A 57,671-nucleotide genomic window follows, 5' to 3' on the forward strand; every position below is an offset into this window, starting at 1 on the left:
AAGAGCCGTGTAACGGGAGACTGTTACGCACGGTTCTGTGAGAGCCGAGGGGTGAGACTCCCCTCGGCTACTCGGCAAGGGCCGCATGCGTCTTGACCAGGGAGCCGTCGTGGAAGACCTGGACCATCGTGGCGGTCGAGCGGACGTCGACCTTGCGGCCGATCAGCTTCCACGGAACCGAGTAGAGGGTGCGGCCGACCTTGATGTGGATGTCCGGTCCGACCGTGGCCGTCGACCAGCGGGCCAGCACGAACGGAGTCGGCGGCAGAGGCAGCAGTTCGGCTGCCTCCAACGCATCGAACACGGTCATCGGGGCGGCCCCGCCCAGCGGCCGGCACTTCCGCCGCCCGGCAACCTGCTGGCTCCAGGTCACGGCCTCGGCCTGCATGTGCTCGATCGAGGTGAACTCCCGTCCTCGCCAGAACGAGTCGCGGACATAGGGCATCGGCCGCTCGACCCGCGGCTTGTCCTTCGGCTTCGCCGCCCGGGCCGGATCGACCAACGCGCCATAGTGGGTGGCCAGTTCCGCATACGCCTTGTTGATCTTCGGGTCGTAGAGGTCGGGCTTGTCGACCCCGGTCTTCAGGTTGTCCGGGACCAGCCGGCGCGGGACGCCGCCGAAGTAGCGGAACGCCGCGACGTGTGCTTCCGTCCATGCGTGCTGGTCCAGGTGCAGCACCGGCCGGACGAACATGTGCCGCGAGCAGGGCAGGACCATCACGAACGCCCAGACCCGATGGCGTTTGCCGGTCCGCGGATCGATCCACGGACCGAGGAAGCCGTAGTCGATCTGGGCCTCCGATCCGGGCTCGATGTCGTCGCGCAACACGGTGACCTGCGATTTCGCCACCTCGTCCGGAAGCGTCGCATGGACCCAGCGACGGAACGAGGAGATCGACACCTGCAGCTTGTGCTCGTCACGAAGCCGCTGGTGGATCGTCGAGACGGTCACCGTCCCAAGCAGGCTCTTGATGTAGTCGCGGTGCTGGTCGATGTCGGGCCAGGTCACCTGCCTGAGCCTTCTGTCGATGAGCCCGGGGAACCACTCCTTGATCAGCTTAGACCAGTCGGCCTCGCTCATCGGCGGGCCGCCCGGGCTGATCCCGGCCGCTTCGGCCGGGGCCAGATACTTCCTGACCGTCTTGCGGTCCACCCCCAGCGACGCGGCCAGCTCGCTCTTCGAGCGGCCCGCGTACCAGTGGACGTAGATCTCGGTGATGTCGACCACGACGAACGTTCTCCTCGCCATCCGGGCTGCCCATCGGCCATCCGAACCACGGGACGAGGAACATGAGCAGCTCCGCGACGACCAGGTCCCTCGGTCCCGACCTCCGCGCTACCCATGGCCAATTAGGAGAATTCGGGATGGGGAATTACATGACGCTCAAACCGCCCAACCTGGGGAAAAACTTGAACGTCGACATTTCTATGCCCTGCGGGCTTTCGGTTCCGGCGGAACCCCAGAATAAGTCATCGAGCCTTCGGTTCCGGCGGAATGCCATGTGGACGATGTTCGCCACGTGGGCACTGCTGTTTCTATGCCCTGCGGGCCTTTCACTCCTGCGGAACCTGAGACATCTACAGGGGTATCTCACGAGAATAGGTTGCGATTTCTACTCCCAGCGATCCTATCGTTCCCGCGGAACCTGATACCCCAAAGCGTAAGCTTGCTCCCGAAATCGTCTCCATGCCCTGCGGGCCTTTCGTTCATGAGGGCCGCCGAGAAGCAATAGACAGGGGTGCTCAATAGGCGTCTCTATGCCCTGCGGGCTTTTCGTTCCTTCGGAACTTGTTCGTCCTCGGTAGGACGACAAGGCTCTACGGTCAAAAGTTTCTATGCCCTGCGGGCTTTTCTTTCCTTCGGGACAACCCCGACTTCCAATGGTGAAGCTGTCGCATGAGGCTGTTTCTATGCCCTGCGGGCTTTGCTGCCCTGCGGAACGTGAGCAGGAATACCACGTCGACTCGCCGGAACCCGCGTTTCTATGCCCTGCGGGCCTCCGGTTCCGGTGGAATGGGCAAGCATTACCTTCGCCCATCTGCCATACCTGATTCTATGCCCTGCGGGCCCGGCGGAATGTAAGTCTCCGACACAACACAGGAGGAAAAATGGCGTTTCTATGCCCTGCGGGCGTTCGGTTCCGGCGGAATCCGGTGCTACGGGCGGGGACCATGACCTGCAACGATTGTGTCCGTTGCGCGGGACTCCTCGCCAGCGGCTCGCCTGATCTGTGATGCCCGTCACAAGATCTGCCTTCGGGGCTGCGACCTGCGGGTTTGGCTCGCGCGAGAATCGGCCTCCGACGGCTCTCGGCGGGGAGGGCGGTTACGGCTCCTTCCAGCCGCCTTTCCGTCTGTCTTCCGTGTGTGGGGCGGCGGCACACTGATCGTTGTCCAGCCGAGGCCGTGGGTGGTCTGGGCGCCGGTGCCGGCGAGTTCGGCGAAGTGGGAGAGGGCCGTGAAGGCCGACGCCACCTCGGGGCGGGCGGTGCGCGGCAGGGTGAAGGTGGCGTGGCCGAGGAAGCCGATGCGGTGGGCCTGGCCGATGTCGACGGGGGCGCTCTTCACGTCGTGGGCGGTGAGGAGGACTGTTTCCCGGAGTTCGGTGATCAACGGCGGTGGCAGCGGAGTCTCGGCGTAGGCGTTCCAGCGGCGGGCGAGGCCCGTGTAGAGGAGTTCGGGGTCCGGGAGGGGGATCCAGCGGCCTTTGCGTGTGAAGTGGGTGACGGACAGGAAGTCCATGCTCACCCGCTCGGCGCGTGGGAGGGCGAGCAGGGCCGCGTACGGGGCTCCCTGGGCGTGGATGTCCTCGATGGTGAAGAGCTGGCCGCCGAGGCGGACCTGTTCGCCGGCCCGCTTCTGCAGTGGCGGCACGGTTCGGTCGTCGAGCCAGCCGAGGGTGAGGAGCGCGTGTCCGGGGGCGTGGGGGGCCTGCATGAGCGGGGTGACCGAGAACGGTTTGGTCTGACCGTGGTGGTCGGCGCCGAGACCTTCCAGGAGGGCGCAGGCCAGGCCGTGCAGTTGGGCAGGGGTGACCTGTCGTTCGACGGGGCGTTCGGCGCGCAGGTGGAGGTGCCATGTGGTGGGCATCAGTGGGTCCGCGGGGATTCGGTGGTGGACCGGGTGGCAGGGGTGGCGGTGACGAAGGCGAGGGGGTGTGGGCCTGCGGCTTCGAGTAGATGCCAGGTCCACTCGTGCGCGGCCTTGGGGAGCGGGCCGGCTTGTCGGTCTGTGGGGTTCCAGAGGGTTCCGGTGCGAACGGTGATGGTGGTGTTTGTTTCGGTGAGCTGGGGGGTGCGGTCGGTGGGTGGCGGGGTTGTGCGGAGGGTGGCGAGGTAGACGTGGTCGGTGTCGAAGCGGAGTCGTGCCGCGTGGGTTGTGTCCTGCCAGGCCCACAAGTGAGTCGCGCCTACCGGTGGTTGGGGCGGGGCTGGTTGGGCGATGTGGATGCCGTCGAGGTCAGTCCAGGTGCAGTAGTGGGCCTGGAGGAAGGGAAGGGCTTCGGCCCAGGTCAGTCGGCCGTAGCCGTGGAGGGTAAGGGTCAGGGTTTCGTGCGGTGTGCTCATACGGGGCGGCCTCCTTGGGAAGCAGCGGCGTTGGTCAGGGCTGCTGCCAGCAGGTCGGCGGCTTGGCGTCGCTCGTCTTCGATGGCCTCTTGACCGGCGTCGGTTCGGCGCAGCGTGCCAAGGCCCCGGGTGGTGGCGCCGCCGAGACCGAGCAGTCCGGCGTGGAGGTCGTAGCAGGCAAGGCGTAGTGCGGCGAGGACGACCGGCGGGATGGTGAGGGTGGTGAGGTCGGGGTCGCGGGTGATGGCGAGGGTGAGGTGACCAGTGTCGACGACCTCTCGGGCGTAGAGGAGGCCGTCGGCGGCGCCGCCGGTGAAACGGTCGAGGGCGACGTGCTGGCGTACGGAGCGTGGGGCGTCGGTGATGGGCGAGTCGGCGAAATGTAGCAGTGCCCGCTGGCCTGCGGACTCGCCCCTGATGTCCTCGGCTGCCCAGCCGAAGGCGGTGCAGGCGTCACAGTTGCCGCAGGTGCCGGCCGGTCCCGTGGAGTCGCATACGGGGATACCTAGGGAGCGCAGGATGTACTCGACGCGGCTGCGCAATACGCCTTTCCAGGTGGAGCCGGGGACGTACGGAAGCAAGGTGCGGCGGCCGTCTCGTTCCGTCGGGAACAGGCCGGTGAGCACGCGGGACACGGTGCGGCCGGTGGCCTCGTCGGGGACGGGATCCCCGGCGGTGATGGATAGTCCGTCGACGATCTCCCAGGATGCGCGCAGCACAGCGTCGGGTTGTGTGGCTTTGAGGTCCAGTTCGGTGCCGCCCGCGAAGAGGTCCTCGCCACCGAGGGTGAGCCAGCGGGCTCTGCCTTCGGGAGTGTCCAGGTCGACGGTCTGGTATCGGGCGGTGGACACGCGGGCCCGGCCGAGGCCGGTGCTGCGGTCGCCGCCGATGGTGGGGCGCCAGTCGGCGAGCGCGGTCAGGACCTGCGCATGCAGGTCCTGGTCGTCGATGCGGAGCCAGCAGCTGATCCGGGAGCCGGGCGGCAGGAGTTCGTCGGTGCGCAGTTTGTGGTTGGCGGGGGCGGCGCGGTGGCGGTCCATGGCGGTACGGCCGCGCTCGGCGAGCTCGAAGCCGTCGTTGGTGGGGGTGATGCGGGTGCCCAGGAAGCGGATGGCGGATGGGCGGGGTGATGGCTGTTCTTCGCCGGGGCTGGTGGTCTGCCACCGGGAGCGGGATGTGCGGGTGCCCGGTTCCTCACCCAGCAGGGTTTCGACCTGGCCGGTGTGGTGGTTGCGCACGTGGGCGCGCAGGGATCCGGCGAGGGAGCTGGCAGGGATGTAGGGGTGTCCGTGGCCGTCGCGGGTGAGGGGGTGTTTGACGCGGATGTCCTTCTCAGCGCTCTCTGGCGCTTTGACAGCGGCGTAGCTTTCGAGTTCGAGTTCCAGGGCGATGAGCAACACGGTGGTCATCGGGCACCCCCAAGGTTCGGCTCGGCGGCTTCCCCTGGACTCGTACGGCTTGCGGTGTCGTTCAAGCGGTCTGAAAAAACGAGCAGTTGAGCCTTGTTGCCTTTGGCGGCGAGTACGTCACGCAGCACGTTGCGTGCTCCACCGATTCGGGCGAACTCCGGACCTCGTACGAGTGTGGTGGCGGCAGCGGGACCGAGATTCTTCTGATTGGCGAATCTCTTGATCTGGCGGGCGATCCAGGCGCCGTGCCCACTTGCGGCCAGTTGCTGAAGCGCCTCGTCGTCGGTGAGGGCCCGATCCGTCGCGGCACCCGGCGACGCGGCGGCGGGCCGGTCTGGCCGTTGCCAGGGGCCGAGTGTCAGCCAGCCGTACCCTTCGGCGCGCCGGATCCCGATGCCGTCCTCGACGAGCCGGGTCAGTCCGGCGGGCCCCGGATCGCCGGTCGGCTTGAGGAGATAGACGCTACCTGCAGCGACGGCGAGGTCTTCCGGTTTGGGGAGCCTTGCCACGGCATTCCAGCCTCCGACGCGTTCCCAGCGGGTCCATGCACGCGCGATCTCGACGGAGGCGATCCCGAGGGACTGGGCGAGCCTCGCCAGGTCGGGGCGGTTGCTGGGACGGCCCGCGGCGTCGACGAGGACCGCCGGGCTGAGCAGCCGAAGGATCAACTCACCGTCGGGGGTGTACGGGTTTCCTGCGGGGGCCGGGGAGCTGGTGGCGGGTATGGCCCGGTAACGGACTTCGCCTCCCGTGCCGCGCCGGCCGCCGAGGCGTAGCACGCGGTCGGTGGTGAGCCAGGCCAGCTGGTCGTCGCTGATGGCGCCGGTCGCGATCTGGCCGCGGAGCACCTCGTGGGCGCCGGGGGAGCCGCTGCGCGGGGCGAGTTCTTGGCGGGTGAAGATCTGACCGGTGGCGGCGGTCTCCTGGGTGGTGAGTTCGATTCGGGTGGTCTCGATGATGACCATCGGGGAGTCGGGCCCGAGTTCCACCTGGCCGCGGCCGACGACGAGCGGCGACTGACTGCAGACGGGGCAGCGTTGCGGCCGTGGTCCGGGGTCGGTGGTTTCGTCGTAGCTCTGCTGGGAGCAGTCCGCTTTGGTCCGGTACTTGCAGGTGTGGACCGAGAGCGGCACCACCCGAGAGCCGCGGGCGAGTAGAGGGCCGAAGCGGACCCGCCCCTCGAAGAGGTCGTTGAAGCTCGTGCGGCGGGCAGGTGCGGCATGCTGGGGAGGGCCGAACTCGGCGATCCACGCCGCGGCCAGTGCCCCGCGCAGTACGGCGCCGGGTACATGATGGTGGCCGGCCACGGGCGCCAGCCCGCGCGGGCGGCGGCCCAGGGCCAGTGGCTGCACCGGGGTGACATGCACGTTGAGCATCGCTGTCGGGCTCCTCAATCTCGCGCGACGCCGGCGCGCAATTCCTCGAACCGGGCCAGCAGCGCCTCGTCGACGACCGGGTGAGGTGTGCAGGTCACCCAGCCCAGGCCGCGTCGCCGGTCACTGCCGAGCGCGTGCACTGCGGCGGCCGCGCAGGCCAGCACGGTGCGGTGGTCGGCCAGCTGGTTGCAGGGCAGGTGGCCCCGCCGGGTGATGGTGAACTCGGCGGTGGTGGCCCAGACTTCGTCGCCGAGCAACAGGTGGTCGTTTCGGGCCGCACCGGTGCGCGCGTCCAGTGACACCCTGGCCCGCGGGACGACGACCGGCTCGTCCGGGAACCGAACCTGGCCCCAGTGCCAGGGCGTCGGGGTCTGGGCAGTTCCGAACACCGTGCCCAGGAGGTCCTTTCGGCCGGGCAGCAGCTGGGCAGCCGAGGCGCGCAGCAGTCCTTTGACGGAGGAGGCGGGAAGCAGGTCGACGCGATTGACGGTCTGGTCCGTGCCTTCATGGGCACGGCCGGTGGCCACCCGGAACGGGCCGTGGAAGGTGATGTGGACCTTCACGATGTCCTCGACAGCCGAAGGCGCTGTGCCCGGTGCCGTATGGGCTGGCTGTGTGTTCATGACCACCACCTCGCGATCCGCAGGGCCTGGCGCAGTTCGATGGCGGGGCCCACGCCGCCGGCTATGGAGAGGAAGGGCTGGACGACCTCGCGGCAGTCCAGGCGTTCGGCGTCCCTCAGCAGGACATCCAGTGCGGCAGCGGTGTTCCCTGCGGCCTCTGCGGAACGCAGAGCGGACTCCCACCCCGCGCGCCGCGAGCCCGCCAATGCGGCCAGGGCGTCGAGCTGCGTCCGCAAGTCGACCAGGTGCTCCAGCCGCAGAGCGGGGAAGTCGCCACCGTGACTGCCGTCAGCGGTCAGGTCGACGAAGTCCACCGACGCCTCTGCGCCGGCCACCTCTTGCTTTGCCCGGCGCAGCCGCTGTTCAGCTGCCTCCACCAGCAGGTGAAAGGGGTGTGTGGGGTGGGAGAAGGCGATACCGGCCGATGCCGACAGGTCCGGGAGCTTCTTGATGAACCCGGTGACCTCGCCCCTGGTTTGCTCAACGAGCGCGTTGAAGCGGGCCAGGTAGTGCAGGACGAACGGCCATGCCCGGTCGGCGGGAAGACTGACCAGCACGTCGTCGCCGCCCACCAGGTGGGGAACGACAACCATCCGGGTGTCGTCCTCGCGCACCACCGCGCAGGCGGCGTCGGTCAGTGCGGTGCTGGTGTGTTCGTTTAGAGCCCTGGAAATGGTGCCCTTGTCGACGAGTTTGCGGGCCCTGGGCCCGGAAGCCGCCCCGTGTGCCGCGAGTTGTTCGAAGAACATACCGAAGGCGTTGCCATCGATGTGGACAGTAGCGATCTGGGTGAGACCGCCGTTACCGGCCTCGGCCCCGCGCGGGAAGGTGAGGGCGGTGAGGTCCGGCACCTGCTCCAGCGTGCGGTCCACCTTCTGCTGTACCGCGGCCAGGAGCTTCTCCTCCTGCGTCCTGCCACCTTTGCGTGCACGCGGCGAGTAGCGGCGCGTGCAGTCCGCACAGGCGTCCGGCAGCTCGGTGTCGCCGGTTGACGCCTTTCCGGTGGAGCTCGCGGCGTGGCACACCCGGCAGGGCACCGCCAGCGGAAACTCAGGGACGGCCGGCAGGGATTCCAGCCCCGTGCCCGCGCGGTGCTTCGCGTCGATCATCCGGTACGCGGACGGGTAGTCCGAAGCCTCGGCCCACCCGGCGCGGAACTCCGCGCCCGGCAGTTCTTCGCGCAGCCTTCGCAGCACCTCGCGGGCCAGCGCCTCGGCGTGGCGTTCCGCCCTCGCGGCGTCGTACGGCTGGGCGGGATCGTTGATCAGCACCAGATTGAGCACGCCGTCCGCCTGACCCGCCTCCTCGTTGACCTCAGCCCGCCCCGTGATCAGGGGGTCCTTCGCGTCGATGCGAGTGATGGTGACTAGGGCCGCGCTCGCGGCGCGACGGGCCCGCAGGTCGGGCGTTCGCGAAAGGTACTGCTGGATGCGGACCGCGCCGACATCCAGGTACATCCGGGTCGAAAGCGCGCTCATCGCCGGCCCTTCTTCTTGGGCTTGGACGGTTCGCTGACGACGGGGAGGGTATGGGCCGCGGTGCTCGGCCTCGGCAGTGAGCGCAGGTCGCGCCGCCTGTCGCTCAGTTGTTCGCCCACACTCTCGGCCCAGAAGGTGAACCCGGGTTCCAGGTCGTTGGGGGTCAGTTTGCCGTCGGGGATGCGGGCGTCCACCGGGTACCAGACGTTGTCCGGGGCGACATGGTCCACCGTCAACGCTGCCTGCACGTCTGACCAGGTCTGTCGGACGCCGGCGTCCACCTGCGCGCGGAAGGCCGCAAGGGCGGCCTGCGGCTCGACCACGCTCTGGCGCCGGCCGGCACCGGCGTACCACTGCTCGGCGGTGTAGGCCCGCACAGTCCTCACACGGGAGGTGCAGGCGCCGAATCCGAGCGGACGGCCGCCGCCGACGGCGAACCCGGTGTCCCCGGGAAGCAGTCCGGCAGGGTCGAGAGCGGAGAGCAGCCCGCCCAGCTCGCTCAGGTCGAGGCCCTCGAAGCGGACCGTGTAGGCGAAGCGGCTGCCCGGCGGAACGGCCTCCGCGCGTTGCTGCATGTCCTTGTTCTCCGTCCAGGTGGCGTTCGAGTCCGCCCGGAAGAACGGCCGCCGGCTACTTCTTCCGGTCAGCCAGTACTGCTTTCGTCCACGCAGCTGACGCGGCTCGCCGTCGTCGGCCCGCGAGCCCCACTCCCGCAACGGCGTCTCGTCCCTTCTCGGTTGGAGGTTGTTCGGTCGCAGGTAGAACTGTCCGGCGCCGGGACGAGGGCTGCCCAGCGGCGCCAGGCTGTACTCCCGGGTTTCGAAAGGGGGCGCGCCGAGCGGCCGTGCGTCGGAGAACCGGATGTGGCCGCGGTAGGAGTACTGATGGGCGGCACGGTCGTCGGGATCGTCCTTGCCTCGGGTGTCCGCGGAACCGAAGATCCGGCAGGTTGGACAGAGCTCTTGCGGATCACGGCACGGCAGCAGTTGCTCGGGGACGCGCTGTCCAGAAGGCTGGCCCGTGGCTGTGTGCCGCCAGATCTGGCTGAGCGCCAGCGCGGTCACCCGGGGGCGCCCCGGCGTCCCCGGTGGCTCGGCCCTTACCCATACGACCTGTCCGCGCCGTAGATGTGGCAGCGCCTTGTGGCGCACACCAATCGGGTCCAGACCGGGCTCTTCGCCTGGCCTGACCTCGGCGGTGAGCGGATCCTGCCCCTTGCGTCCTTCCTCAGGCTTACGGGACTCCCGCACATCGTTGGCGCCCGCGACGGCGCTCTGGTACTCGTCCCATGCCGCGTCTGTGACCCCGTAGGCGTCGTAGGAGCCGGGCCCGAGATGACCGGCGTAGGCGTAGTACGTGTCCCGCGCGTCACGGGTACCCGCGTGGGTAAGGAGTAGAACCCAGTCGCCGGATTCGCTCCAGCGGATCGCCCCCCCGCTCACCGTGGTCTTCCCGTACTCATTGACCGTGCGGGCATCGGCTCCGAAGGTGATCCGGTCGCCTGTCTCGGGAAGTCCTCCCTTGGCCTTCAGCAGGGCGTCGATCGCCACACGGCGGCGCTCGCTCGCGCAGACCGTGAACCTGGTGGGCCGCCCTTCTTCGTCGACCGCGTCGACCGTGGCCATGCGCCACTCGCTCGGGCGACTCTTGGGCCGATCCCGGTACACCGGAAGAAAGTCATCCTTGAACACCCGCAGGCAGCCGCCGGCAATGAGCTCATGTAAAGAGCGGACAACCCCCGCGAGCGATGACCCCGGCAGATACGGCACCGGGTCTGCCAGGCCATCCGTCGGAAAAGCCCGGCGCGGGAAACGCTGCACCCCCTCCACCTGGTCACCCTCGCGTGCCCCCCGTACAAGCAGCGGGGCGAGAGCGGTCAGCTCCACCTCGATCTCGCCCTGATAGCGACCCGCCTCAAGTGCCGAATGTCCTGCCGCCGGCCTGGCGAACAGCACCTGGTCGGCCACGACCGGCAACGGCACGAAGGTGTACGGGTTGATGAACTCGCCCTCGGACCGTGCCGGGGGCGGGACGGGCCGCTTCACAGCATGGGCTCCTCTCCGCGCGCCAGTTCCATGGAGTGCGCCACCAGCGTGAGCTGCTGGCCGATGAACTTGCCGAGTGCCAGAGCGATCGGCCCCGGTGCACTCAGCACGAGCAGGCCCTCGACTGGTCGGCCGCCGATCTGCTGCTGACGGATACGGCAGCCGACCCGCCACCGGTCGATGATGTGCCGCACCAGCGGCTCGTACACACCCGGCTCGTCCCGCAGATGACCACCCTTGGTCTCGACAACCATGCGCGCCCCGCAGGGCCGACCGGGCGCGCTGGGGTCGTTCGCGTCGAAGTAATAGCCGGTGTGACCGTCCGGCCCCATCACCTCCCCGGTGCGGGCCACCTGGGTGGCCGCCGCCACGACGTTCGGGTTGGGAGTCAGACTGACAATCAGCATCAGCCGATGCCGGTGATCCGCCGCCACGTCGTCGAACGGCTCGGGCACCGCCTGGAGCGACTCGGCGGTGAGCCACTGCCGGACAGCGGCCCGGTCAGCGTCGTCGGCGGCACGAGCCAGACGGCTGTCCAGCTCCATCACCTTCGCGACCGGGTCGCCCGTGCGGTGCGAGAAGTGCATGACATCGAGCTGGCCAAGCGCGTCGTTGGCCAGCCGCCGGCCCAGCCCGAACGTCTCGGGCAACCGAGCATGAACGTAGAGCGACACATGCGCCGCCGAGGCTGTCCCGGGCTCATGGCCCTCGAGCCGGTCCTGCACCTGCCAGTACGCGACCTCCACCCGGTCACTAAGAGCAGGAACACGCTGCTCGTCGGGCCAAAGCCGGTCGCGCCGCACAGCGAACCAGGCCCCATGCCGGGCCTGCGCATGCCCGATGACTTCCCTCAGGCGCTGCGGAGACCCGGTGCCGGGCATCAGCCAGACCACGACGCCCACGCCGCGATCGCGGCGCATCCACCACCCCACGAACACCACGAGCACAGCCAGCACGAAGATCCCACCGAAGACGATGACCCGCTGGCCGGCAACCACCTCGGTGATGTTCGGCACCATGCCCAGCGCCACCGCGCCACCGATGGTGATCAGCAGTGTGCCGAAGCCCACCCGGCTGAACAACTCCTGAAGCAGCCGCCGGACGGCACTGCTCGGGCCCCCCATGGCATCTCCCCCACTGATTGCCAGAAAGGCGAGGAGCAACACCCCGCCTCGTGCCCGCGCTGCGCGTTGTATGCGCAGGCATCCGATACTGGTGGCTGAACTCAACGCGTGAAGGGACTTCACACTAGTACTGGAGTTAGCAGAATGACACCCTGTCAGCACAAGTCGTACGACCGTGGCGCACACTGTCAACACAACCGCTACGAACGTGAGTTCGCGTCCAATCCTAGCTGCGCACATCACGGAACCGAGGCGATGGAGGTCCACCATGGACGCAGCGGGCAGGACTCCCGGGAGCCGACGGGAACGCCTTCGCCAGCAGCTCCTCAGTGACACACGTCGAGCAGCCCGACAGATCGCAGCCGTCGAGGGAATCGACGGACTCACACTGGCAGCGGTGGCGCGAGCCGTCGGGGTCAGCCCGCCTGCCCTCTACCGATACTTCGACGGCAGGGATGGGCTGGTACGGGCACTCTACGACGACATGACCGCGGAGCTGATCGCCACCGTCACACAAGCCGTGCGCCGGCAGGACCGCGACGACCTCAGCGCCCAGCTGTACGCCGGAAGTCGCGCGGTATTCGACTGGTCACTCGCCAACCGGGCCGCCTTCGACCTGCTCATGGGCTCGGCCTACGCCGCCGCCGAATCATCCGGAGGAGACCTGCCGCAGGTCATCCCGCGCGAGCTCGGCGGCCTGTTCGGCCAACTGTTCACCGAACTGTGGCGGCGAGGTGAACTCGCCTACCCTGCGGACGACGAGCTGACGCAGCCGCTGCGAGGGCAGGTGGACATCTACCGGCAGGCGATTCGCCCTGAACTCCCGCTCGGAGTCATGTACCTGATGATCACCTGCTGGCGCCAGATCTACGGCGTGACCTGCATGGCTGTGTACAGCCACCTGAGATTCGCGTTCGGCGACCACCACGACCTTTTCCACGACATGATCGTGAACCTGCTCGGAATGCTCGGGCTGAGGCCCAGCCCAAACCTGCGATAGCAGGCCGTCGCCCCACACCGGCCCGCCCCATCCACATGCTTGCGAAATGAGCTGATCGTGCGTGTGCGTACCGCTGCGGGCGTGTTGCCCGGTCCGCAAGGACGAACACGACCCCCGATGATCGAGGTTGTCGAAGCTTTTGATCACGAACGGGGGTCGCGTTCGCGTGTCATCCTCTCCGATCGGTGTCCTGCAGCGCCACGCGGTGACTCCGATCTGCTCCGCCCGCCCGGCGATCTGCCGAACTGTCCTCGCTGACCAAGAAATTGGGCCAGCTGCCCGATCCCCGGGCGGGTGCGGAGCCGCCTACCGATTTGGGTTCCCTGCTCGTCCTTGTCTGTTGGCGGTCCTGGACGGTGCCCCCGCGCTGGCCGGCATCGCGCGATTCGCCGCTGGCACCACGCCCGAGATACCTGCCCGGATCGGCCTGGCCCGCCTCCCGCGCGCCACAACCCTGGGCCGGTGCTGGCCCGCATCGACGGCGACGCGCTCGGCGACGCCACGGAATGTGACTGGCCCGGCTATCCAGCGACCCGATCGAGCCCGACTACCCGGCAATGGTGGGGCTGGCCGTCGACGGCAAGGTGATACGCGGCAGTCGGCACGACGACCCGGCGGCCGTGCACCCGCTCGCCGCCGTCCTGCATGAGGGCCAAGGGGCGATCGCCCAGCGGCAGATCACCAGGAAGAGCAACGAGATCGAGCTGCCCGCGCCGCTGGCCGGGCTCATGCCGGAACTCGCCGCACTACGGGCCACCGACACCGCCCACGACGTGACCCACGGCCTCGGCTGGACGACGATCAACGTGCCGCAGCCCCACGCACGGAAGGCAGACGGAAAGGCGGCTCGACAGAGCCGTAACCGCCCTCCCTGCCGCGAGCCGTCGGAGGCCGATTCACGCCCGGGCCAAACCCGCAGGTCGCAGCCCCGGAGGTAGAACTTGTGACGGGCGTCACAGATCAGGCAAGCCGCTGGCGGGGAGTCTCGCGCAACGGGCACAATCGGCGCAGGTCACGGGCCCCGCCCGTAGCGAAGGATCCGCCGGAACAGAAGGCCCTCAGGGCATAGAAACGTCCAGCCTCCGATGAAGGCGGCAACGGCTAGGCCGAGCATTCCGCCGGAACCGAAGGCCCGCAGGGCATAGAAACGGATCAGGAGAGCCACTCACCCTCGAAATTGACCAATTCCGTGGGACTGAAAGGCCCGCAGGGCATAGAAACTTGATCGCCCGACGCTGTTACCACGGCAGTTCGAAAATTCCTCAGGGCACCAAGGGCCCGCAGGGCATAGAAACCTTCTGCTGATCGACCTCAGCCGAAACCGCGTAATACTCCTCATTCCGCGGGAACCGAAGGCCCGCAGGGCATGGAAGCGAATCGTCGATCTTTCCATCTCGATCGAAGGTGCAGATTCCGCAGGGGTTGAAGGCCCGCAGGGCATAGAAACACCTGCTCGATCGCGGCGTCGAAGATGGCGCAGCCGTGGCGGTTCCGCAGGAACGAGAAGCCTGCAGGGCAGAGAAACGTGTGGCGACGTCGCATCCACACTTGAGACTCGTATTCCGCGGGAACTAAAGCCCGCAGGGTTTGGAGAGTTCCGACACCCGACTGCACATTGCGGGCCGTCTTCCCGGGCCGGGACCTCAACCGGGCACTGCGACGCTGCGGCCTCCACGGGACGGACATCACCCAGCGACCGCGTCCAGGCCATCCTCCCCCTGCACCTGACATGCTCAAACTGAGGTTGGAAGAGACTCAGTGCCTCGGCCTCGACTACTACACGTGGGACATGGTGGGGGAATTCAACTCGGCTAGTTTCTGGGCGTGTTGTCGGGGCGGGCTCGGGTTGCGGCTCGGGCGGCAACTTCGGCGGCGTACGTCATCCAGTCCCCGCCACTCGCGCGCTGCCAGGTGACGGCCACCCCCACGTGGACGCCGAGCATCTTGGCCAACTGCCCTGCGGGAAGTTGCTGGGCGAGCGCGAACAGAGCCGTGCTGCGGCCTTGGCGAGACTTGACGCCTGCCCTGCGAAGCCGTCGTAGCAGTTGCGACTCGTGGATTGGTCGGCCTGCGGAGCGGCCCGGGAACAGCCAGTCGCTCTCGTGCCGGATCAGGGTGTCGGTGCCCCGTGATGCGACCAGGTTGAGCATGAGGCGGTCCAGTGGCGGGGGCAGCTGGATGGGCTGGTCGCCCAGGTGGAGCAGGACTTGGGTGTCGTTCTGTGTGACGCGGTCGGTGGTCAGGCGGTGGATGCTGCTGGCCGTCTGCGCGTACAGCAGTACCAGGAGGCCGGCGACGCGGTCCGCCGTGGCGATGGATTCGTCCTTCAGCAACCGCCGGGCGACGGCCCATCGTTCGTCCTGGTCGTGCGGGCCGGTGGGGCCGGTCCAGCGGGTCGCCGGGGCCTTGATTCCGGCCTCCGCCTCCCGACGGGGCGATGACGTGAGTGGCTGGCGCGAACTGCTCGGAGCCGTACAAGGGGCTGCTGTTCGCCATAGGCTGGGCCCATGGCGAACATCCGGGAAGTTTGGTGGCAGGCTGGCCAGTTGGCCGACGTCGTGTCGGACGGGTGGAGGGCCGCGCGGTGGGTCCGAGCACTGCGACGGTCAGCCACCTTGCTGGAGCCGGCGTGGCCGGAGGGATACAGCGGCGGGACCTTCACCTTCGCGCTGCCCACCGTGACGCTCGTCCTGTACGCGGGCAACTTCGAGGGTGAGCTGGACGGGGTTCCGGTGGAGCGGATCGTCTCCGCGCTCGCGCCGGGCTCGGTCGGCGAGACGCAGATCGAGGACACCGTCCGCAGGGCCCTGGCGGACCGACGGCACGATCTTGAGGACGACTCGCGCCTGTCCGCGCTGGTCCGTCAGCTCACCGAGTACCGCCCACCCCTCACCTCCGGCGCGGGCGGGCTGGAGCTCCCCTCCATGGAGCAGTGGCCCGGCGGGACGCTGATGCGCGAGGCAGCCCGGTGGGCGGCGTACTCGCTCACCCACCACCACCTGAGCCCCAGCGGCCACTGACCCGCCGCGCGGCTACTCCTGCCGGCCGAGCAGAGACAGGTCGAGGTCGACGCTGACGGCAGCGTGATCCGACATCCCCTTCTCCACGGGCTCCATGTGCACCCGGTAGCCGACCAGAGCAGGAGCCAGAGCGGGGCTGACCAGCACGATGTCCTGGCGTCGGGGTACGTCGCCGACGCCGAACGCTGCCGTGGGCACATCCTCCTGACCGAAACGGCTGGAGGCGTCGACGAACCCCGCGCGGTCGAGCAGCTCCAGCGCCTCCCGATCGGACCCCTCGCCCTGTCCCGGCGCCCGCAGGTGTCCGTTGAGCAGGTGAGCCGGCAGTTGGGACCAGTCAGGCTCCGGGAACCCGAGCCCGATCGTGTTGATGTCGCCGACGACCAGCGACAGCCGCCCGGGGGCGGCCAGGACCTCCAACGGGGCCACCTCCCTTGCCCTGTTCCGCGGGTCGAAGGGATCAAGGTGGAGGTTGCGCAGCTCAATCGGCCGCTCCAGGCCGGGCGCAACCAGGTTCGCCCAGCCCAGGACGTGGTGGTATCGGGCCCGGTCGGAGCCCTCGGCGACCACGCCCACCGTGCTGCCAGTCAGGATCGCGGAATGGAAGCGATGGTCACTGGTGGTGGAGTTGGCCTCGGCGAGGAAGCCCCGGGTCATGTCGAGATCGGCAACGGCACGGTGCAAGCGCCGCCGGCCCAGGAGGTCGAAGAAGTTGCACTCCTGCAGCGCCAGGACGTCCGGTCGAAGCGAACAAAGGAAGGCCATCTGGGCATCCCACCAGTCCGCCGGGCCAAGACCGTCGTCGGCGTGACCGCCGAACAAGGTGTTAAACGTGACGATTCGCAGGAGGCTGTCATTCGGCATACTGCCGATCCTCTCCCCGACAAGCGCTGCCCGTAATACGGTTGGAGAAAAAGGCCGATCCTGATGGACGCTCGGCGACTCTTGCCCAGCAGGCGCGAAGCCGTCGTCGTCACCAGTGGCTGAGCGGGCGGTCGGCCGCAGCAGCAACGTCTACGCGGCGGATGATTCCGGCCTCGGAGGCTGCGGGCTCGGATGGAGCGAGCAGTCCCCTCCGCGCCGTGGGCGTGATCATTCTCCGACCTCGTGGGAGCGGGCCCGTACCCGGACGCTCAGGTGTTCAGGCCGGCGGCCGATTGGTAGTCCGTGGTTGGGGCGCTGCTACTTCCTCCCGAGAGCGGCATGCGCGGCGAAATGTAGCCGAGATTCCCCGGTTAGTCTAACCGGGGAATCTCGGGATGATGGATATCTCCACCGCCACCTTCTGCCGGCCCGTCGAAAGGCACACTCACGACAAGACCCCTGAATGACAACATGACCGTGGATTCGAGTGCGCCTGGCACTGAACCCTCACGCCGCCGCGTAGCTGGCGCGGAAGAGGTCTTGAGCGCGCTCAAGGTCCCTTTCCGTCCGCAGTCGTACCTCCAGATCGCCTGTGCCATGGTGCCCCAGGCCCGTCACGTTCCTGGTGAAGTCAGGGACAAGGTCGACATCGGCCGGGTCAAGCGACAGATACACATGGACCTTGGTCCGCTGGGGCGGGCAGATGCTCGCGAAATTCTGCAGCCGCCGGTAGGCGCTGTAGTGCTTGCGCTGCACCTTGGTGATGCCGTCGCCAAGGCCGAGGAGCACTTCATCCGCCGCTGCCGCCAGCTCCACAAGACGCTCCGGCCCCATGCCGGCCAGTCCCGTGCGCTGCACTCGCCTGCCTTGCGTCGGCCGTCCTGCGGCCGTGGCCACGGTCTCAAGGCCAATAAGGTCCCTGCCGAAGAAGCGGTAGCGGACCAGATCGATGCTGCGCCGGTGCTCACGCACGGCGTGGAGGTCGTAGCGGGTGTAGTCGCCGGCCACACAGATCAATCGGGGTCCGCTCCAGAGCACCTGGGCCGCGGCGTTCGCCCCGAGCTTGTCACGGACCAGGTGCTCGAACTCGCTGCGGTGATCGACGAGCCAGCTCAGGTAGAAGAGCCCCTGGTTGATCACGCCCGGATCCGTGCCGCGCTTGTACTCGACCACGACGGGTGCCCCGTTCGCGTCGAGCCCCAGCGAATCGATTCGGCCGGCGTGAACAGGCCCCGTGCTGTATTCGGATGCCAGGAACCGGACGCCCAACAACGCCTCCATGTCTGTCTCGACAAGGCGCTGCACGTCCACTTCGGCAGCGGCGAGCCGGGGCGCGAGCTCGCTCACGCCCCTGTCCATGGTCTGGAACAACCGCAGTTCCCACACCTCCCCATTCCGTGGTCGGCTCCAACGCATAAGGCTGCAGGCATATTTCCAGGCCGACGTGCAGCTACGGAGCGTGTTCGACCGCCGATACAGGCAAGCGAGGCGAGAGCGATGGCGCCCTGGGGCGCGCACAGCAGAAAGCCGCCCTTCCGACCGGGTTGTCACACCGGCTGGAAGGGCGGCTTTCTGCTGCTGACGGGTAGTCAGCGCATGAGCCGGGCGTGCGTCAGGCGTGCGTCAGGCGTGCGTCAAACGTGCGTCACGTGCGTCAGATATGCGTCAGATATGCGTCAGATATGCGTCAAGATATCGCCCGTAACGCACGTAACGCACATAATGCACACTCGGCAAAGCCGCAGGTCAGCGGCCCTTTTCGGCGGGCTCAAGGATCGCGACGCACTCGACATGGTGGGTCATCGAAAACATGTAGAGCCAAAACAGGTTAATGAAAACCGCAGGTCAGAGACACATGGTGCGCAAAACGGACTCAAGATCCATGTGCATTACGTGCGCCACGGGCGCTACGCGCGGCCTTTCGACGCACGCGTACTGCCCCTCGACGGCCCGGAGGCCGCCACCAAGCGGGGCGAGCTCGCGAACGTGATCTTTTCGCCGGACGGCGAAGGCTCGCCGAGACTGCACAACGCGACCAAGAGGTCCGCGAGCCGCTCGCAGTCGCTTGTGACGCCGGCCTTCAAGTGATCGCCTCGGCCGCCTGCCCGCCAAACGGTCACGCCCGGCTCGCCCTGGCCCGCAGCGACGACCTCCGTGTGATCACCTCGGCGGCCGCCTTGGTCGAAGTGGCCCACCCCCGCATCAACCGCCCGGCCCTGGAGTGGACACTCTCCCACCTGGCCGTGGAACCGATCACCGAGCCGATCGCCCGCCACGCCGCCATCCTGCTCGCCGACGCCGGCCCGCACGGCCATAAGTACGCCATCGACGCCATATTCGCCGCCACCGCACTGGCCTCACCAGGGCCGGCCACGATCCTTACTTCCGATCCTGAGGACCTCACAGCGCTTTGCCGCGGGCACGCCACCGTCATGAAGGTCTGAATCCCACCGCCGCTCACGTTCTCTGCACAAGCGGATGACTTCCGTCCCAGATGAACGCGTTGACGACGTCAACAACACTTACCGCGTGTCTGCAATGGCGTGTACGGTTTCCGTATGAGGGATGACGCGGGTGCAGTAGACCCTTTGATCACCGGGGCCGAGATCGCTCGCATCGCGGGCGTGACACGAGCCGCTGTGTCGAACTGGAGACGCCGCCACAAGGACTTCCCCGCCCCGGCGGGAGGCAGTTCGGGCACACCTCTGTTTTCCCTTACCGATGTACGGGCATGGCTCGCGAACCAGCGGAAGAGCCATGACGTGTCCGACGAAGTCCGGCTCTGGCAGGCGCTCCGCGCGTCGTTCGGCGATGACATGATCAGCGGCCTGTCTTCGGTCGCAGCATTCCTTTCGACGGGAAATCCGTCTGGTCTCGACTCCGCAGCGGCTGCGATCGTCGCCTCGTCAGCACAGAGCGCCACACCAACCGACGTGGCCGACGGACTCGTCGAACGCTTTCAGGATTCGGCGCGTCGCAGCGGCTCGGATCAGGTGACCTCGGCGAGGATCGCCCGGGCGGTCGCTCACTTTGTAGGCCCTTTGCCCAAGGGCACCACCGTCTTCGATCCCGCCTGCGGGATCGGGGTCCTTCTCATGGTTGCGGGGGACGACGGCAGTACGGTCATTCGCGGGCAGGAGATCGACCCCGCAGCAGCACGGTTCGCGGAACTCCGAGCCAAGTTGAGCGGCCGAGCCGATGCGGTGATCCAAGCGGGTGACTCGCTGCGGGCGGATGCCTGGCCCTCGCTCCGCGCCGACCTCGTCGTGTGCGAGCCTCCCGCCGTCGGCCCGGACTGGGGGCGCGAGGAACTGCTCCTCGACGCACGATGGGAGCTTGGCACCCCCTCCAAGGCGGAGGGGGAGCTCGCCTGGCTCCAGCACTGTTACGCCCACACCGCCCCTGGCGGCCGCACGGTGATCGTCATGCCGTCATCCGTGGCCTACCGCAAGGCTGGACGCCGGATCCGGGCGGAACTCGTACGGCGGGGAATCCTCGCCCACGTCATCGCGCTACCGGGTGGAGTCGCCTCCTCGCACTCCGTCCCCGTACTGCTCTGGATCCTCCGCCGCCCGAAACCGGACGACACGACTCCGTCACACGTCCGCATGGTCGACCTGACGGGCAACGATCCGGACGGACCCCTAGAACCCACCAGCGACCAGGTCGCCGACATCCCCCTCATCGACCTCCTCGACGAGACCGTGGACCTCACGCCGAACCTTCACATCCACCGTTCCACCCAGGACTTCCGGGCGGAGTACTGGTCCCTGCGCGAAGAGATCGAGCAGCAGCTCCAAGCGCTGGGCGCACTCCTGCCGGCCTTGCGGGAAACGGCGGGAGAAGACTCTCTGGACACAGCCACGGTCAGCCTCGCGGATCTGTCCCGAGCGGGACTGATCGAGGCGGGCGCCGGCGGCCCCCAATCCCTGAGTCCTCAACTCGATACGGACTACCTGCGCGGCTTTCTTCAGAGCGCGTCCAACGTCCGCCGCTCGACCAGTACCAGCGGAACGCACCGTGTGGACGCGCGGGCGGCCCGCATCCCGCAGATGGCGGTCGCCGACCAGCGTCGCTACGGAGCCGTCTTCCGTTCTCTCCAAGAGTTCGAGGAACGCGTCGCGAGTCTGGCCGAACTGGGGAAGGAGGCAGCCGCTCTGGCCCGGGAGGGGCTGACCAACGGAGCCCTTGCACCTCCTGCGGACGATTCCGGCGAGTGACCCGTCGGCCGGTCAGGGGAGTTCGGAAGGCAGGGGCACGAACGGGCTGGGCTTTCCGCTCCAGGACACGTGCAATGCTTCCCTGGCCCGTGTGCAGGCGACGAAGAGCAGGCACCGCTCACGCAGCAGATCGGCCTCGTTCTGCAGCCTGTCCGTCGCGGCCGCGGTGACCTCACGGGCGAACGGGAGTGCGCCGTCCGAAACCCCGAGTACACCGACGCCACGAAACTCCAGCCCCTTCATCGCGTGCATCGTCGCGAGGCGCACCCCTGCCGTTCCCGCCCCCGGTCCCTCCTTGACTCGGACCACGGGAATACCCCGAGCCGCGAGCCTGTCGTACACCTTGTCCAGGAGCAGGTGGAAGCGGGCGCACACCCCGATCTCCTCGGGGCGCATGCCTTGGCCGATCCACTCCTCGATCCGCTCGACGATCGCGTCCACTTCGACCTGCTCGGAAGCATGACCTCTGACGTGAGGGCGTCCTCCGTGGAGCAGTGAGCGGTAACCGAGGAGGCTGTCCGCACCGTCGCCCCCGAGATCCTCGACGTCCATCTCCTTCAGAATGCCGGTGGACCAGCCGAGGATCTCCTCCGTACTGCGGTAGTTGATCCGCAGCCGACCGCTCCGGCCGGTCACCGTGATGCCCAGTGAGGCCAGGGAGACCCTGGAATCGTAGATCCGCTGATGGGGGTCACCGGTGATGAAGAGGTCGTCGGGTCCACGGCCCACAGCTGCCCGCAGCACCCGCCATTGGGCTGGATGCAGGTCCTGCGCCTCATCGACGACCACGTGGTCGTAGTCGTGGCCGTCCGAAGCGACCTTCCCTTCCAGCAGCCGTGCCGCCTGGGCGCAGACATCGAGGTGGGTGCGGCCGCCTCGGGCAGCAAGTTCGGCCCGGAAGAACTCGACCGCCTCCCAGACCCGCTCTCGCTGGGCTACGGGCAGCGCCGAGCCGCGTCCTCTGCGCACCGCGCCCCGGTAGGCGTCGAGCGTGCCGATGTCCTGGGCGAGTACGACGTGGCGATATTCCTGGGCGAGGAACTGCTCCGGCCACGGAAGGCCGAGGCGTTTGCCGACCCGCTGCCAGATCTGCTGCTCCTCACGGTCTCCGACGAGGGACAGAGTCCGGCCGCCGGCTGCCTGAAGGCCTCGGTGCGCGTAGGCGTTCACTGTCGTCACGTCGACCCTGCGAAGCAGCGCCTCATCGCCGTCGAGCAGCAGGGCGAGGTTCTCGCGCAGGCTCGCCGCGAGAGCGTTGGTGTACGTGGTGAGCAGGACCCGGCTGTCCTCGGAGCGGGACAACAGGTGCTTGACGCGATGCAGGGCGACGACAGTCTTGCCCGTGCCCGGGCCTCCGGTCACCTGCGCCGGTCCGCCGTAGGACACGCGGTAGGCGACGCGCCGCTGGGAGGGGTGGAGGAAGACCCGCCAGGCCGCGAAGGGCTTCTCCAGGATCTCGGCCAGCTCGTCCGGCCCGGTCACGAGTGTGATGCGGCTTCTGGTGTGGAGGATCGCCGACGCGAGGTCGTCCGCGGGGTCCCCAGGAGCGTCGGCGGGCCGCCGTGCGGTGACGACGTCGCGGTAGACCTCTTCGGGGCTGAAGCCCTCCGCGAGGTACTGGAGGACTTCGAACTGGTCCTCGGGAAGCAGGGTGCCGAACGCGTCCAGCTGGGCCTGGTCCGTGATCGTGCGCACGGCACGCAACACCTGCGCGTCGATGCCGAGTTCCCGCAGCACGGTGTCCGAGTGGGAGGCGAAGAGCAGGGCGGGGGCCGTGGCCGCCGCCGCCTCCAGGGCCGGCGTCAGTTGCTCGATGGCGACGACGTTGCGGACCTCCAGGCCGCGGGTGGCGGTGTTGACCGTGTAGAGCCGCTTGGCCGCCCAGCTGTAGGCGCCGTCGTGCGGCACGACGTTGATGAGGAGGAAGACATCGCTGCCGTCGTTCGGGGCGAGGACCACTCCGCGCCAGAAGTCGTTGATCCGGATGGTCCTCATCCGTGGATCGCGCGCCTTGTCCACCGACTCCAGGTGAAGCCCCTTGTCGGCGTGCAGTTCCGCGACGGTGAGCTGTTGGAACTTGGTCATCGCCTTGCGCACTCCGGCTTTGACGGGCTTCTCCAGCACGTCGTAGCTCTCCCAGAAGCTGTTCGCGAAGGCGAGCTGGGGCACGGTGGGCTCCTTACCTCGTGGCGTGCGGCGCGGCCGAAACGATCTTAGGGGGATGCGAGTCCCGCGCCCTCGGCCATCAGGCGGGCAAGGTCCCGGACCGTCCCGAGCAGTTCCGCCGGCGGCCCTTCCAGGTCCAGGACGTGCTGGTGGATGACGATCCCCGCGTTCCGGACACGGTGGGAAGCGTGAAGCGCGCCGCCCCTGGCGTAGATCAGATGCCCCTCGGGAAGACCCAGCGCTGTGCAGTAGGCGAGCATCTGGTAGAGGTCGGCGTCGGGAAAACCGTCGGGCTTCTGCGCCTTGTACTTGGCGTCGGCCACGTTCAGCGGGCGGCCGTCGTCCCCGTACCGGAGGAGATCCGGCCTCATGCGGATGGTCCCGTCCGCGTCGAGATGCACTCCCTTGGCCTGGAGCGCGCAGTGTCCGCCATGCGCTGTGAGGGCCTCACGCAGGGCCACGCAGACGAAGTCCTCGAAGAGTTTGTTCATGTCGAGCAGGAATCCGTCGACGGTGACGTCACCCGGCAGGTGCTCGGGCGACTCGCGGCGCAGGACGGTCTCCGCCAGCCGCAGCGCGGGCTGGTAGCGGAGGTTCAGGCGGCTCGGCCGCCACCGGGGCGGAGCGGCGCCGCGCAGCAGGGGCTCGGCGTCGATGAGCCGGGCCCGTTGGTGCTGGAGGGACCGCCGTACTCCGGCCGGGACGCGGGGCAGACTCAGCAGCCGCTCGGTCGCCGCCCGCAGCAGCCGGTTCTCGGGGATGTCGGTGGTGTACTCGTCGTAGGCCACTTCCAGGGGAAACAGCCGGCCGTGGTGACGGCGCACCTGGTCGGTCTCCCTGAGCCGACCGCGAAGGACAGGGGACGCCTCTTCCGTGTGCCGGTAACCCTGCAGCACTCCCTGCCTCAGGGCTCGCTCCTGCGCCCTCTCGTAGGTCTGGGCGAAGAAGGGAACCAGGTCCGTGTGCGCCGACACCTCCACCGTGCCCTCTTGGTGGATCCGCGGGTTCAGGGCGTACCCCAGGAGGAAGAACAGGTGGGCGATCGGCACCTTCGGGGTGATCCTCAGGGTGACGGGGTCCTCCCCCGGGGCCCTGACCACGAAGGCTCCGACCTTGCTCCCCGCGCGCAGCCGCCATCCCCCGGTCCGGTACGGGTCGGGCGCCGCGTCCACGATCCGGGAGGCGGCGAGTGCCTGGCCGATGGCCGTCGGCAGGTCATGGGTGGTGTGCGGGGCGTGTTCGACGAGCTGGATGCCGGTCACGCGTCGGGCTCAACCGGGCCGGCAGCCGGTGCGATGGTCGCGCGAAGGGCTTCGAGACCGTAGGTCTTGGCGATGTCGATTCCCTCTCCGTAGTGATGCTCCTCCAGGAGCGGAAGGATCTTGGTGCGCCAGGTGCGGTCGAGGCCGCCTTCCCGGTAGACCGCCTTCTTCATCAGGTACGAGGGGCCGATGCGGAAATCGGGGTCGTCGATGCGGGAGTTGAGCGCGTCCAGCAGGTCCGCCGGCTCGGGTCCGCGGTCCTGGGCCGCGAGCCAGCGGCGCAGCAGCCCCTGGGTGGGCTCGGTACGCGGCGAGAGCTCCACGAAGGCGAAGCGCCGGCGCATGGCCGCGTCGACAAGGGCGATGGAGCGGTCGGCGGTGTTCATCGTCCCGATGACGAAGAGATTGGACGGGAGGGCGAAGTCGTCGCCCGAGTAAGTCAGGCGGACCGACTTGTTCCGGTACTCCAGGAGGAAGTAGAGCTCTCCGAAGACCTTGGCCAGATTCGCACGATTGATCTCGTCGATGATCAGGAAGTGCGGGATGTGGCGGTTTCCTTCGCGGGAGGCGAGGTCGGCGAGCTCCCGCAGCGGGCCCGCCGTCAGCCGGAAGGCGACCTCCCGGGTGTCGGGGTCCTCCTTCGGGCGGAACCCTTCGAAGAAGTCCTCGTACGCGTACGAGGGGTGGAACTGCACCAGCTTGACCCGTTCGGGTCCGCCTCCGAGGAACTCGGCGAGTTTGAGGGCCAGGTGGGTCTTGCCCGTGCCCGGCGGGCCGTACAGCACCAGCTGCCGTTCGTCCCAGAGGAGGTCCTTCACCTCGCGCAGCCACTCCACGTCGTGGACGAGCAGTTCGTCGGCGAGGGCCTGGCCCGGCTCGGGAAGCTCCAGCTCACGCCGGGCCGCGAGGGCCGGGACGGTCTCGCTCGGGTCGCGTTCCCGGGACACGGCCTCGTCGGCGAGCTCCTCGTCGGTACGGCCGAGTCCGTCGATGAGGGCCTGCACGGAGGTGAGGTCGACGACGTCGTGCTGCGCCGAGAGCTTCTGCTGGAGTTCCTCGGGAAGCTCGTCGTAGGCGTACCCGCTGCTCTGCCAGTCGACGGGGCGGCGCAGGTTGGAGCGGCCGCCTTCGGAGGCGGTCTGCTCGGCCGTTCCGGTGATCTCACCCACGTACAGGCGGCCCCCGGAGATGCCGCACACCGTGTCGCCCGGCTTCATCCAGGAGAGGAACGCGTACAGCTCGTCGACGAGCTCCAGCTTCTGGTTGTAGGTCGCCGTCGTCCCGTAGTCCTCCTCGACGAACGCTCTCAGCCGCTCCTTGCTCGCCCCCTGCGCCACTCCCTGGCGCAGCCGCGAGGCCGACAGCGTGACCCTGCCCTCGGGAAGCCAGAGCCGGTGGACGAGGTCACTGCCCGCCACGTTCGAGCCGCGCACGAGCCAGGCCCGGTTGGGCCCGGAACGCATGCCCTCCATGAAGTCGGACAGCGGTGTGCCCGCCTCGGTGCGCCACTCCTCCCAGCCGTTGCGCGGGGCTCCGACGAGTATCTCGGCGGCGGCGGACGGCGATCCGCACTCGACGTCAGCGGTTAGCTCCAGCCAGCCGGGCCAGCGGTCGGACGGCGCGAGGACTCCGGCGGCTCTCAGCTCCTCGCGCCGCTTGAACGTGCCGCTGAAGTGCTTGGGGAACGACGGCATGACGTGCTCCCGGGCCGGCGAACCGGCCCGGACCAGGAACTTGCGGCTCCCGTTGGTGCCGACGGCGTCGAGGAGGACGCCGACCGCCCGCCCGATGCCGTCCCCGCCGGGCAGCCGCAGCCGGAACTCCGGGTACTCGGCGGGGTTGCCGCTGTCCTCGTTCACGCACACTCCTGGTTCACGTACGTTCCTCGTTCCCGTGAGCCCTTGGACACGGGCAGGGCATATGCCCGAAGGCCGGTGCCGAGAAGGACCTTAGCCCCGCTCCGTACCTCAGGTGAGGGTGTTGGTGAGGTGCGGCCCGATGTATCCGATGAAGATCCCGTGCTCGGCGCGGGCGGCGTCGTGGTAGTGCAGGCGTGGAGCGACGGTGTTGCCGCCGCCGATCCTCACGTGCGCGCCCATGAACAGCCGGCAGGCGGGATCCACGTATTCCGGGACGGGGAAGGTCCGTTCCTTGCGCCAGACGGTGTTCGTCTTCACCGTCCTGGACTCGTCGCGCACGACCTTACGGGGCGATATCGCGTGCCTGCCGCCCGGAGCGTCCTCGCACCACTGATTGAAGTCACGGAAGGCCGCGCCGTCGGCGGGGCCGTCGACCGAGACGTCGGCGTAGTCCCGAAGCGCCAGCAGCGCGTCCCAGGCCATACGGACCCAGGAGGAACCGTACGCCTGGTCGTCCAGTTCCAGGGTGATCTTCCTGGCTCCGGTGAAGTGCACGCGAGGCATCTCCTCGATCCGTTCCAGGATCTCCGCGAAGGACTCGGGGACAGCGGGACCGCCGTCGTCCGGGGCGTACGCGGCTTCGGCGGCGCCGAGGGCGAGCAGGCGCTTCTGCACAGTGACGAGCTGGACCCGGGTCTCATGCAGTTCCCGGTACTGCTCGTCGTACTCGGCGATCAGCGTGATCTCGTCGCTCCTGGCGCGCTGGAGTTCGTTCTTCAGGTCCCTGATCTCGTCGGCCCGTACCCGCTGCTCGCGCCCGGCTTCCTCGAGGATCTCGAAGAGGGCGTGGTTCTCGTCCCTCAGCCGCTCCAGCTCGGAGCTGCCCGAGCTCTCCTTGGTACGCGCGCGCAACACGGGTACCGCGTCCAGCTCGGGCGGCAGTGGCGCCCGGGTGGCGAGGCCCTGGGGAAGCTGGGCGAGCAGGCGGCGGGCCCGGGCCGGGTTCTCGGCGACGACCCGGTGCGACATGACGCGGTGGCGCTGGCCGTCGGCCGCCCAGGCCGGGTCCACACCTGGAAGGAAGGTCCGGATGCCGCCGCCGTACACCCGGTGGTACTCCATGAGCCGGTTGAAGCGGTTGTCCGCCCCGGGCGCGAGGGCGTAGAGGATGGCGAGGCCGGCCAGGGGACGGACCAGCGGGTCCAGGGTCCGCTCCAGCCAGACATCGAAGTCGGCCCCGTTCGGGGCGGTGGCCATGACGATCGGCAGACGGCGCTCCGCGTCGCACAACTCGTCGATGACGGAGTCGATGTCGGCCGCCTCGACGACCTGTGGCATCCGGGTCACGTCCGCGAGCCCGTCGCGGGCCTGGAGGACGTCCAGCAGGCTTGCCGCGAGGCGGGGGGTCTTTGCGGGCGTCGGCAACGTGTCCGGATCATCGGGAAGGTGCTCTACGTCCAGCTGTACGCGGGTCGGCCGGCTCTCCGTCTGCCTGATCACCAGGGTCGTCTGCCAGGTGCCGTCCGGGGCGGTCTCCCGGAGGCGCCAACGCCCGTACGCCCCGCCGGTGCCGGTCGCCGAGTCGTGGTCGAGCGTGACTCCCCGGGCTATCTCGTTGCGTCCTTCCGCGAACGCCTGGATGTCGTAGTTCTTGGGCGGTTCACGCAGCCAGTCCCGGAGCCGGGCGTCGACCTGCGCGCCGGTGCTGACGTAGTCGAGGCCGCTGGTGACGACCATGCGGTAGCGGCGTGTGTCCATGCCGTGGTCCTTTCGGTGCACCGGTCAGGCTTCGGTCCGCTCGGGTCCTTGGCGGAGGGCGGCGAGCAGTTCGACGACGTCGTCGTGCCAGGCCCTGACCTCGCCCGGGGTGGGCGGGAGTTCGTACGTGTGGTGGTGGCAGGCCGCGCTGAGCGCGGACCACACGGCGTACCACTGACGGGCCACGGAGCACGGGGCGTACCACTCCAGGCAGAGCGCCTTGGTCCGGCCACGGCTGTGCGCCATGGCGGGACTGACCCGCCGCCAGAAGCCGTCCATGGCCTCGTCCAGGGCCAGCCGGAGCAGGGCGGCGGCGGCTCGGGCGCGGAGTCCCGGCGCGAGGGTGTGGGGAACACCGGGGGGAGGGAGGAGCAGATGACGGGCGGCCGCGGCCAGTTCGTCGGGGGTACGGGTCATCGGCCGCGCACCGCCTTCGCGAGGCGCTCGGTGTCCCGGACCAGGTCCATGCGGTCGCCGATCGGGGTGAGGAACTGGTGGGCGCCGGCGTTGCACCGTTCGATGAGCGCGCGGGCCCAGGGGCCGTGGTCCTGCGCGACGGCCGCGAGGACCTGGGCGGGTTCCATGGTGCTGTCGTAGAAGGCGAGCGCGGCGAGATCGGTGAGCTTGTGCGCCTTGCCGATCCTGGCCTCGACGTCGGCGTGGCCGTGGCCTTCGGCCCGCAGGCGGCGCCGTGCGGGTTCCAGGCAGGCGGCCTCCAGGGCGCCTCGGCACATCTGGGGTAGGACCCGGTCGGCGACGTCCTGCGGCACGTTCGGGTCCTTGGCGACGGCCCGGGCCTCGCTCAGCGCGAGGGAGACCGGGTCGTCGGTGCGGGTGACCTTGACGACGGAGTCGGTCTGCCGGGAGACCTGCATGATCGTCGCGGGGATGCGCAGGTGGCGGATGGCCTGCTGGAGGCGGGTGTCGTGAGTGAAGACGATCACCTGGCGGCGCTGGGCACAGGCGTGGAGGACCCGCGCGAGCCCCTCGACCTTCTCCGGGTCCATGGACTGCACCGGGTCGTCGATCACCAGGAACCCGAAGGGGCTGTCGGGGTGGGTGGCGCGAGGGAGGAACAGCGAGAGGGCGAGCGAGTGCAGTTCACCCTGGCTCATCACGCCGAAGGCGGGCGCGTCCATGGCGTCCACGGACACGTCGAGCTTCACCTTGCGCTGGTTGGCCGTCCCCGTCAGGCCGATCGAGCCGAGCGTGACGCTGCTGCGCTCGCAGAGCAGCTTCCAGATGGTCTGCGACTGGTCGGCGAACGGGCGCAGCCGCTCCTCGCGGAGTTCGTCGGTGACCTTCTTGAGCCAGGTCTGCGCGTCCTTGAGTCGCTTGCCGAGCGATGCGGCCTCGGCGGCCCGGTCGGCGACGGCCAGCCATTCGGCGAGGCGCACCCCGAGCGGCCGCCAGCCGGCGTCCTGCTCGGCGAGCAGGCGGGCCGCCTTCTCGCTCTCCTGCCGGCAGGCGTCGGCGAGGGCGGCCGAAAGGCGCTCGACCTGATCCGCCAGCGGGCGGGGGTCGGTCGCGCTCCGGCACAGGGACCATTCCCGCCAGAGGGCGGCGAGCGGCGAGTCCTCCGGCCGGAGCCATACGGGGACGGGCTGGACGAGATCGTGGACGGCGCGGATGGCGCCGCGCAGGTCGTCGCGCGCGGACTGCGCTTCCGCGGCTTCGTGCTGGAGCCGTTCGACCTGCTCCCGGGCGCGCACCGCCCAGTCGTCGTCGAGCAGTCCGGGCGTGTCGCAGACGGGGCAGTCGGCAGTCCGCGCCCGCCGCCGGTGGTCGAGCGCCCGCTCCAGGAGGTCGGAGAGACGGCGGGCGTCCTCGGCGGAGCCGGACCGCGCGTCATCGGCCCGGGCCGCGGCTTCCCGCAACCGCGTCACGGCACCGCTGATGTCGCTCAGATCAGGCCCTTCGAGGGTGGAGAGCCCGCGCAGCCTTTCGAGTTCGGCGGTGTCGCCCTCGGGCCGTGCGGCAAGGAGGGTGCGAACGCGTTCGCGGTCCGGGCGGCGTGCGGAGAGAACCTCCACGGCCGCGACGGCCCTCAGGTCGCCGGAGCCCCGCAGTTCGGCGAGGACCGCGGCTGCCAGGTCGGTGGCCTTCTTCTCGCCGTCCTTGATCGCCTTGAGGCGGGCTCCCGCCTCCTTGTAGGCCTCGGAGAGCTGCTCCAGGCCGAGGATCTGGGCGAGTCCGTCATGGAGGGCGGTCATGGGGCCGTTGATCACGGCGCCGAGTTCGCTATACGAGAGGAACGGCCGGTACAGCGCGAGCTCCTCCGCGCCGACGACCTCGCCCAGCTCTCCGCCGGGCAAGCCTGGCCGGTGGACCGCCACCCGTGCGTCGCCCAGCCCGTCGCCGTGCCAGCTCCTGCGGACGGTGACGGGCGTGTCGGCACCGTCGCGCCGGCACTCCACCTCCACACGGGGAGCCGCCGGATCGTGCAGGTTCCGCCACCCCTGCCGCCAGATCTGAGTACGGTCCTGCCAGCGGAAGTTGTCGCCCGTCAGTGCCATCTCGGCGGCCTCGGCGAAGCTGGACTTACCGGAGCCGTTGCGTCCGGCTACCACTGTGAGGCCCGGTGCGGGGGTGAGGCCGAGCGTGGTCTCCGGGCCGATGCCTCGCCATCCGGCGGCCGTGATGGAGCGGAGGAAGAGAGAACCGGTTCGGGAGGCGCTTCCGGCCTGAGTCCCGGGGAAGAGGTCGCGCAGCAGATCCGCCGTCTCCGGCTCCAGGCCGGCGGCGGCCAGGCGCTGGAGGACGAGGTCGCGGAGGGAGGGGTGGGGCTGGTCGCTCACGGTGTGGCTCCATGCACGGGAGGCGGCGGGTGCGACGGCGAAGTCCGCACCCGGGAGCCCCAGACTGGCGTAGATACGTTGACGTCGTCAACAGATATTTCCTGCCACACTTCATGCGAATTTGTGTACGATCGCAGATCCGGGCGGCATGAGTGACCGTCAGACGGCCGCACGGCCCCACTTCTTGAGGAGAAGCTCAACCGTCATGAGACTTACGGACCAGCTGACCCTGCGGCGGTCAGGCACCCGCGCGACGCGCCACGGAGCCACCTGCTCCGGATCCACGGAGAACGGGACCGCCGTGGAATGGTGTCTCGTCCTGCCCGGTCGTCCTGATCTCACCCTGCACGACACCCGCTGGGACAACGGTGAGCGGGACCTGGTCCTCCACCAGCCGTCGGTGGTTCCCGAGATGCCCGCCCTCCTGGCCAATCTGCACGGCCGCCGCCGCGCAGGCATCGAGGCCGTGCCCGCCGGAAGGGGTCGCCTGCGCCTCATGGCCTGGACCGTCATACCGAGGACCGGCTCGGACCGGGCCGGCTTCAAGAAGTCCCTCACCACGGCCCAACTCGCCACGCAGTGCGGGCTGTCGCTCCTGCGGACTCTGACGAGCCGTCCCGGCGTCACGCTGGAACCCGCCTTCGACCGGGAGGACCTCCCCCTGGTCGATCTGGAGCACCCTCAGGATGTGAAGCCCCTCCAGCACGCGCTGTACTTCCCCGTGGACGACGACGAGACCCCGGTCATGGCGTACGTCATCACCCGGGTCATGCCGACACTCCGCGCGGTGGGCTGGCTGCCGCCCTCACCCGCCTTTCTGACGTCTCGGGCCTCGCCCCCACATGTCAGTGCCACCCTCTAGCGTAGGAGGCCGAGCACCGCCCCTGTCGACGCGCACTCGGGTCGAGACGGCAGGGGAGGACGACATGGCGCGACAGATGGCGAACGAGACGTTCCGTACCGACCAGGAGCGGAACCGGTACGCGGCACACGTCCGCGCGATCAACGAGCTGGTCGACGGCCTGCGGGACCAGGACGGCAGGGGCTGGATGCCGTACGTCGCTCCTTGGCACGGCGGAACCGAGGCGCGCGTGCTGTCCGTGCTGCGCGATCCGGGGCCCAAGACCCAGGACGGCACCGGCTCGGGCTTCCTGTGCACGGAGAACGACGACCCGAGCGCCGAGCGTCAGTGCCGGGCCTTCGAACAGGCCGGCATCGGCGCCCGCGACGTCACGCCCTGGAACGCCTACCCCTGGTACATCAACCGGAAGCCCGACGCCTCCGAACAGAAGGCCGGCGCCGACGCCCTCGCGCGCCTCCTTGGACTGATACCGGACCTCCGCGTCGTCCTGCTCCAGGGCGGCGACGCGCAGGCCACCTGGCGGCGGCTGGAGAAGGCGCACCCGGCCCTCGCCGGCCAGGAGCGCTTCCAGGTGGTGCGCACGTACCACCCGGGCCGGCAGGCACTGTGGTCGCCCGACCCCGAGGTCCGCGCGGCGCGCGAACAGCACCGCGAGGACGCGCTCCACCAAGTGGCCGACATACTCCGGGCCTGACCACTCCCCTGGTGCTCAGGACCAGCTGTCGAGGTCCCGGGCGAAATCGTTGTACGAGTCGTTCCTGCCTTCCGGGGCGGCGATCAGGCCGTGCGCAAGGGCCTCGCGGGCGACGAGGGGACCGTCACTCTCTCGGAAGAGTGGCACGCCAAGCCGTCGCCTGAGCTCTTCCTTGGGCTCCTTGACCCGCCCCGAGTCCCTTCCCCGTAATTGCTCGGGGACCCTCCACCTCGGGCGCACATGGGGGAAGGCGTCAGGGAACAGGAGGAGCCAGCCTTCGGACTCCCACGCGGCAAGCGCCAGTGCGGCAGGGAACCCGCCGCACTGGCGGCCGAGTTCACCCGCAACCGCTGCTCGGACTCTGCCGTAGTCCAGGTCGGTGAAGCCGTCCAGGTCTTCGTGGACCACGAACCCCACGAGTTGCGCCCTCTGCTGAACCGCCTTGGCACGCGCCTTGCCGACGAGCGCTTTCACCGCCGCGGACAGGTCAGGACCGGTCTTTCTCCGCAGCCTCACAGGGTCGTTGATGCGGACCAGCTTGGCCGTCGCACCGAGGTCGGGCCGGTGCGCGCGTATCAGCGCCGCCATGATCTCGCAGTCGTTCTGGTCCTCACCGGCGAGAACGATCACTCGGCCTTGCGTACTGGTGCGCCGGCCCACGCTCCGACCACTGGCGCTCACAGTTCACCTCCGGTGAGGTCGCCGCCGAGCACACCCGAGAACCACAGCTCGCCGAGCGGCTGATCCCCCGATTCCTCGACGATCTCCTCCACCTCCCTCACCGTCAGCGCGGGAATGATCGAGGCACCTTCCTCATCCCGGTCACAGACGACGAACTCGTCGGGACGGAGCCGGTTCACGAGCGCGGGTGAGTGGGTGGCGACGATGAACTGGGTACGCTCGGAAGCTTCCCGCAGCCGCTGCACGACGAGTTCCAGTGCCTGTGGGTGCAGCCCGTGGTCGATCTCCTCGATGCAGGTGAAGGCCGGCGGATGAGGGTCGTAGAGAAGGGCAAGGAGTCCGAGCAGACGGACCGTGCCATAGGAGGCGTCGGCCAGAGGGGTCAGGCGGCGCAGGCCATGTTCACGCAGGACGACCGTCAGCTGGTCGGTCGAACCGCCGACCTCCTCGAACTCGATGTTCTCCAGTTGCGGAAGAACCTGGCGGGCGTCCTCGACGAGGCTCTCCCAGATCTCGTCCCGGCCGCTGAGGTGGATCAGGAACGCGGCAAGGTTCTCGGCGTGCGGTGACAGCGTGGCGAGGTCGGCGACGCGCAACCGGGTGGGCATGCGGGCCGCGGCCACATCGACGTCGAAGACCCGGAAGGAGGACAGGCGGTCCGCGACACGGGTCACTTCGTCGCCGCCGTCCGCCGGACCGAGTCTGGGCAGTGTGGACAAGCCACTGCTCAGCCGTCGAATGCCGAAGCTGCCGCTGTCCTGTTCCTTGCCGGCGCGCCTGTCGAGCACACGGGCTTCTTCGCCGGAGATGGTGATGCGTCGCCCCCGCCCCTGCTTCCGCTTGAACTGAAAGCTCTCTTCGCGGGACAGGGTGTAGGCGGCCCGGCTGCTGTCCCGGTTCGACGGCAGAGAGCGGCGCCGGATCGTGAGGCTGTACTCGTCGGGCGCATTGAGAGTGGAATTGCTGGTCCAGGTGGCCTTCAGCTGGACACGCATGAACGTCGGAGGTTTCGCACCGCCCCAGAAGGCGACCTCGTCGAACCCTCCTCTGGTGTCGAGCGCGGGCTGGAGATCCGTACGAATGATGTCGGCCAGGAAGTCGAAGACCTTCAGCACATTCGACTTGCCCACGCCGTTCGGTCCCACCAGCACGGTCAGTGGACCGAGTGGGACGGTCACGTCACGCAGGCTTCGGAAGTTCTCGACGTGCAGTTCGAGGAGACGGCTGGGCATGAAAGGAACCTATCGGGTGGGCGAACAGAGTGAAGGCCGATCGCGCAGCAACTGGCCCCACTGTCGCGCCGCGTCTCTGGTCGCCGCCGCCATGCTGTCGCCTCGACGTGGCGACGCTGTGGCGTGAGCAACTACGGAATCAGTACAGGGAGGAGACTAGCCCGACCGGCTGACATCATGGGCCCGGCGCTATATCGAGCACCTTGCTGTCTCTTCGTATTCGGCTCCGATTGTCAGACCGGAACTCCACCATTGGGACATGCCCACTCTCAGCGCCGCCCAGTTGCTCGCCGCCCATGTTCGGGCCGTCCTCGGCGCCGGCCCTTTCGCTCTGCCCGGCGGCTGGACGCACATGGGTGCCGTCATCTGCGATGTCAGTTTCCAGGCACGCCGGAAGTACCAGTCGACCGTCCGGCCGCGACTTCTCCGACTTCAGTCCGCATGGCCGGAAGCCGTCACGGTGCGCGGCTTTCAAGCACGCCTGGCCACGGAAGACCTTGCCGTCGCCATGGACTTCAACAGCCCCGGCAGGGTCGCTACAGCGCACGCCCTCACCGATCTGCTGGCCGCCAGAGGTGTCGACACCCGAGACGATCTCCATGAGTGGCTCGACCGCCAGGAGAACCGTGCGGCCCTTCGAGCGGTGAAGGGCGTGGGGCCGAAGAGTGTCGACTACATCGGCAACCTCGTCGGCCGGTCTCAGGTCGCGGTGGACGTGCACCTGAGGTCGTTCGCAGCGGCGGCAGGTGTCCCAGACCTCACATACGAGGAACTGCGAACCGCGTACGAGGTGGCCGCCACCCTCCTCGGGCACGAACCGGGGGCACTGGAGCACGCGGTCTGGCGGTTCAAGGCACAGGCGGGCTGACGGTCGTACAGGGATGCCGCTGCTCAGCGCTGCCGGGATTCCTCGCCGGCCCTCTGCCCGGCGAGGAGTCGGACGCGGGGGCCTGAACTCGCGCGAACGGGTCCTCGACCTCGGCCCACACCGTCTTGCCGCTCGGTGGGTACGGCTCCACGCCCCAGCGGTCGGCCGGGGCGGCCACCAGGAGGAGCCCTCGGCCCGACTCGGTGTCGGAGGGGATGCCTCCGGGGCCTGGCGATGGGGTGGGAAGCCGTTCGCCGCGCGGGTCGGTGACCTCGATACGGACACCGCCGGACACTGCCGCGCAGGTGAGGGCGACCCGGAAGTCACGGCCCTGGACACGGCCGTGCAGGACGGCGTTGGCCGCGAGTTCGGCGGTGATCTGTACCGCCCGTTCGGCCACGCTGGGTGACACCTCCCAGGCCGTCAGCCGCTCGGCGACGAGCAGGCGGGCGAGGCGGGCACCGCGACGGGTCGAGGACAGCTGCTGGGCGAACGTCCATACGGTGGAGTGCTGGTGGGGCGTGATCGCGTACATGAGGCCAGCGTGGCGGGGGCGCGGGAGCACGCGCCAGGAGCGAGACCCGTACGCTGCGTCAGCGTACGGGCACATGCGGTAGACGGTACGGGGGCGTACGCGTCACGCTGAGTGCTGTCGATCGCCGGGACGGCGGTCGAGGTACGGGTGCGGGAGGTGGCCGCGGGTGGCTGAGGACGTCGAGATCGTGACGGACGGGGCGGACGAGACGGACGAGCAGGGCCGGGAGCCCGATCCGTCGGACAGCCTGCGGACCTTCGGGGCCGTCGTCCAGGCCCTGCGGGAGCACTCGGGGCTCAGCAGGGCCGAGTTCGCGGAGATCGTCCGGTTCTCCAAGCACACGGTGGAATCGGTGGAGTTGGGGCGGCGGATGCCGGACGAGGCGTTCGTCGAGCGAGGGGGCCCTGGGGAACACGGGGGCGCTGCGGAGGTCCGCCCCGTTCCTCACTCGCGCCGAGGCGGGTCTCGCGGTGTGGTTCCGGCGGTGGGCACGCCTGGAGAAGGTGGCGGTCAGCCTGTACACGTACGAGTGTCGGCTCGTGCCGGGGCTGCTGCAGTCGGAGGCGTACGCACGGGCGGTGTTCGACAACAGCATCCCGCTGCTGACGGAACGGCAGTTGGAAACCCAGCTCGCCGCACGCCTGAAGCGGCAGAAGATGCTGTACGAGCGGCCGACCGTCCCGTTCAGCTTCATCGTGGAAGAGCATGTCTTCCGGCGCAGGCTGGGCGGGGCAGAGGTGCAGCGGAGCATGTTGGACCGAGTGCTGGACCTGAGCGCACCGCGCAACGTGACCCTGCAAGTGGTTCCACTGGAGGCCGAGTTCCACGGCTGCCTGGACGGGCCGGTGCAACTCCTTGAGACTCCGGACGGGCGGCGGCTCGGGTACTCCGAAGGGCAGCAGAACGGGCGGCTGATCTCCGACCCGAAAGAGGTGAGTCTGCTCTGTCAGCGCTATGACACACTGCGCTCACAGGCCCTCAACCCCAAGGAGTCGCGGGGCCTGCTGGAGCGTCTGCGAGGAGAGCTATGAGTACGACCGAACTCACCTGGTTCAAGTCCAGCTACAGCGGGACCCAGGGCGACAGCTGCGTCGAGGTCGCCGTCACCCCGCAGGCCGTCCACGTCCGGGACTCCAAGGACGTGGAGCACCGGCCGTTCGCGGTCGGCCGCGAGGGCTGGACGCGGTTCGTGCGGTACGCGGCAGAGGACTGAACGGCACGCCCGCCCGGTGTCACGCGGGAGCCGCCCGTCGCCGTACGCGGCGGGCGGCTCCTCACCTCAGAACAGTCCCAGGCCCTCGCCGCCAGGGTCCACGACGACCGGCCGGGGCTGGGCGGGGAGGCCGTCCAGGCGGTCGGGGCCGGACGCGGCGGCCACGGCGGGGGCCGTCTCGGCGAGCCAGCCACGTAACCGCTCGGCGGCCTCACGGTAGGGGACCCGCGCCAGGACACGATGCTCGCCGGCGGGGCAGAAATCGACCGTGACCGTGAACAGGCAGGACCTGGGCGCGTTCTGACTGCCCGCCCAGGACACGCGCAGGGTGCCGCAGGGCTGACGTCCGCCCGGGGCCCGGTGGGTCGGGCGCAGTGGCCGGCAGGCTATGAAGGCGGTCCAGGCGGCGAGGTGCGGCAGCGGCAGGGTGGTGCGCGCGCGACAGCCGGTGCAGCGGTGCCAGTGGCGGAGCCAGTCGTCGGCGTCGGTGCGGAAGAGGCGGGTGTAGCGGTTCGCGACGCGGACGTCGTTGGCGTACAGATGATCGGGGCGTTCCCGCGTGTTGCAGGACTGGCAGACGGGGGCGCGGACGTAGCCGTGCTCGTGGCAGTGGTCGAGCACTGCGGCGGGCGCGCCGCCGCAGACGGCGCACACCCACTCGGCCACCTTCCTGGCGATGCCAGGCTTCCTGCTGAGCACCGAGTACAACTGGCCTTCGAATTCCTTACCGTACGGGCGCGGTGAGGCGGCGGGGCCCTCAGGGCTCGTCGCGCGCCGCCCGTCTGCGTCCCCGGCCCGCCGAGGGCGGGAGGGCGGCTCGGCCACGGCCGTGCCCGTCTCACGGGTCCGCGCGGCTCGCAGCCACCGCGTCTCGGCGTGCTCGGCCGCGTCGAGCAGCCTCACCACCCCGCGCGGCAGCCACCACGTCCGCCGGGTCCCGTCGCGGGTGTGCTCCACGAGTAGCTGCCGCCAGTCGATCCCCGCCAGATGACACGGCCGGCCGTCCTCGTGCCGTGTCCCGCACCCGGGGCCGCTCGGCTCCCCCAGTTCCCCAGCGACGCGCCACCGCCAGCGCAGCGGCGTCTCCTCGTCGAGCTCCGGCTCAGGCTCCGGCACCGGCGCCCCGCGGAACGGGCCGACGCGGACCAGGTCCCGCCGGTCCATGACCACCGCGTTCAGTTCCGCGGCCGCCCGGCGTACCTCGCGCTCCGCGACGCCCCACCGACCGCCGCCCACCCTGGCCGTCGCGACCACGCGGCTCCCGAGCAGGACGTACCCCGTCCGGGCACGGGCGGGCGAGCGGGTGAACGCCCCGGAAGCCGTCGGCACAGCGCCGCCGGCCGTCAGCCCGCCCCACAGCGCGTCCGCGCACTCCAGGGTGATCAGGCCGTCCGCGCGGCCGGGAACGACACGCTCCGTCATACCGACAGGCTAACGGCGCCGACACTCCGACGGGCCCGAGCGCCCCCGGCCGGGACACCTGGTCGCGGTCGGCGAGGGTTCGCATCGGAACCTGAGCGCCTGTCCCGGCGGCCGTGGTCACGGGGCGCGTTCACCGCCGGGACCACGGTCCGTCAGGTCAGCGGGTCGGCCCGACCAGCTTCTCGGCCTCGCCGCGGAGGCCCTTGATCGCCGTCAGGGCCGCTTCACGCTCGGCTTTGATGTCCGAGCCCCGCTTCGTGAGACCGCTGAGCGACCGTTCCACCTCGGTGATCCACTCGCTCAGGTACCGCTCACCGGCATCGGTGAGAGCGGTCCGCTGTTCGCGCGCTTCCTCGTCGAAGTGATCCTTGATCTGCTTCCGCCGTTTGTTGAGCGCCATCCACTTGCTCTGGTCCTGCGCGACGCTCGTCAGGTCCATCAACGGCCCCGTGACTGCCAGCACCCACTGCACCTTGCGGGCCGTACCGGCTACCTTGCCGGCCGCCTTGGTCTTGCCCCACGGTTTGAACTTCTCCGCGCCGTTGGTGACTTTCCCTCCGGCGTCAAGGATCTTCCGGCCCACCCGGTTCTTGCTGAGCTTTTCCACGACGGCGGAGGCCGCGCTTCCCGGCCCGTTACCGCCGTCCGCGATCTTCCCGATCCACTCGCCCGCCTTCTCGGTACCCACCTTCGCGGCCTTCTTCGCCGCTTCCTTGACCCCCTGCGTCAACGGTGGCGTGCCATCCGGGGACCCGTCGAACGTCGTCTCGCGTGCTTCGAGGTCGTTCACCCAGGATTCAGGCTCGGGCACACCGGTTCCGTACTCGGCGACCAGCGCGTCGAACGCCGTCCTCACCGACGAAGAGAAACTCGCATCGAACTCATTGCTCGCACGCTCCAGTTCCTCCTGGACGGCACGAGTGACGCGGTCGGGGAAGACGCCGTCCTTCTCCGAGACGCCGGCAGCGGCCCTGTCTCCGGCCGTCGTGATCCTGGAAGCGACGACTTCACTCCCTCTCACCAGGGCGCTCAGCACACGCTCCTTCGCCCGGGAGATCGACTCCTCGACCTTCTTCGCGCTCTCCGCGGCAGCGAGTTCCTCGCCGTCCAGCACCCACTGCCGCTCGGCGTCCGCCAGCACTCGAAGGAGTTCGAAGGCCTGGGCCTTGGGCCGGACACCGCTGACACCGGGCGCGGTCATTCTCCGCAACTCGGCCGCCAGAGCGTCGATACCGCTCTCCGCGACAAGCCACTGTCGCTGATCGGACGAGAGAGTGGGGTCATGGAGCGCGTCAATGTAGTCGCGTGCGTCGGTGGGGACGATCGGGACGCGGTCGGCGAAAGGCCCGAGGCGCCCGCGGATCTCGTCGAGGACGACATCGCGATCGCTGTTCTCGGCGTTCATCTTGTTGACGACGACCACACTCCGGTCAGCGAATCCGTCAGCGTCGAGAGCCCGCAGAATCGTCCTGGTCTCTGCTTCGCCCGGCAGTTCGCTCGTTGTCACGATCATCAGCGCGTCCGCACCACGAACGCCGCCCCGCGCCGCATCGGCGTGCCCGTCGACACCCGACAGCGTCCCGGGCAGGTCGACCAGCGTCGCTCCGTTCCACTCGTACGACGTCGCCTCGTGCGTCCTGGGCGCCGCGTCGACGAGATCACCGATGTCGGCCGACGGGAGCCGGAGCAGTGCCGCGACGAGCGTGGACTTCCCCGCGCTGTACGGGCCCAGCAGTGCGATCCGCAGCGGGCTCGTGTCCGCACGAGGCAGGCTCGTGGTCAGAGCGCGAGTGCGAGGGTGAGCGCCCAGGACCTCTTCGGCACGTGCGGCCAGCGCGAGTACGAGAACGCTTCGGCCCCCGTCGATCGTGGGCGCGTCGACCGGACCACCGTCAGCCATCTGTGTTCCCTTCGGTTCCTTCGAGGGTGCCGAGCCATCCGAGATCCGCGCGGATCTCGATCCGTTCGGTGAGGACGTCCACGAACTGGTCCCGCAGACACGACCGCACGTCCGCGACGCGGGACGCGTCGACCCAGACACGAAGTTCGACTCCCGGCGTCCGACGTGCCCGACGGATCGCCGCCGGGTCTCCTCCCGCGAGAGCCAGGAGCCGGCGCGCCAGGACGAAGTCGATCGCGTCGAGGGCGGACCGCACGGCCGTCCGCAGCCCGCAGAGTCGCTCGAACCGCTCCCGCGTGACCCTGATGTCCGCGGACCGCGCCTCGAACCGGGCATCGATCTGAGCCGTCGCGTCATCGGTGATACGAGCCGACCATGCCACAAGTCCGTCGAACAGGTCATCGAGGCAGGCCTCAGTCTCGGTCGTGGTCGTGCTGGTCCACCCATCCTTCGCCCGCCGCGCGCGGGCAACCTCACCGCTCACCGCTTTCGCCGCTCCGGCCAGGCCCTCCACCGCGTAGACCAACGTCGCCGCGGGAGGGGGGACCGCAAGCTTCTTGGGGATCCCCTTGGCCGCGACGGAGCTCAGAAGGGCCGTCGCCGCCCCCTTGGCTGCCGCCGTGCCCAGGCTCACGGCCTTCTCCTTCAGGTCAGGACGCGGTCGTACACGCGGCTGCGCGTCGTCCTGATGCTCCGGGGCGCTCGCCCGTACACGCAGAAGCATCCCCCGCTTCCGCGCCTCCTGCTCGAACGCGTCCCCGAGACCGGAGAGAAGTCCCTCCAGGTCCAAACCGGTGACGAAGTCGCTCCACCGCTGTGCGTCAGCCACGCCGCCCAGGTCCCGAACCACCTCCGACACCCGCTCCTTGGCGCGGTGGCGCTCGGCTTCGAGTAGGTCACGCGTGTCCCGGCCCGCTGTCCGGAAGGCTTCCAGCGACTCTGCCCGGTCACGCGGCGTCGAGCATGCGAGTTCGGCAAGCGCGAGATCGATCCCGGGGAGTTCCTCGATCAGCCGGTCGTGGAACGCCGCGAGCGGCGCCCGCACGTCCTCGGCCAGGCGAACCGCACGAAGCGGAATCGCACGCTCGGCCAGGAGCCGGGTGAGGGACTGCTCCAGCTCGGGCAACCTGCTCGCCCGAAGGGCCCTGTCCCCCAGCTCGCGGTCCGCCGTGGACAACGCTTCGTGCGCGGCACCGGAGTGGACCGGGAGGACGACGGGCGACGTGACGCCGACCGCTGCGGAGACCTGCTCGATCCGAACCGTGTGACCCATCGCCGACGCGAACTCTCTCTCCGGATCCTTGGCGAAGCGCTCAAGACGGTGCGGTTCGTCGACCTTTCCCTTCACATTGACGACAGCGAGCAGAGGTTTGCCCGTGAGGAGGAGTCGCTGGAGCTCGGCGGACTCCTCCTCGCGCAGCGTGTCGGCGTAGTTCCATATCACCGCGTCGGCGCTGTCGCACGCGGCCCGAGCACGCGTGGCGTCGAGGTCGTCGTCTTTCGCGGCGACGCCGGGCGTGTCGAGGTACGTCACGGAGCCGACGTGGAACGCGGAGGTCTCCCGCGTGGTGCGGTGTGCCCCTCGCCCGATCCCGGTCCGGTCCGCGTCGCGGGTCAGCGCTTTGCGGAGCGTGGTCTTCCCGGACTTGGTCCTTCCCGCGATGGCCACGCGCAGCCTGCCTCTCGCCATGGGCATGCCCCGTACGGCATCGCTCAGTTCGCGTTCGAGCGCTCCGATGCGGCGGATGACCCCGACGAGGTCCTCGCTCTCGATCGCGTACGCGGAGTACGGCGCCCGCGAAGGACGGGCCTCGGCCTCCTCCCGGAGAGCGGTCTGGATGTCGCGGTAGGCCGATCGGCTCGTGTCCACCGCCCCGGACGCGAGCTCGCCGACCAGGGCCCCGAGGGCCTCGCGGAGATCCGGTTCGGTTCGCCACAGGTCCATGGCTGCCGCCACGCGGTCGAACGACTCGACGTTCTTCGTGTACCAGGACTCGAACGCCCGCAACTCGTTGATGCCGGTCTGGGAGGCGACCGCCAGCAGCCCCGCCGTGAGCCGTGCGGCCGAGCTCGCGGCGGGCGCGGCCGGAGACACGGCCGTGTTCACGGGCGCCGTCGCGAGCCCGTGCTCGATCACCGCCCGCACGCTGTCGTCCGCGAGCATGTCCACCGTACTTCCGGACACGGCACCGGTGTCACGGACCTCGATCGCCCAGAGCAGAGCGTCACGTCGATCCGACCTGAACCCGAACCGCGCGTCCGGCGCGAGCCAGCGCCACCACTGCAGCCGCTCGGACAGGACCGCCTCGTACGACTCCTCCGCGGCGACGAAGTCCCGCACCTTCTCCAGCAGCGGCACCAGCTCCCGGTTCCGCAGATCCCGGGCCGCCGCAGCACTGTGCCTGAGCACGAACTCGCGCGCCTCCGCCGCCTTCCGGCCTCCTCGTCGACGACCGAGGTCGGCCAGCGCGGGGTCGATGTCGATCTCACGGATCGAGCGCCAGATCTCCTCGGGCCATTCCCGGTCCGCACGACGACACGGCTCCAGGACTTCGGGCAGCAGCCGCTCCGCGGCCGCCACCGCCGCGGCGTCCACCCGAAGCGCTTCCACCGGCACGCCTTCCAGCGCCTGGAGATGAGTCCGCAGCCCTTCCAGCCGCTTCAGTTCCTGAAGGGATCTGCCCCCGTCCGGCGCCGGAGTCCGGCCTCCAGCCCTTGTCAGGCGGGCCAGCTCGTGTTCCTCGACGCACGCCGCCACAGCGTCGGACACCCACGGAAGGGTGCTCCCGGACGGCGGCAGGCCGGCACACCCGCGGGCCTGGGCGACCATGTCCACCTCTTTGGCGAATCGCTGGAGCGCGGCCGGCCCGACCATGGCATTCACCCCCAACGGCTCGAGCAGGAGCGCCAGCATCTCGGCTCTGAGGCTCGTCCTGTCGTTCACCGCCCCGCCAGTCATCACTACTCCTCGTGAGGGCGGTGGTACCTGAACTCGGGCAGTGGATCTGGGCTCGGAGGAATCAGGGCCCGCGACTGCTGGAACGCCTCCGCTCGTACGATCCGATGACGGGGTGGTACGCAGGTGCGCGGGGTGAAGACCCACATGCCCTGGGTCAGGGTGGCCCCGAGCACCCGCTCCTTGTCCCGCAACCAGGGATACCTGTCTTGCAGTTCGGCGTAGTTGTCGTTGGTGACGACGGTTCCGTCCGTGTCCTGCGCGATCGCCGTGACCAGCGCGTCGCCCTTGCCCTCGGTTCCGGCCGGGGGCTGGATGAGGTTCCCTGTAGCGAGCGCCGAGTCCACCGCGGCGCGTTCCTCCTCCGCGACCTTGTGCCGGAAGGTGGCGTCGACGACCACGTGGAGCACGGCATCGGGATACCGCGATGCCAGGGCGTCGCGCGCGGACAGCAGTTGGGCGTAGGACGGCCGGTCGTCCCTGCCGTATACACCGGGTCGTCGGGGCGACCTGCCGATCCACGCCAGGTTGGAGCCGTCGACCACGAGCGCCTTGGAAGCCGAGCCCGCGGATCGCCTCCGCGTCTGCGTCGGCAGGAGCGTGGTGACCGTGTTGCCCGCGAGCAGATCATCGAGTTCCTTGCGCACCGCCGGCGTCGGACCACCGGAGCTGAAGCTCTTGATCTCCTCGTTCAGCACTTCCTCGCCGGTGCGCTCAAGGGTCGCCTTGACGTGCAGGAGCCCGTTGGTGTCGTACGTGTACTCCAGCAGGAAGCGGGAGTCCTCGCGGGCCCGGGGATTCTGGTAGGTGAGGCGGAGGTCCGTCAGCTGGACGTTGTCAGCGTGGTTGAGGGGACGGTCGGGGTCTCCTTCCCAGATCTCCACGGCAAGGCTGCGTGCGTTGTCCCGGCGAGGCGTGTAGCTCTTGCGCTCCTTCCACGGCAGGGGTGAGTTGCGCGGGATGATCTGGCTGAACGCCCGCTGTCCGGTGTCGTCCGTGACGACCGTGCCCAGGGCGTGACTCGTCGCCACCTGGATCACGCCTTCGGTCTCCCCCGACAGTACGGCTGCCGCGATGGAGGCACCGCGGGCGACCGCAGTCATGGGATCGCACAGATCGACCTCGACGGGCTGCTGCTGCATGACCTCGGCGACGGCGGCCCGGACGCTCGGGATCTGGCTCGTGCCACCGATCATCAGCACCGCGTCCACATCCAGGGGCGCCATGTGAAGGTCGCTGAGGCACTGCTGAACCGGTGCGAGAGCGCGGTCCACGAGGTCGGTGATCGCGTCCTCCAACTCCCCCTGCCACACCTCGACGGTGTCGCCGTCCGGAGTCCTGATGGTGACGGACTCCTCGGAGGACAGGCGGATCTTGCTGCGCTCCACGTCCAGCCCGAACTGCCGCTCCTGCGCGGGCGTCCACGCCGATCGCGCCGGAGCCCGTTCGAGGACGAGGTCACGCAGGCGGCGATCGATTTCCAGGCCCCCCAGCTCGGTCACACCCCGTGAAGCGAGCTCCTCGAAGAACCCGTCCTGGTAGTCGAGCACGGTGACATCGATCGTGCCGCCACCCCAGTCGAAGACGAGGATGGTGCGAGCCTCTCGCAGCTCGTGCACGTACGAGATCGCCGCCGCGGTCGGCTCGTTGAGCAGCGCCAGGACCTCGATGCCGGCGAACCGCGCGGCGGCGCGCGTGCGGTAGCGGGCGGCTCCCGTGGCGTTGGCGGGCACGGTGATCACGGCCTGATCGATGGTGGTGAGGTTGTGCTCCGCTCCCTTGCGCATGGCCTGGAAGACACCGGCCGCCACCGTCGTGGCCGCGAACCTGCGGCCGTGGATCGTGACGTACTCGTCGCTCTTGAGCAGTCGCTTGCAGGCCTCGGCCGCCTCTTCGGAGCGGAGCTTGGCCTCCCAGCCGAACAACGCTCCCCGGCGCAGTGAGCTCATGCCCACCACCGACGGGAAGAGGTACTGGAAGCCGGGATGGTGCCAGTCGGCGTCGATGTGATGGGCGTCCAGCGACAGTACGTCGACGTCATCGCCCAGCCACTGGGCCACCACGGAGTTGGTGGTGCCGAAGTCGATTCCGGTGGCCGTCACATGCCCTCCCTGTTCACGGCATCGTCGCCCCCGGCTGAGTCGTCCGCTCCGTCCGGGGCGGGCAGGCGGCGCAGCTGCCCGGCGAGCACCAGTTTGCCGGTGGCCTGGTCCACGTAGGCCGGGCGCAGCACCTCGAACGCCTCGCCGTCGCCTTCCACCACTACGAAGAGCTCGTGCTCGCCATCGGGTGCGTCCACGCACCGCACTCCCTGGTCCAGCAGGGCGGCACGGATGCCCTTGCGAAGCGAGGTGGCATTCTGCTTGGGCGCGCCGGCGAGCAGATCGACCTCGACCATCCGGGCCACGTACTCCTCCCGGGAGCGGAACGCCTCCAGAACGGCCTGGCGCAGGGCAGCCGCCACAGCGGTCTGCGTCGGCCTCTCCTCTTCCGGGACAGCGGTCAGGAGCTCGGTCGCCCGCTCGGTGAAACGGGCGAGCAGCATGTGGGGGCTGAGCAGTTCCTCGGGGCGGTAGGTGCGCGGGGAGTCCGCGGGAAGCCGGCGGGAAGCCTGCGGAGGGGCAGCAGGGGCATCGGCCTCCGCTCGCCGCTTGTCTCGACGATGCTTGAGGCCGTTGTTCCCCTTGGCAGGAACCCGCTTGGGAACCACCGAGGTCTTCCGCTGGCTGCGGGGCACCTTCTTCACGGTGTGTGCGTCCTTGCGTTGCGATCGGGGCGCCGGGGCGCGTTGAGCAGGTGCGGCAGCAGATCCGCCACCGCCCGCTGCCGCACGAGCGCCAGGCCTTCGGGAGAATGAGATGTCGTTCGCCTGGTCAAGGGGGTCAGGGGCGGGACCAACGTGACCGGCACCTCGTCCGGAAGCTCGAACGCGTCCAGGTCGAGCGGCACCACGAAGAAGCCGGACCAGTCCTCGTCACGCTCGGCGTCCCTGATGCGTTTCATCGCACTGTTGAGCTGCGCGCTCATGTCCACATCACGCACATGCTCCCGGCGGAGGTCCCGGTACCGGGTCGTCCAGCTCGGCGCGCCGTGCGGCAGCCCGAGGTCGAGATAGGGGTTGGAGGCCGCCGGTCTGTCGTTGCGCTGAACCGTCTGCCGCCGGCGGAGCATACGAAGGTTGGACTCGGCCCGCTCGTGCGTGTCGCGGATGCCTTCCAGGACCAGGGCCGCCGCATCGAGTTCCTCTTGGAGCAGCAGCGTGTACGCGTGGAAGTTCAGGGCCTCGGCCCGACAGGCCGGGTCAGCGGCCTCGTACGACACCAGCTTGTCGATCTGGGCGGACGCACGTGCGAGGTCGTTCATGCACAGCAGGTCGTAGGCCTGGCGCAGGGCCATGAGCGCGTGCAGCGGCGAGCGCGACGGGTTGACGGCCGCCTTGGGCTCCCACAGAGCGAAAATGAGCCGCCACAACCCCCGGTCCTCCCAGATGTCCCGGTCCCAGTTGCCGACCGCAACCCCGTCCAGGAGCCGGCGCAGTCGGAGCACCAGGTCACGTGGCAGCTCCCGTTCCAGCTCCCTCACGACCGAGGCGTCGCCGTCGGCGACCCGCTCCAGGAGGTCGTAGACGTCACCGGCCGAGGGCAGCGGCTCGCCCCCGGCAAGGAACGCGTTCCGCCGTTCCCGGGCCGTCCATTCCAGCGCGGTCGCCTGCTCGGCGGTCACCTGGTCGGGGACCAGCCGGGCCTTGAGGTACGCGTGATCCGTCTCCTCGGCCCGGTACTGCCAGGGCTGGTGCTCGGGGCCGACCACTCCGGCGTCGATCAGGTCGTCGAGGACGCTCAGCAGTATCCAGGGGAGCACCCGCGGCAGCATCCGGGACGGGAAGGCGGCCGTACTCTCCGCCGCGAACGCGGCGAGGAGAGCGAAAGCCCCGGAGGGGTCCTCGCTCCCGGAGACGGCGACGGTGTCGTCGCCCGCCGTCAGCGCGGTAAGCCGTTGCTCCCCGACTTCGGACAGCCACAGGAAGCCGCCCGCGTGCACCTCCGTGAGCGTCGCGGCGGCCACGGCCGGGTCGGCCCGTTCGAGTACGGTCCGGACAGCGGGCAGCAGCCGGTCGTCCGGTTCGTCGCGCAGGGCGTCGGTCAGTGCGTCATGCGCGACGTCGTGAGCCGTGTCGCGCGCGAGGTCGGCGAGTCGCCGGAGCAGGGTGTGGGCGCGCGGCACCGCCTGGGCTCCGAGCACCCCCACCTTCCGCCATCTGCGTACGGTGAACCCGTCGATTCCCGAGTCCGCGCTCTGAGCCTCCCTGCGCTCCCTGAGCGCCCGCAGCCGCTCCCGCTCCCGCGCGACCGCCTCGGCCCGCGCCCCGGACACCGGCTGCCCCGCCGTGCCGCTGGCCGGCGGCGGACTCGTCACTCTCCGGTTCCTTCGTGGCGGGGGCCGTGGCCGGGGGGCGGGGTGAGGGTGGATGTGTAGTTCTCGCCGTCTACGAGGGGAGTGGTCAGGCTGACACCGGCCGCCGCCATGCGGTCGTACTCGGCGAGGATGAGGTCCTTGGTGCGGTAGGTGCCGTACTTGACCTCGTCCTTGCGCTTGACGATGGGGAAGGTGTCGAGGATGTAGTCGACGTCGTCGCGGGTGATCCCGTAGAGGTGGAAGAAGAGGGCGTCGAGCTCGGCGCGGATGATGGGGCGGCGGTCTTCGTCCCAGATGAAGGGGGCGCCGGTGTCGCCGAGATCGCGGGCGAAGGGTTGCATATCGGTGGCCGTGCAGACGAGCTCCAGCACTCTTGCTGTAATGAAACCTTCATTGGACGCAAGCATGTCAGGTGTCGGCACGGGAACTTGCTCGGACGTACTTTGCGGAATGCTGGGCTGACTGAAGCTGTTACGCAGCGTGTAGTCGTATGCGAACGAATCGTAAGCTGCCAGTAGATTGGTCAAGTGAGCTGCCGTGGGGCCAGTAGAAAGAATCCAACCGTAGGATGCAGCTCCCCAGGGGATCAAGGCAGCAATGCAGGTGCGCTCATCGTTGTTGCGTGCCACCCTTCTATGCCCCAGTAGGGCAGTAGTGCACTCGAAGCGGCGCCGCGCCAGACGGTCCTCAGTGTCGCCCTGCGCCATCCAATACTGTGGCTGTACGACGTATTCGGCAGTTTCGAGCTCGCCTAGTGAGGACTCATGAGAGCCCGTCGAATCAGCAAAACGGTGCGAGAACTGATGACCCATGCGACCTTCGTACAAAGGCAGCATTCGGGCTTCGCCCTTGACGAAAGCGTTGCCCTGCAGGAGCCAGCCCTCGGCCTCCAGGTCCTCGCGGGTGTGGAAGAGGTGCGAGTCGTGGGACATGTCGAACATCCTCAGGAACGACACGCCCCACGGGTTGCCCTTCGGGTCGTCTCCCTTGATCAGGATCGGGACACGGCGGTAAATGCCCAGAGTGATCTCCGCGTCGCGGCGAGAGCGGAAGACCGGGCACGTGCCCGTGTTCGGGTTGAGGAGAGTGATCTCCTCAGGTGTGAGAGTGAACGCCTTCTCCGCGTCGTCCAGCTCCGCCGGGTCGTGGAGGAAGAAGGCGAACCGAGCGGCAGGCTCGCGCAGTGCCCGGCCCGTCAGGGACAGGATGCTGAACTTCATACGGGAGTCCACGTCCGGGAACAGGCCGGCCCTGTTCTCGAAGTCGTACAGCGCCGCAATCGAGCCGTGCTGCACCAGGTCCTTGAAGAAGTACTGCGTCCTCGCGTCCGTCGCGATGCCCGTCGGCACGATGACGCCGACGCGGCCCCGCTCCCCCGTCAGTATCCGGTCCGTCTCCGCGAACACCGCGTAGAGGTTCAGGTTGCCCTGGCCCGTCAGCGGCACCCGCTTCGACCGGCGCAGGAAGTGGCTCTCCGCGTAGACGGCCCGCTTCGCCGCCGCGTACTCGCCGTACAGCTCCAGCGTGTCCGGGTCGTCCTGGAGCTTGGTGATCTGCTTCTTGCGGGCGCTCGCGTTCGAGATGGCGGCGATCTCCGGGGCGCGCTGCGCGAAGAACTCCTGTTCCTTCAGCTCCACGCTGTCCCACGGCGGATTCCCGAGCACGCAGTCGAAGCCGCCCGCCCAGCCCGTCGCCTCGTCCACCGTCCCCGTGACAACCCCGTCCGGAACGGAGAACACCTCCGGGAACTCCAGGTGCCAGTGGAAGAAGTGGTACTGCTCCCGCAGGCGCACGATCTCGTCGTGGGTGGCGTTCGAGGCGCTGGACGCGTCCGGGTCCTCCAGGGAGCGGAAGACACCGTGGGTGACCGCCCTCGGAGCCTCCGGGGTCTTCAGCCACATGAAGGCCGCGCACCAGGCGTCGGCGAGGTGGAGGGCGTTGAGGTAGTCGGAGGACTTCTCCCACTGTTCGTAGGCCGCCGCCTGGCCCCGTACCTCGCGCAGGTTGTCCGAGGGGGCATGGGTGATCCGGCGCATGCCGGCCGCGAGGGTCGTGTTCGCGACCTTCACGCCCTCGTCCTCCATGTCGAAGAGGGTGAACTGGCCCTTCCGCTCCTCGGCGTTCAGCTTCTCCAGCGACTTGGCCTGCTTCTTGTCGTCGCCCTCCGTCGCGATGTACGCCTCGTCCGGAATCCCGCCCCGCAGCAGCTTCGGTGTCGCCCCGATGAGCGCGTTGCCGTGCTTCACGTGAGCGTCCAGGAAGCCGAGCGGCTTGCCCGGTTCCAGGGCCTCCAGCCACAGGGAGACCTTGGCCAGTTCGACGGCCATCGGGTTGAGGTCGACGCCGTAGACGCACCGCGCCACGACCTCGTGCAGCGCGTGGCGGACGGCCTCAAGCGTGGGCTCCGGGTTGCGCTCCCGTACCGCCGCCACCCGCTTCGCGATACGCCGCGACGCCCCGACCAGGAAGTGGCCCGAGCCGCAGGCCGGGTCGCAGACCGTGAGGGAAAGGAGTTCGCGGACGATCGCGTCCGACGGGTCCGGGTCACCCGCCGCGCTCGCCGTCTGCTCGCCGCGCTTGACCGCGTCGTCCAGGACCGGGTCCAGGGCGGAGTCCAACAGGCACTCGATGAGCGAGGACGGGGTGTAGTAAGAGCCCGTCGTCTTCCTCGTGTTGCCAGCCAGCTCCACCAGTTCGAAGGTGCGGTCGGCCGCGCTGTGCTGCGGGACCAGTTCGAGCAGGGACTCGTAGATCGAGCCCAGTTCCTCGGCGTCCAGGTGCCGGTAGTCGACCGTGCGCCACCGCCGCGAGCCCGCGTCCCGGACCTGGGAGAGGTGGCGTACGGCCGTCAGGAGGTACTCGTTCGAGAGGGACAGGCCCTTCAGTGGGGCGTCCATCTCCGTCTCGTCGAAGATGCCGCCGAGGCCCGGCAGGCCCAGTTCCGGGCGGCCGTTCTCGTCGCCGAGGGCGTCCAGGACGATCCGGAGGGCCTGGTATAGGTCGCCGTGGGCGGTGCCCCGACGGCGGCGGGCGTGCTGCCTCAGACGAGCCGACGAGAAGTAGGTCGTGTAGCGGTCCCGGGCCTGGTCGGTCGCCTCCGGGCCGTGCAGGGCGTCGCGGTCCTCCGCCACGAAGACGAACAGCAGGCGGTAGACCAGCCTCAGCAGCGCGCCGTGGAGGGCCTTGACGTCCGTGTCCTCGCGCAGGGCCGTGTTCGCCGGGTGGCGCAGGAAGCCCGTGCCCAGGGTGGTGATGGCCTCCTGGACGCCCTTGCGGAGCTGGTCCAGGGCCCGCGTACCCGAGGCGATCGCCTCCGTACGCCACTTCTCCAGCCAGCAGGCGGACGGGGCCGCGCCCTCCGCCACCGCGAAGCGGCAGACGTGCAGCAGGCGGTACAGGAGCACGAACTCGCTGAAGAGTTCGCCGTCGAAGATGGCTTCGAGGTCGAACTCGACGTACGAAGCGGTGGCGAGCGCGCTGGAGTCGCGCAGGATCCGGAGCCGGCGGCCGTTGGTGAGGACGCCCCACAGGTGGGCCTCGGTGCGGTTCAGGCACTCCTGGACGAGGGACTGGGGCGGGACCGTGCCCGCGCCGCCGGTGCGCTTGTCCAGGTCGGCGTTCCAGGCCGTCATGTGGAGGAGGGCGTGGTTCCAGCGGTGGCTGATGGGGAAGACGCGGTCGGGGTCGCTGTCCGCCGGGATGCCGGTGGCACCGATCGGGGTCAGGCGGCCGAAGCCCAGCTCGGCGAAGAGCGGTTCCAGCCACTGGGAGACGGCCAGGCCGGTCGGGTCGGCCGGGGTCTCGGCGTCCGGGGCGACCGGCAGTTTCTCGCGCAGTTCGCGCCAGACGGACTTCAGGTAGTCCCAGTGGCGTTCGGCCTCGTCGCGTACGGAGCGGGCGCCGATGACCTGGTAGTCGGCGGGAGCGGAGCCCTTGACGTCCTTGCCGTCGGCGATGCGGAGCAGCATGTCAGCGGGGAGCAGGCCGCCGACGGTGTGGACGGCGGAGAAGACCTGGTTGCGGGTGGTGGCGGACATCAGACGGCGGCCTCTCCGGACGCGGCGGGCAGGTAGACGTAGACGCCGAGGACGTCGGCCGGCTTCTGAGCGGTGACCCGCAGGCCCCGGACGATCTCGTCGGAGGCGCGGCGGACGCGCCGGTGGGACTCGTGGAGTTCGGTGGCGAGGGTGTCGCCGTACTGCTCCAGGTGGTCGGTGACGGCGGGGAGCTGGCCGAGGACGCGGGTCACCATGGCCTCGCCGTGGTCGGGGTCGACGCTGTCGGCGGCCTGGGCAGTGAGGAGGGCATGGGCCTGGTCCTCGGGCAGCCACACGGCGTTCTTCGGGGAGCCCTGGAAGGCGAGGAGGCGGGCGTCCTCGGCGACGAGCTGCTTCTCCCCCTGCCGGGAGGGCAGCGTGAGGTGGAAGCGGTAGCGGACGAGGAGCAGGGTCGTGCGGGTGTCGACGGCGCGGGTGGCGACGACACCGCAGCGGCGGGCGGGGCGGCGGCCGTCGGCCTGGCTGTCGAGGGCGGAGTTCAGGACGTGGGCGGCGATGGCACCGACGACGGGGTCGGTGCGGACGAGGGCGGCCTCGCCCCGGGCCACGGCCGAGGTCGTACGGAACGGGATGGGGCGGGCGCCTTCGACGGCGGCGGAGCCGACGACGGGGGCGAGGGCGTCGCGCAGGCCGGCGGAGGTGCCGCTGACCTCGGCGGTGAAGTCGCCGGAGCCGTCGCCCGCCTCCACCAGGTGGGCTTCCAGGGCCGCGAGGGAGGTCCGTACGAAGTCGTTCACCTCGCCGGCGCGGCCGAGGGTGTCGCGGATGGCGAGGACCTCGCGGGCGACCTCCTCCGGGTGGATGGAGCGCTGGGCGAACCGGGAGCGGGAGCGGGTCTCGCGTTCGGCCGCCGACTTCCAGTCGGCCTCCAGGTCGGCGAAGCTCTGCTGGAAGGAGTCTGCCTCGAAGAGGGTGCCCTGCTCGCCCTCCCGGCCGCGCAGCAGCAGCCACTCCACGATGGCGTCGGTGACGCCGGAGGAGGTCTCGTCGGGGACGGAGACGGAGATGCCGAGGTCCTTCTTGATCTGGCGGTGCTTCTTGATGAGGACGTCGAGGACCTTGCCGTCGATGCCGTTGTCGCTGCCGTACAGGGTGATGACCCGGACCTCGTCGCGCTGCTGCCCGTAGCGGTCGACGCGGCCCTCGCGCTGGTCGTGGCGCGTGGGGTTCCAGGCGAGGTCGTAGTGGACGACGGCGTCGAAGTGGTGCTGGAGGTTGACGCCCTCGGAGAGGCAGTCGGTGGCGACGAGGACGCGGCGGGCGGCGGGGTCCTGCCCGGCCTCCTCCGCCAGCTCCTCGATCCGCTCGATGCGCTGCTGGGGCGAGAGGGTGCCGGTGACGGCGCGGACGACGGTCTTCTTGCCGAGCTTGCCGCCCAGGTGCTCGGCGACGTACTCGGCGGTGGGGATGTAGCGGCAGAAGACGATCGGGTGGTAGCCGTCGGCGAGCAGCGCCTTGAGGTGCTTGACCAGGGCCTTCAGCTTCAGGTCGCCTTCCGGGCCCTCCAGGGCGGCGGCCCGGTCGGCGAGTTCGGCGAGGCGGGCGCCCGCGTCGTCGGTCTCGGCGCCGGGGGCCACGTCCATGCCCTCCAGGCTGTCGCTGTCGGCCGCGTCACGGGTGAGGGGCGCGCCGAAGCGGTCGGCTTCCTCGGCGCTGGCGGCGGCCGCGGCGGCGGAGCGCGTACGGAGGGTCTGGGCGGCGGCGCGCGGGGAGGAGACGAGGGAGCGGAGCAGGGCGATCGCGGACCACCAGGCGATACGGGCCTCGCGCTTGCCCTGGCTGCCGGCGGCCTCGACGCGCTCGCTCGCATAGGCGATGGCGTCGTCGAGGAGGGCGCGGTAGGCCGGTGACAGCTTGTAGGTCTCGTCCTTGAAGAAGCGGTCGGACGGGAACGCGGTCCGCTCGGCCAGGCTGTCGTCGCCGAGGCCGTCCTCGGTCGTCAGGTACTGGCGTACGTCGGCGCGCTTGCGCTGGACGAAGTGCTGGGCGAGGAGTCGTCGGCCCCGGTCGGAGTCCAGGTCCGTGCCTGCCAGTTCGGGCCTGACCAGGCCGAGAAGGTTGCGGAAGGCGGACTCCTTGCCGCTGTGCGGGGTGGCGGTCACGAGGAGCAGGTGACGCTCGGCGTCCTCGGCTACGCGGCGCAGCAGCTCGTAGCGGAGCTGGTTCTGCGTGGAGGTGGTGTCGTCGGCGACGACGCAGGTGTGAGCCTCGTCGACGATCACCAGGTCGGGGCAGTGCTTGACGAAGTCGTCGCGGTGGCGGGTGGACTTGATGAAGTCGGTGGAGACGATGACGTGGGGGTACTTGTCGAAGAGCGACTGCCCCAGGTCCAGGCCGCGCTCCAGGCGGGAGACGGTGGAGGCGAGGACGAGTTCGGCGTCGAGGCCGAACTTGGTGCGCAGCTCCTCCTGCCACTGCTCGGCGAGGGCCGGTGAGCAGAGGACGGCAAGGCCGCGTGCCTCGCCCTGGGCGAGGAGTTCGCTCGCGATGAGGCCGGCCTCGACGGTCTTGCCGATACCGACGTCGTCGGAGATGAGGAGCCGTACGGTGCTCTGCCGCAGCGCCATGAGGAGCGGGACGAGCTGGTAGGCGCGGGGTTCGACGGCGATGCCGGCGAGGGAACGGAAGGGGCCGGCTCCGGAGCGGAAGCCGATGCGGAGGGCGGAGCGCAGCAGCCCGGCGGCGCGGTGGTCGCCGAGGTCGGCGGCGGACGGCGGGGCGAACTCGGCGCCTCTGACGTCCTCGAAGGCGGGGAAGACGGCGGCGATGTCGTCGTCGGAACCGCCGAGCGGGCGCAGGACGAGCATGTCGGGGGCGCTCTCGGGGAGCACAACCCATTCGCGGCCTCGGGCGGTGACCAGGGAACCGGCGGAGTAGGTGAGCGTCATCGGGTGAGTCCTCGGGGTCCTCGGGTGGTCGGTCGGTTCCGTGGTCAGGAGGCGGCGGGGCCGCCGAAGTAGCGGGCGTGGCGGGCGACGACGGCGTCCCAGTCGGCGGGGTCGGCCGGGAAGCGGACGACGCCCCAGCCGGCGTCGTAGAGGCGCTCCTCGGCGTCCTCGTCCCGGGTGGCGTCCTCCTCCCTGTCCGGCCCGTCGACGAAGACGGCAAGGTTGACTCCGGGCAGGTGGTAGACGAAGTCGGGGAGGGCGGTGCCGACGAGGGTCTGGCCCTCGTCGGGCAGGCGCAGGCCGTGGTCCCTGAGCCAGTTGACGAGGGTCTGCTCCAGGGGAGTGTTCGCCATGTCGTCGGCGTTGTCGGCCGGCGTGTCGGCGAGCTTCGGGGCCGTTCGCCCCAGCTCCTCGACGAGCCGCCGGTGCTGCTCCGTCGGGGACTCGCCCCGCCCTTCGGGCTCGGACACGGCGGAGGCGAGGCGGCGCAGCAGGTGGACGACGGTGTGGCGGTCGATCGCCGCGTGGTCGAGCTGGTTGCCGTAGGTGAGCAGGCAGTCGTAGCAGCCGCGGGCGCAGTGCTGCTTGGCCTGGTCCACTCCGTGCTCGTCGAAGTGGCAGATCTCCAGGGCGCGGAGGGCGGCGACGGCAAGCGCTCCGGGCTCGGCCTGGAGGCGGCGCAGGACTCCGGCGCCGCCCTCCGCGGCCTCGGTGAGCAGGAAGCGGTTGCGGGGACCGTCGTCGGGCGGGAGCAGTTCGCTGGTGAGCTCGGAGTCCTCCAGCTCGAACGCAGCCTCGACGCCCCGCTCCAGGGCGTACATGAGAGTGAGGGCGATGGGTTCGGGCAGCGGCTCGTCGAGGGTGACGACGAGGATGTTGCGGCGGTCCTCGACGAAGGGGACGACTCGCTTCTTGCGGCGCTTCTCGTTGCCGTCCGGGTCGATGACCGGCATCTCGCTGGAGTCGCCGGACGCCTCGGCGGCATCGCGTTCGTTCATCCAGTGGCCGCTTGCGGGGTCGAGCCAGTAGCCGTCCTGCTCGTTCTCCTTGGCGCGCAGCCGTCCCTTGTTGGTGATGCGGACGGTGGCCGAGTCGCCGTACGAGATCGTGGCGAGACTGCCCGCCGGGTCCGAGACGTGGGCGTCCTGGCGGCCCTTGCGGATGCCGTGGTCCTGGAAGCGGTACGAGATCTCCAGCCGGAATCCGGCCCTGCGGCGCTCCTCCTCGTCGGAGGAGATCCGCTCCCGGCGCTGGGTGTAGACGGTGTGCAGGTGCAGCAGGTTGTAGGCGGCGGCGCCGAGCGGCTCCTTGCACATGTCGCAGACGTCGGCGCGCTGCTCGGGATCGTGGTGGTAGCCGCAGTGCTTGCAGCGGGTGGCCGCGGTGGTGGCGATGTCACCGGAGGAGTCCGGGGGCAGCTGGACGCGGGTCACCTGGTAGCGAGCGCCCTCGTGGTAGATCAGCGCGCCGGGGCCGAACTCGCGGATGGCGAGGAAACGGGGGCGCTGGAGGTAGTCGCCGTCGCCGTGGCGGCGGCCGGTGGTCGGGATGTAGGCGGCCAGCGGCAGGCGGGGGAAGGAGTAGCCGGGCAGGAAGCCCTCGGAGGCGAGGTAGCGGTAGGGGTTGAAGTCGGAGAGGACGGACCGGCTGTCCGGGGTCTCGTTCTTCAGGAGGTTGAGCTGGGTCTCGGCCTCCTTGCGGCGGGCGACGGCGCGCCGCCGGTCGCCTTCCGTGAGGGTGTGGTCGAGGACCCGCTTGTTCTGGACGTACTGGTCGACGAGGGCGGCCCGGAAGAGGTCTCGCCAGCGGTCGAAGGCGCGGTCGAAGCGGTCGGGGGCGGTGCGGACGCGGTCCTCGATCCAGCGCTCGTCCCACCAGACGGTCGTGGCGAAGTCGGCAAGCAACGGGCCGAGGACCCGGTGGGCCGCCGCCACCGTGCGGGCCTGCGCGTCGGCGTCGCGGGAGGCCGCGTACAGGTCGTCGTGGAGGTGGAGCGCCGGGTTCGGGCGGCCCAGGCTCTCGTCGTACGCGATGTCGATGATCTGCGGAATGGCCCGGCCGAGCTTCAGCCCGGCCTCGGCGAGCCAGATGCCCTGGAGGTGGGAGAGGACGAGGTCTTCGTTGGCGAGGTCGAGGCGCGGCGGGGCGACGGCACCCGCCACCATGCGCTCGGAGCGACGGAAGTAGTACTGGTCGTGGCTGTTGCCGGTGGCGCAGTACGTGGTGACGAGGGCGGGCTGGCCGCTCCGGCCGGCGCGTCCGCTGCGCTGTGCGTAGTTGGCCGGGGTGGGCGGCACGTTGCGCATCATGACCGCGTTGAGGGACGAGATGTCGACGCCCAGCTCCATGGTCGGGGAGCAGTAGAGGAGCTTCAGTTCGGCCTTGCTGAAGGCTTCTTCGCGGCGCTCACGCTCGGCGGGGTCGACCTGGGCGGTGTGCTCACGGGCGAACAGGCCGGACAGTTCGGCGGCGGCGTTGCGGTAGAGGTCGCGGAAGAAGGTGTTGACGCGCGGCCCGTCGCCGCTGGCGTAGGTGCGGGTGAGGGGGTCGTGGGCGCCGGACTCGCCGGGGCCGGCCCGCCAGATGAGGGAGGCGGCGGAGATCCGGTAGCCGGTGGCGGCGGGACGGGTCGGCGCGCGGAAGCGGCCGGCGCGCTGGGGGGCGGCACTGACCTCGGTGACCAGGCCGGCCTTCGCGAGCACCTTCAGCAGGTCCTCGATGATCTTCTGGAGGTCGGTGTTGTCCAGCTTCACGCCGTCGCGCACGTCGAAGACCGTGGGTGCGGTGCGGCGCAGGTACTTGCCGAACTTGCCGCGGGCCGAGAGGAAGTGCCCGGACCGGTCCATGCCGGGGCTTGAGGGCTGCGGGTAGGCGGTCTTGACCCTGGGCGCGTCGGACCTGCCGAGGACCCACGGGTCGATGAGGCGTTCCTCGCTGGCACGCTGGAGGGCGTCGAAGTCGTCGCGGAAGTACTGGACGTCAATGGCGAGTTCGCGGCGCATGTCGTCCAGGAGCGTCCGCGTGATCTCGGCGCGCAGGGCGGGGTCGGCGTCGCGGAGCGCCGCATGCGTGTCCTGCCAGCGCTCGTCACGCTCGGCGACCCACTGGAGGTCCGCGTAGTCGATCGTCAGCAGACCGGTCCGCTCCAGGTTCGGCATGGTGATGCGCCAGCCGCTCTCCAGGTCGAGGTAGAGACGGAAGGCGATGACGTCACGCAGGGTCTTGGCCGCGTTGCGGGCGAGGGCGGGCGGCAGGTCCGACTGGCCGGTGTACTCGACGGGGTCCAGGGCGAGGGCGTTCGCCACGCGAGTGGCCAGCTCCTCGTGGTGGATGCCCTCTTCCCCGGCGTCCAGGGCGGCCCGGTAGAGCGCGCCGCGC

Annotated in this window: 40 protein-coding genes and 1 pseudogene (1 of these 41 running past the window's edge); 11 read left to right on the forward strand and 30 right to left on the reverse strand. The window is 69.5% G+C overall.

Annotation, left to right across the window (positions count from 1 at the left end; all coding sequences use genetic code 11):
* Window positions 1-67: 67 nt before the first annotated feature.
* The 9 genes from istA to Q5762_RS30855 form a co-directional block, all read right to left on the reverse strand.
* Window positions 68-1,228, reverse strand: a complete 1,161-nt coding sequence (istA, locus tag Q5762_RS30815; RefSeq protein WP_399495306.1) for an IS21 family transposase — start codon at window positions 1,226-1,228, stop codon at window positions 68-70.
* A 1,013-nt stretch (window positions 1,229-2,241) separates the two neighbouring features.
* Entirely contained in the window at window positions 2,242-3,090 is an 849-nt protein-coding gene (gene cas6 / locus Q5762_RS30820; RefSeq protein ID WP_315895570.1) for a CRISPR system precrRNA processing endoribonuclease RAMP protein Cas6, read from the reverse strand.
* The gene (locus Q5762_RS30825) at window positions 3,090-3,566 is read right to left on the reverse strand and encodes a hypothetical protein (protein WP_315895571.1); all 477 of its coding nucleotides are present in this window, start codon (window positions 3,564-3,566) and stop codon (window positions 3,090-3,092) included. The genes cas6 and Q5762_RS30825 overlap by 1 nt, the downstream gene beginning before the upstream one ends.
* Complete coding sequence (locus Q5762_RS30830) at window positions 3,563-4,975, reverse strand: RAMP superfamily CRISPR-associated protein (RefSeq protein WP_315895572.1); 1,413 nt, start codon at window positions 4,973-4,975, stop codon at window positions 3,563-3,565. The genes Q5762_RS30825 and Q5762_RS30830 overlap by 4 nt, the downstream gene beginning before the upstream one ends.
* Entirely contained in the window at window positions 4,972-6,351 is a 1,380-nt protein-coding gene (locus Q5762_RS30835; protein WP_315895573.1) for a type III-B CRISPR module-associated Cmr3 family protein, read from the reverse strand. Before Q5762_RS30835 ends, Q5762_RS30830 begins: the two co-directional genes overlap by 4 nt.
* 14 nt (window positions 6,352-6,365) lie before the next feature.
* Window positions 6,366-6,974, reverse strand: coding sequence for an RAMP superfamily CRISPR-associated protein (locus Q5762_RS30840; protein WP_315895574.1), 609 nt, complete (start codon window positions 6,972-6,974; stop codon window positions 6,366-6,368).
* Window positions 6,971-8,452 carry a Cas10/Cmr2 second palm domain-containing protein gene (locus Q5762_RS30845; protein ID WP_315895575.1) on the reverse strand — a complete coding sequence of 494 codons (1,482 nt, stop codon included), beginning with the start codon at window positions 8,450-8,452 and terminating at the stop codon, window positions 6,971-6,973. The genes Q5762_RS30840 and Q5762_RS30845 overlap by 4 nt, the downstream gene beginning before the upstream one ends.
* Window positions 8,449-10,497: a TIGR03986 family CRISPR-associated RAMP protein gene (locus Q5762_RS30850; protein ID WP_315895576.1), complete on the reverse strand. Its 2,049-nt coding sequence runs from the start codon at window positions 10,495-10,497 to the stop codon at window positions 8,449-8,451. The genes Q5762_RS30845 and Q5762_RS30850 overlap by 4 nt, the downstream gene beginning before the upstream one ends.
* On the reverse strand, window positions 10,494-11,621 hold the full coding sequence (locus Q5762_RS30855) for a hypothetical protein (RefSeq protein WP_315895577.1): 1,128 nt from the start codon (window positions 11,619-11,621) through the stop codon (window positions 10,494-10,496). The genes Q5762_RS30850 and Q5762_RS30855 overlap by 4 nt, the downstream gene beginning before the upstream one ends.
* Window positions 11,622-11,889: 268 nt before the next feature.
* Here Q5762_RS30855 and Q5762_RS30860 point away from each other — a divergent pair, with 268 nt between their 5' ends.
* Entirely contained in the window at window positions 11,890-12,621 is a 732-nt protein-coding gene (locus Q5762_RS30860) for a TetR family transcriptional regulator (protein ID WP_315895578.1), read from the forward strand.
* Between the two features lie 557 nt (window positions 12,622-13,178).
* Complete coding sequence (locus Q5762_RS30865) at window positions 13,179-13,559, forward strand: hypothetical protein (protein ID WP_315895579.1); 381 nt, start codon at window positions 13,179-13,181, stop codon at window positions 13,557-13,559.
* An 873-nt stretch (window positions 13,560-14,432) separates the two neighbouring features.
* On the opposite strand, the gene Q5762_RS30870 is transcribed toward Q5762_RS30865, so the two are convergent.
* On the reverse strand, window positions 14,433-14,954 hold the full coding sequence (locus tag Q5762_RS30870; RefSeq protein WP_315895580.1) for a hypothetical protein: 522 nt from the start codon (window positions 14,952-14,954) through the stop codon (window positions 14,433-14,435).
* Window positions 14,955-15,236: 282 nt separating this feature from the next.
* Here Q5762_RS30870 and Q5762_RS30875 point away from each other — a divergent pair, with 282 nt between their 5' ends.
* Entirely contained in the window at window positions 15,237-15,641 is a 405-nt protein-coding gene (locus Q5762_RS30875; RefSeq protein ID WP_315895581.1) for a hypothetical protein, read from the forward strand.
* A gap of 12 nt (window positions 15,642-15,653) precedes the next feature.
* Here the strand turns inward: Q5762_RS30875 and Q5762_RS30880 are convergent, their stop codons facing one another.
* Together Q5762_RS30880 and Q5762_RS30885 are read right to left on the reverse strand one after the other, a co-directional pair.
* The gene (locus Q5762_RS30880) at window positions 15,654-16,505 is read right to left on the reverse strand and encodes a hypothetical protein (RefSeq protein ID WP_315895582.1); all 852 of its coding nucleotides are present in this window, start codon (window positions 16,503-16,505) and stop codon (window positions 15,654-15,656) included.
* Window positions 16,506-17,012: 507 nt separating this feature from the next.
* Window positions 17,013-17,891, reverse strand: a complete 879-nt coding sequence (locus Q5762_RS30885) for a DUF5655 domain-containing protein (protein WP_315895583.1) — start codon at window positions 17,889-17,891, stop codon at window positions 17,013-17,015.
* 336 nt (window positions 17,892-18,227) lie between these two features.
* On the opposite strand from Q5762_RS30885, the gene Q5762_RS30890 reads away from it, so the two are divergent.
* From Q5762_RS30890 to Q5762_RS30900, 3 genes are all read left to right on the forward strand, one after another.
* Entirely contained in the window at window positions 18,228-18,593 is a 366-nt protein-coding gene (locus Q5762_RS30890) for a hypothetical protein (protein ID WP_315895584.1), read from the forward strand.
* A complete protein-coding gene (locus tag Q5762_RS30895; RefSeq protein WP_315895585.1) occupies window positions 18,590-18,949 on the forward strand; it encodes a PIN domain-containing protein in 360 nt (119 codons plus the stop codon). Before Q5762_RS30890 ends, Q5762_RS30895 begins: the two co-directional genes overlap by 4 nt.
* 114 nt (window positions 18,950-19,063) lie before the next feature.
* Entirely contained in the window at window positions 19,064-20,725 is a 1,662-nt protein-coding gene (locus Q5762_RS30900; protein WP_030026468.1) for an N-6 DNA methylase, read from the forward strand.
* Between the two features lie 12 nt (window positions 20,726-20,737).
* Here Q5762_RS30900 and Q5762_RS30905 read toward each other — a convergent pair whose 3' ends face one another.
* From Q5762_RS30905 to Q5762_RS30930, 6 genes are all read right to left on the reverse strand, one after another.
* Window positions 20,738-22,894, reverse strand: a complete 2,157-nt coding sequence (locus Q5762_RS30905; RefSeq protein ID WP_315895586.1) for a UvrD-helicase domain-containing protein — start codon at window positions 22,892-22,894, stop codon at window positions 20,738-20,740.
* A gap of 44 nt (window positions 22,895-22,938) precedes the next feature.
* Window positions 22,939-24,153: a 5-methylcytosine restriction system specificity protein McrC gene (locus Q5762_RS30910; protein WP_315895587.1), complete on the reverse strand. Its 1,215-nt coding sequence runs from the start codon at window positions 24,151-24,153 to the stop codon at window positions 22,939-22,941.
* Window positions 24,150-26,012, reverse strand: a complete 1,863-nt coding sequence (locus Q5762_RS30915; RefSeq protein WP_315895588.1) for a DUF4357 domain-containing protein — start codon at window positions 26,010-26,012, stop codon at window positions 24,150-24,152. Before Q5762_RS30915 ends, Q5762_RS30910 begins: the two co-directional genes overlap by 4 nt.
* Window positions 26,013-26,120: 108 nt before the next feature.
* Complete coding sequence (locus Q5762_RS30920; RefSeq protein WP_315895589.1) at window positions 26,121-27,770, reverse strand: hypothetical protein; 1,650 nt, start codon at window positions 27,768-27,770, stop codon at window positions 26,121-26,123.
* A 24-nt stretch (window positions 27,771-27,794) separates the two neighbouring features.
* Window positions 27,795-28,187: a hypothetical protein gene (locus Q5762_RS30925; protein ID WP_103419641.1), complete on the reverse strand. Its 393-nt coding sequence runs from the start codon at window positions 28,185-28,187 to the stop codon at window positions 27,795-27,797.
* Window positions 28,184-30,568, reverse strand: coding sequence for an AAA family ATPase (locus Q5762_RS30930; RefSeq protein ID WP_315895590.1), 2,385 nt, complete (start codon window positions 30,566-30,568; stop codon window positions 28,184-28,186). The genes Q5762_RS30925 and Q5762_RS30930 overlap by 4 nt, the downstream gene beginning before the upstream one ends.
* A gap of 205 nt (window positions 30,569-30,773) precedes the next feature.
* Here Q5762_RS30930 and Q5762_RS30935 point away from each other — a divergent pair, with 205 nt between their 5' ends.
* Window positions 30,774-31,430, forward strand: coding sequence for a hypothetical protein (locus Q5762_RS30935; RefSeq protein WP_315895591.1), 657 nt, complete (start codon window positions 30,774-30,776; stop codon window positions 31,428-31,430).
* Window positions 31,431-31,494: 64 nt separating this feature from the next.
* On the forward strand, window positions 31,495-32,124 hold the full coding sequence (locus tag Q5762_RS30940; protein ID WP_315895592.1) for a uracil-DNA glycosylase: 630 nt from the start codon (window positions 31,495-31,497) through the stop codon (window positions 32,122-32,124).
* 15 nt (window positions 32,125-32,139) lie between these two features.
* Here Q5762_RS30940 and Q5762_RS30945 read toward each other — a convergent pair whose 3' ends face one another.
* Both Q5762_RS30945 and Q5762_RS30950 read right to left on the reverse strand, forming a co-directional pair.
* On the reverse strand, window positions 32,140-32,754 hold the full coding sequence (locus tag Q5762_RS30945) for a hypothetical protein (RefSeq protein WP_315895593.1): 615 nt from the start codon (window positions 32,752-32,754) through the stop codon (window positions 32,140-32,142).
* A gap of 47 nt (window positions 32,755-32,801) precedes the next feature.
* Window positions 32,802-34,037: an AAA family ATPase gene (locus tag Q5762_RS30950; RefSeq protein WP_056557557.1), complete on the reverse strand. Its 1,236-nt coding sequence runs from the start codon at window positions 34,035-34,037 to the stop codon at window positions 32,802-32,804.
* Between the two features lie 259 nt (window positions 34,038-34,296).
* Here Q5762_RS30950 and Q5762_RS30955 point away from each other — a divergent pair, with 259 nt between their 5' ends.
* A complete protein-coding gene (locus Q5762_RS30955; protein ID WP_315895594.1) occupies window positions 34,297-34,905 on the forward strand; it encodes a hypothetical protein in 609 nt (202 codons plus the stop codon).
* Here the strand turns inward: Q5762_RS30955 and Q5762_RS30960 are convergent.
* A complete protein-coding gene (locus Q5762_RS30960) occupies window positions 34,886-35,440 on the reverse strand; it encodes an ATP-binding protein (protein ID WP_315895595.1) in 555 nt (184 codons plus the stop codon). The two genes, Q5762_RS30955 and Q5762_RS30960, sit on opposite strands and share 20 nt — an antisense overlap.
* Before the next feature lie 187 nt (window positions 35,441-35,627).
* On the opposite strand from Q5762_RS30960, the pseudogene Q5762_RS30965 reads away from it, so the two are divergent.
* Together Q5762_RS30965 and Q5762_RS30970 are read left to right on the forward strand one after the other, a co-directional pair.
* Window positions 35,628-36,471: pseudogene (locus Q5762_RS30965) on the forward strand (Scr1 family TA system antitoxin-like transcriptional regulator).
* Window positions 36,468-36,653 (forward strand): DUF397 domain-containing protein, encoded by a 186-nt coding sequence (locus Q5762_RS30970; protein ID WP_315895596.1) that lies wholly within the window; start codon window positions 36,468-36,470, stop codon window positions 36,651-36,653. The pseudogene Q5762_RS30965 and the gene Q5762_RS30970 overlap by 4 nt, the downstream one beginning before the upstream one ends.
* Before the next feature lie 66 nt (window positions 36,654-36,719).
* Here the strand turns inward: Q5762_RS30970 and Q5762_RS30975 are convergent, their stop codons facing one another.
* The 9 genes from Q5762_RS30975 to Q5762_RS31015 form a co-directional block, all read right to left on the reverse strand.
* Window positions 36,720-38,075, reverse strand: coding sequence for an endonuclease domain-containing protein (locus Q5762_RS30975; protein WP_315895597.1), 1,356 nt, complete (start codon window positions 38,073-38,075; stop codon window positions 36,720-36,722).
* A gap of 157 nt (window positions 38,076-38,232) precedes the next feature.
* Window positions 38,233-39,975, reverse strand: coding sequence for a GTPase (locus tag Q5762_RS30980; protein ID WP_315895606.1), 1,743 nt, complete (start codon window positions 39,973-39,975; stop codon window positions 38,233-38,235).
* A complete protein-coding gene (locus Q5762_RS30985) occupies window positions 39,968-42,934 on the reverse strand; it encodes a GTPase (protein ID WP_315895598.1) in 2,967 nt (988 codons plus the stop codon). Before Q5762_RS30985 ends, Q5762_RS30980 begins: the two co-directional genes overlap by 8 nt.
* Window positions 42,935-42,936: 2 nt before the next feature.
* A complete protein-coding gene (locus tag Q5762_RS30990; protein ID WP_315895599.1) occupies window positions 42,937-45,033 on the reverse strand; it encodes an Hsp70 family protein in 2,097 nt (698 codons plus the stop codon).
* Entirely contained in the window at window positions 45,030-45,677 is a 648-nt protein-coding gene (locus Q5762_RS30995) for a hypothetical protein (protein WP_315895600.1), read from the reverse strand. The genes Q5762_RS30990 and Q5762_RS30995 overlap by 4 nt, the downstream gene beginning before the upstream one ends.
* The gene (locus Q5762_RS31000; protein WP_315895601.1) at window positions 45,674-47,347 is read right to left on the reverse strand and encodes a hypothetical protein; all 1,674 of its coding nucleotides are present in this window, start codon (window positions 47,345-47,347) and stop codon (window positions 45,674-45,676) included. Before Q5762_RS31000 ends, Q5762_RS30995 begins: the two co-directional genes overlap by 4 nt.
* The gene (locus tag Q5762_RS31005; protein ID WP_315895602.1) at window positions 47,344-51,384 is read right to left on the reverse strand and encodes an Eco57I restriction-modification methylase domain-containing protein; all 4,041 of its coding nucleotides are present in this window, start codon (window positions 51,382-51,384) and stop codon (window positions 47,344-47,346) included. Before Q5762_RS31005 ends, Q5762_RS31000 begins: the two co-directional genes overlap by 4 nt.
* Entirely contained in the window at window positions 51,384-54,293 is a 2,910-nt protein-coding gene (locus Q5762_RS31010; protein WP_315895603.1) for a DEAD/DEAH box helicase, read from the reverse strand. Before Q5762_RS31010 ends, Q5762_RS31005 begins: the two co-directional genes overlap by 1 nt.
* Window positions 54,294-54,337: 44 nt before the next feature.
* On the reverse strand, window positions 54,338-57,671 hold the 3' portion of the coding sequence (locus Q5762_RS31015; RefSeq protein WP_315895607.1) for a protein kinase domain-containing protein. The gene runs 2,966 nt beyond the window's last position; 3,334 of the gene's 6,300 nt are visible here — the last part of the coding sequence; its start codon lies beyond the right edge, outside the window; its stop codon occupies window positions 54,338-54,340.

The sequence above is a fragment of the Streptomyces sp. P9(2023) genome (genome assembly GCF_032436795.1).
In the GTDB taxonomy this organism is placed as follows: domain Bacteria; phylum Actinomycetota; class Actinomycetes; order Streptomycetales; family Streptomycetaceae; genus Streptomyces.

Excerpts from the sequence above, each read along its gene's own strand:
- Q5762_RS30860 (WP_315895578.1), top strand. The coding sequence starts at position 11,890 with ATGGACGCAGCGGGCAGGACTCCCGGGAGCCGACGGGAACGCCTTCGC.
- Q5762_RS30975 (WP_315895597.1), bottom strand. The coding sequence starts at position 38,075 with ATGACGGAGCGTGTCGTTCCCGGCCGCGCGGACGGCCTGATCACCCTG.
- Q5762_RS30920 (WP_315895589.1), bottom strand. The coding sequence starts at position 27,770 with ATGGACACACGCCGCTACCGCATGGTCGTCACCAGCGGCCTCGACTAC.
- Q5762_RS30830 (WP_315895572.1), bottom strand. The coding sequence starts at position 4,975 with ATGACCACCGTGTTGCTCATCGCCCTGGAACTCGAACTCGAAAGCTAC.
- Q5762_RS30950 (WP_056557557.1), bottom strand. The coding sequence starts at position 34,037 with ATGCCCAGCCGTCTCCTCGAACTGCACGTCGAGAACTTCCGAAGCCTG.
- Q5762_RS30855 (WP_315895577.1), bottom strand. The coding sequence starts at position 11,621 with ATGGGGGGCCCGAGCAGTGCCGTCCGGCGGCTGCTTCAGGAGTTGTTC.
- Q5762_RS30970 (WP_315895596.1), top strand. The coding sequence starts at position 36,468 with ATGAGTACGACCGAACTCACCTGGTTCAAGTCCAGCTACAGCGGGACC.
- Q5762_RS30935 (WP_315895591.1), top strand. The coding sequence starts at position 30,774 with ATGAGACTTACGGACCAGCTGACCCTGCGGCGGTCAGGCACCCGCGCG.
- Q5762_RS30880 (WP_315895582.1), bottom strand. The coding sequence starts at position 16,505 with ATGCCGAATGACAGCCTCCTGCGAATCGTCACGTTTAACACCTTGTTC.
- Q5762_RS30840 (WP_315895574.1), bottom strand. The coding sequence starts at position 6,974 with ATGAACACACAGCCAGCCCATACGGCACCGGGCACAGCGCCTTCGGCT.
- Q5762_RS30900 (WP_030026468.1), top strand. The coding sequence starts at position 19,064 with ATGAGGGATGACGCGGGTGCAGTAGACCCTTTGATCACCGGGGCCGAG.
- cas6 (WP_315895570.1), bottom strand. The coding sequence starts at position 3,090 with ATGCCCACCACATGGCACCTCCACCTGCGCGCCGAACGCCCCGTCGAA.
- Q5762_RS30985 (WP_315895598.1), bottom strand. The coding sequence starts at position 42,934 with ATGACTGGCGGGGCGGTGAACGACAGGACGAGCCTCAGAGCCGAGATG.
- Q5762_RS30845 (WP_315895575.1), bottom strand. The coding sequence starts at position 8,452 with ATGAGCGCGCTTTCGACCCGGATGTACCTGGATGTCGGCGCGGTCCGC.
- Q5762_RS31010 (WP_315895603.1), bottom strand. The coding sequence starts at position 54,293 with ATGACGCTCACCTACTCCGCCGGTTCCCTGGTCACCGCCCGAGGCCGC.
- Q5762_RS30960 (WP_315895595.1), bottom strand. The coding sequence starts at position 35,440 with ATGTACGCGATCACGCCCCACCAGCACTCCACCGTATGGACGTTCGCC.
- Q5762_RS30955 (WP_315895594.1), top strand. The coding sequence starts at position 34,297 with ATGCCCACTCTCAGCGCCGCCCAGTTGCTCGCCGCCCATGTTCGGGCC.
- Q5762_RS30825 (WP_315895571.1), bottom strand. The coding sequence starts at position 3,566 with ATGAGCACACCGCACGAAACCCTGACCCTTACCCTCCACGGCTACGGC.
- Q5762_RS30835 (WP_315895573.1), bottom strand. The coding sequence starts at position 6,351 with ATGCTCAACGTGCATGTCACCCCGGTGCAGCCACTGGCCCTGGGCCGC.
- Q5762_RS30890 (WP_315895584.1), top strand. The coding sequence starts at position 18,228 with ATGCACACTCGGCAAAGCCGCAGGTCAGCGGCCCTTTTCGGCGGGCTC.
- Q5762_RS31005 (WP_315895602.1), bottom strand. The coding sequence starts at position 51,384 with ATGTCCGCCACCACCCGCAACCAGGTCTTCTCCGCCGTCCACACCGTC.
- Q5762_RS30865 (WP_315895579.1), top strand. The coding sequence starts at position 13,179 with ATGGTGGGGCTGGCCGTCGACGGCAAGGTGATACGCGGCAGTCGGCAC.
- Q5762_RS30925 (WP_103419641.1), bottom strand. The coding sequence starts at position 28,187 with ATGACCCGTACCCCCGACGAACTGGCCGCGGCCGCCCGTCATCTGCTC.
- Q5762_RS30940 (WP_315895592.1), top strand. The coding sequence starts at position 31,495 with ATGGCGCGACAGATGGCGAACGAGACGTTCCGTACCGACCAGGAGCGG.
- Q5762_RS30980 (WP_315895606.1), bottom strand. The coding sequence starts at position 39,975 with ATGGCTGACGGTGGTCCGGTCGACGCGCCCACGATCGACGGGGGCCGA.